The sequence below is a fragment of the Vibrio rhodolitus genome (genome assembly GCF_003350325.1).
Classification (GTDB): domain Bacteria; phylum Pseudomonadota; class Gammaproteobacteria; order Enterobacterales; family Vibrionaceae; genus Vibrio; species Vibrio rhodolitus.
The window spans coordinates 57,672-115,342 of the sequence record NZ_QLYZ01000015.1; the positions used below are offsets into that span (position 1 = coordinate 57,672).

56 protein-coding genes (1 of these 56 only partly in view) are annotated in these 57,671 nt (G+C 44.7%); 34 read left to right on the forward strand and 22 right to left on the reverse strand.

From position 1 onward, the window contains the following. Positions 1–80: 80 nt before the first annotated feature. Positions 81–611, forward strand: coding sequence for a YbhB/YbcL family Raf kinase inhibitor-like protein (locus DPF93_RS14335; RefSeq protein WP_114766811.1), 531 nt, complete (start codon positions 81–83; stop codon positions 609–611). 27 nt (positions 612–638) lie between these two features. Further along, the gene (locus tag DPF93_RS14340) at positions 639–1,409 is read left to right on the forward strand and encodes a helix-turn-helix transcriptional regulator (protein ID WP_114766812.1); all 771 of its coding nucleotides are present in this window, start codon (positions 639–641) and stop codon (positions 1,407–1,409) included. A 2-nt stretch (positions 1,410–1,411) separates the two neighbouring features. On the opposite strand, the gene DPF93_RS14345 is transcribed toward DPF93_RS14340, so the two are convergent. After that, on the reverse strand, positions 1,412–1,789 hold the full coding sequence (locus tag DPF93_RS14345; RefSeq protein WP_114766813.1) for a PH domain-containing protein: 378 nt from the start codon (positions 1,787–1,789) through the stop codon (positions 1,412–1,414). Between the two features lie 147 nt (positions 1,790–1,936). Here DPF93_RS14345 and DPF93_RS14350 point away from each other — a divergent pair, with 147 nt between their 5' ends. Continuing rightward, positions 1,937–2,887 carry an endonuclease/exonuclease/phosphatase family protein gene (locus DPF93_RS14350; RefSeq protein ID WP_114766814.1) on the forward strand — a complete coding sequence of 317 codons (951 nt, stop codon included), beginning with the start codon at positions 1,937–1,939 and terminating at the stop codon, positions 2,885–2,887. A 37-nt stretch (positions 2,888–2,924) separates the two neighbouring features. Here the strand turns inward: DPF93_RS14350 and DPF93_RS14355 are convergent, their stop codons facing one another. Continuing rightward, positions 2,925–4,295: a tryptophanase gene (locus DPF93_RS14355; RefSeq protein ID WP_114766815.1), complete on the reverse strand. Its 1,371-nt coding sequence runs from the start codon at positions 4,293–4,295 to the stop codon at positions 2,925–2,927. A gap of 283 nt (positions 4,296–4,578) precedes the next feature. On the opposite strand from DPF93_RS14355, the gene DPF93_RS14360 reads away from it, so the two are divergent. The 3 genes from DPF93_RS14360 to lldD all read left to right on the forward strand — a co-directional run bounded on the left by DPF93_RS14360 (position 4,579) and on the right by lldD (position 7,787). Further along, the gene (locus DPF93_RS14360; RefSeq protein WP_114766816.1) at positions 4,579–5,532 is read left to right on the forward strand and encodes a hypothetical protein; all 954 of its coding nucleotides are present in this window, start codon (positions 4,579–4,581) and stop codon (positions 5,530–5,532) included. 169 nt (positions 5,533–5,701) lie between these two features. Next, positions 5,702–6,271: a GNAT family N-acetyltransferase gene (locus DPF93_RS14365; protein ID WP_114766817.1), complete on the forward strand. Its 570-nt coding sequence runs from the start codon at positions 5,702–5,704 to the stop codon at positions 6,269–6,271. A gap of 376 nt (positions 6,272–6,647) precedes the next feature. Beyond that, positions 6,648–7,787: an FMN-dependent L-lactate dehydrogenase LldD gene (gene lldD, locus DPF93_RS14370; protein ID WP_114766818.1), complete on the forward strand. Its 1,140-nt coding sequence runs from the start codon at positions 6,648–6,650 to the stop codon at positions 7,785–7,787. Between the two features lie 64 nt (positions 7,788–7,851). Here lldD and shyA read toward each other — a convergent pair whose 3' ends face one another. From shyA to DPF93_RS14385, 3 genes are all read right to left on the reverse strand, one after another. Then, entirely contained in the window at positions 7,852–9,159 is a 1,308-nt protein-coding gene (gene shyA / locus DPF93_RS14375) for a peptidoglycan DD-endopeptidase ShyA (RefSeq protein ID WP_483050733.1), read from the reverse strand. 205 nt (positions 9,160–9,364) lie between these two features. Beyond that, a complete protein-coding gene (locus tag DPF93_RS14380; RefSeq protein ID WP_114766820.1) occupies positions 9,365–9,661 on the reverse strand; it encodes an isoamylase early set domain-containing protein in 297 nt (98 codons plus the stop codon). A 71-nt stretch (positions 9,662–9,732) separates the two neighbouring features. Further along, positions 9,733–10,359 carry a hypothetical protein gene (locus DPF93_RS14385; protein ID WP_341866797.1) on the reverse strand — a complete coding sequence of 209 codons (627 nt, stop codon included), beginning with the start codon at positions 10,357–10,359 and terminating at the stop codon, positions 9,733–9,735. Between the two features lie 67 nt (positions 10,360–10,426). Between DPF93_RS14385 and DPF93_RS14390 the strand changes: the two genes are divergently transcribed. From DPF93_RS14390 to DPF93_RS14400, 3 genes are all read left to right on the forward strand, one after another. Then, positions 10,427–10,834 (forward strand): GFA family protein, encoded by a 408-nt coding sequence (locus DPF93_RS14390; RefSeq protein ID WP_114766821.1) that lies wholly within the window; start codon positions 10,427–10,429, stop codon positions 10,832–10,834. 78 nt (positions 10,835–10,912) lie between these two features. Then, complete coding sequence (locus tag DPF93_RS14395) at positions 10,913–11,590, forward strand: YoaK family protein (protein ID WP_114766822.1); 678 nt, start codon at positions 10,913–10,915, stop codon at positions 11,588–11,590. A 253-nt stretch (positions 11,591–11,843) separates the two neighbouring features. Beyond that, positions 11,844–13,214: a YjiH family protein gene (locus tag DPF93_RS14400; RefSeq protein ID WP_114766823.1), complete on the forward strand. Its 1,371-nt coding sequence runs from the start codon at positions 11,844–11,846 to the stop codon at positions 13,212–13,214. Between the two features lie 105 nt (positions 13,215–13,319). Here the strand turns inward: DPF93_RS14400 and DPF93_RS14405 are convergent, their stop codons facing one another. Beyond that, entirely contained in the window at positions 13,320–13,973 is a 654-nt protein-coding gene (locus tag DPF93_RS14405) for a GntR family transcriptional regulator (RefSeq protein WP_114766824.1), read from the reverse strand. Between the two features lie 147 nt (positions 13,974–14,120). Here DPF93_RS14405 and DPF93_RS14410 point away from each other — a divergent pair, with 147 nt between their 5' ends. From DPF93_RS14410 to DPF93_RS14420, 3 genes are read left to right on the forward strand one after another with little or no spacing between them, the layout of a single operon-like run. Continuing rightward, positions 14,121–15,476: an FAD-dependent oxidoreductase gene (locus DPF93_RS14410; RefSeq protein ID WP_114766825.1), complete on the forward strand. Its 1,356-nt coding sequence runs from the start codon at positions 14,121–14,123 to the stop codon at positions 15,474–15,476. A gap of 16 nt (positions 15,477–15,492) precedes the next feature. After that, a complete protein-coding gene (locus tag DPF93_RS14415; RefSeq protein WP_114766826.1) occupies positions 15,493–17,094 on the forward strand; it encodes a BCCT family transporter in 1,602 nt (533 codons plus the stop codon). A gap of 2 nt (positions 17,095–17,096) precedes the next feature. After that, a complete protein-coding gene (locus DPF93_RS14420) occupies positions 17,097–18,245 on the forward strand; it encodes a mandelate racemase/muconate lactonizing enzyme family protein (RefSeq protein WP_114766827.1) in 1,149 nt (382 codons plus the stop codon). 89 nt (positions 18,246–18,334) lie between these two features. Here DPF93_RS14420 and azu read toward each other — a convergent pair whose 3' ends face one another. Then, positions 18,335–18,787, reverse strand: a complete 453-nt coding sequence (gene azu, locus DPF93_RS14425; RefSeq protein WP_114766828.1) for an azurin — start codon at positions 18,785–18,787, stop codon at positions 18,335–18,337. Between the two features lie 724 nt (positions 18,788–19,511). On the opposite strand from azu, the gene codB reads away from it, so the two are divergent. From codB to DPF93_RS14460, 7 genes are all read left to right on the forward strand, one after another. Next, positions 19,512–20,750, forward strand: coding sequence for a cytosine permease (gene codB, locus DPF93_RS14430; RefSeq protein WP_114766829.1), 1,239 nt, complete (start codon positions 19,512–19,514; stop codon positions 20,748–20,750). Between the two features lie 9 nt (positions 20,751–20,759). Beyond that, entirely contained in the window at positions 20,760–22,037 is a 1,278-nt protein-coding gene (locus DPF93_RS14435; RefSeq protein WP_114766830.1) for a cytosine deaminase, read from the forward strand. A gap of 666 nt (positions 22,038–22,703) precedes the next feature. Beyond that, a complete protein-coding gene (locus DPF93_RS14440) occupies positions 22,704–23,159 on the forward strand; it encodes a dCMP deaminase family protein (protein WP_114766831.1) in 456 nt (151 codons plus the stop codon). Between the two features lie 509 nt (positions 23,160–23,668). Beyond that, positions 23,669–25,099, forward strand: coding sequence for a glyceraldehyde-3-phosphate dehydrogenase (locus DPF93_RS14445; RefSeq protein ID WP_114766832.1), 1,431 nt, complete (start codon positions 23,669–23,671; stop codon positions 25,097–25,099). A 207-nt stretch (positions 25,100–25,306) separates the two neighbouring features. Beyond that, positions 25,307–25,519 carry a hypothetical protein gene (locus tag DPF93_RS14450; RefSeq protein WP_114766833.1) on the forward strand — a complete coding sequence of 71 codons (213 nt, stop codon included), beginning with the start codon at positions 25,307–25,309 and terminating at the stop codon, positions 25,517–25,519. A 153-nt stretch (positions 25,520–25,672) separates the two neighbouring features. Then, a complete protein-coding gene (locus DPF93_RS14455) occupies positions 25,673–26,158 on the forward strand; it encodes an acyl-CoA thioesterase (protein ID WP_114766834.1) in 486 nt (161 codons plus the stop codon). 125 nt (positions 26,159–26,283) lie between these two features. After that, on the forward strand, positions 26,284–26,529 hold the full coding sequence (locus DPF93_RS14460; RefSeq protein ID WP_208638797.1) for a hypothetical protein: 246 nt from the start codon (positions 26,284–26,286) through the stop codon (positions 26,527–26,529). Positions 26,530–27,557: 1,028 nt separating this feature from the next. On the opposite strand, the gene rnb is transcribed toward DPF93_RS14460, so the two are convergent. Beyond that, entirely contained in the window at positions 27,558–29,573 is a 2,016-nt protein-coding gene (gene rnb, locus DPF93_RS14465; RefSeq protein ID WP_114766836.1) for an exoribonuclease II, read from the reverse strand. 361 nt (positions 29,574–29,934) lie between these two features. Between rnb and DPF93_RS14470 the strand changes: the two genes are divergently transcribed. Further along, on the forward strand, positions 29,935–31,947 hold the full coding sequence (locus DPF93_RS14470) for a DEAD/DEAH box helicase (RefSeq protein WP_114766837.1): 2,013 nt from the start codon (positions 29,935–29,937) through the stop codon (positions 31,945–31,947). A gap of 52 nt (positions 31,948–31,999) precedes the next feature. Here DPF93_RS14470 and DPF93_RS14475 read toward each other — a convergent pair whose 3' ends face one another. The 8 genes from DPF93_RS14475 to rbsD all read right to left on the reverse strand — a co-directional run bounded on the left by DPF93_RS14475 (position 32,000) and on the right by rbsD (position 41,771). Beyond that, complete coding sequence (locus DPF93_RS14475; RefSeq protein WP_114766838.1) at positions 32,000–34,117, reverse strand: TRAP transporter permease; 2,118 nt, start codon at positions 34,115–34,117, stop codon at positions 32,000–32,002. Between the two features lie 101 nt (positions 34,118–34,218). After that, positions 34,219–35,223 carry a TAXI family TRAP transporter solute-binding subunit gene (locus DPF93_RS14480; RefSeq protein ID WP_114766839.1) on the reverse strand — a complete coding sequence of 335 codons (1,005 nt, stop codon included), beginning with the start codon at positions 35,221–35,223 and terminating at the stop codon, positions 34,219–34,221. Positions 35,224–35,459: 236 nt separating this feature from the next. Beyond that, entirely contained in the window at positions 35,460–36,605 is a 1,146-nt protein-coding gene (locus DPF93_RS14485) for a conjugal transfer protein TraF (RefSeq protein WP_114766840.1), read from the reverse strand. 205 nt (positions 36,606–36,810) lie between these two features. After that, positions 36,811–37,815 (reverse strand): substrate-binding domain-containing protein, encoded by a 1,005-nt coding sequence (locus DPF93_RS14490; RefSeq protein ID WP_114766841.1) that lies wholly within the window; start codon positions 37,813–37,815, stop codon positions 36,811–36,813. 17 nt (positions 37,816–37,832) lie between these two features. Then, entirely contained in the window at positions 37,833–38,750 is a 918-nt protein-coding gene (rbsK, locus tag DPF93_RS14495; RefSeq protein ID WP_114766842.1) for a ribokinase, read from the reverse strand. A gap of 119 nt (positions 38,751–38,869) precedes the next feature. Beyond that, positions 38,870–39,877: an aldose 1-epimerase family protein gene (locus DPF93_RS14500; RefSeq protein ID WP_114766843.1), complete on the reverse strand. Its 1,008-nt coding sequence runs from the start codon at positions 39,875–39,877 to the stop codon at positions 38,870–38,872. A gap of 53 nt (positions 39,878–39,930) precedes the next feature. Next, entirely contained in the window at positions 39,931–41,253 is a 1,323-nt protein-coding gene (gene fucP / locus DPF93_RS14505; protein WP_114766844.1) for an L-fucose:H+ symporter permease, read from the reverse strand. 98 nt (positions 41,254–41,351) lie between these two features. Further along, complete coding sequence (gene rbsD, locus DPF93_RS14510) at positions 41,352–41,771, reverse strand: D-ribose pyranase (RefSeq protein ID WP_114766845.1); 420 nt, start codon at positions 41,769–41,771, stop codon at positions 41,352–41,354. A 339-nt stretch (positions 41,772–42,110) separates the two neighbouring features. On the opposite strand from rbsD, the gene DPF93_RS14515 reads away from it, so the two are divergent. Continuing rightward, positions 42,111–42,266, forward strand: a complete 156-nt coding sequence (locus DPF93_RS14515) for a DUF3012 domain-containing protein (RefSeq protein ID WP_114766846.1) — start codon at positions 42,111–42,113, stop codon at positions 42,264–42,266. Between the two features lie 204 nt (positions 42,267–42,470). Next, entirely contained in the window at positions 42,471–43,019 is a 549-nt protein-coding gene (locus tag DPF93_RS14520; RefSeq protein WP_114766847.1) for an MSHA operon transcriptional regulator, read from the forward strand. A 41-nt stretch (positions 43,020–43,060) separates the two neighbouring features. Here the strand turns inward: DPF93_RS14520 and DPF93_RS14525 are convergent, their stop codons facing one another. Continuing rightward, positions 43,061–43,351, reverse strand: coding sequence for a hypothetical protein (locus DPF93_RS14525; protein WP_425275307.1), 291 nt, complete (start codon positions 43,349–43,351; stop codon positions 43,061–43,063). Positions 43,352–43,545: 194 nt separating this feature from the next. On the opposite strand from DPF93_RS14525, the gene DPF93_RS14530 reads away from it, so the two are divergent. The 4 genes from DPF93_RS14530 to DPF93_RS14545 are packed head-to-tail and all read left to right on the forward strand — an operon-like array spanning position 43,546 to position 45,353. After that, complete coding sequence (locus DPF93_RS14530; protein WP_114766849.1) at positions 43,546–44,082, forward strand: DUF924 family protein; 537 nt, start codon at positions 43,546–43,548, stop codon at positions 44,080–44,082. Beyond that, complete coding sequence (locus DPF93_RS14535) at positions 44,082–44,678, forward strand: LysE/ArgO family amino acid transporter (protein ID WP_114766850.1); 597 nt, start codon at positions 44,082–44,084, stop codon at positions 44,676–44,678. The genes DPF93_RS14530 and DPF93_RS14535 overlap by 1 nt, the downstream gene beginning before the upstream one ends. A 19-nt stretch (positions 44,679–44,697) precedes the next feature. After that, positions 44,698–45,108, forward strand: a complete 411-nt coding sequence (locus tag DPF93_RS14540; protein ID WP_114766851.1) for a VOC family protein — start codon at positions 44,698–44,700, stop codon at positions 45,106–45,108. Next, a complete protein-coding gene (locus DPF93_RS14545; protein WP_114766852.1) occupies positions 45,105–45,353 on the forward strand; it encodes a Rho-binding antiterminator in 249 nt (82 codons plus the stop codon). Before DPF93_RS14540 ends, DPF93_RS14545 begins: the two co-directional genes overlap by 4 nt. A 41-nt stretch (positions 45,354–45,394) precedes the next feature. Here DPF93_RS14545 and DPF93_RS14550 read toward each other — a convergent pair whose 3' ends face one another. Then, positions 45,395–45,961: an aldolase/citrate lyase/malate synthase family protein gene (locus DPF93_RS14550; protein ID WP_114766853.1), complete on the reverse strand. Its 567-nt coding sequence runs from the start codon at positions 45,959–45,961 to the stop codon at positions 45,395–45,397. Positions 45,962–46,123: 162 nt separating this feature from the next. On the opposite strand from DPF93_RS14550, the gene DPF93_RS14555 reads away from it, so the two are divergent. Then, complete coding sequence (locus tag DPF93_RS14555) at positions 46,124–47,635, forward strand: DUF3612 domain-containing protein (protein WP_114766854.1); 1,512 nt, start codon at positions 46,124–46,126, stop codon at positions 47,633–47,635. A 294-nt stretch (positions 47,636–47,929) separates the two neighbouring features. On the opposite strand, the gene DPF93_RS14560 is transcribed toward DPF93_RS14555, so the two are convergent. Then, positions 47,930–49,288 carry a diguanylate cyclase gene (locus DPF93_RS14560; RefSeq protein WP_114766855.1) on the reverse strand — a complete coding sequence of 453 codons (1,359 nt, stop codon included), beginning with the start codon at positions 49,286–49,288 and terminating at the stop codon, positions 47,930–47,932. Positions 49,289–49,493: 205 nt separating this feature from the next. On the opposite strand from DPF93_RS14560, the gene DPF93_RS14565 reads away from it, so the two are divergent. Together DPF93_RS14565 and DPF93_RS14570 are read left to right on the forward strand one after the other, a co-directional pair. Next, entirely contained in the window at positions 49,494–50,102 is a 609-nt protein-coding gene (locus DPF93_RS14565; RefSeq protein ID WP_114766856.1) for an alpha-ketoglutarate-dependent dioxygenase AlkB family protein, read from the forward strand. 129 nt (positions 50,103–50,231) lie between these two features. Next, complete coding sequence (locus tag DPF93_RS14570; protein WP_114766857.1) at positions 50,232–51,299, forward strand: DUF3541 domain-containing protein; 1,068 nt, start codon at positions 50,232–50,234, stop codon at positions 51,297–51,299. A 49-nt stretch (positions 51,300–51,348) separates the two neighbouring features. Here the strand turns inward: DPF93_RS14570 and DPF93_RS14575 are convergent, their stop codons facing one another. Further along, positions 51,349–52,272: a DMT family transporter gene (locus tag DPF93_RS14575; protein WP_114766858.1), complete on the reverse strand. Its 924-nt coding sequence runs from the start codon at positions 52,270–52,272 to the stop codon at positions 51,349–51,351. A 92-nt stretch (positions 52,273–52,364) separates the two neighbouring features. Between DPF93_RS14575 and DPF93_RS14580 the strand changes: the two genes are divergently transcribed. Together DPF93_RS14580 and DPF93_RS14585 are read left to right on the forward strand one after the other, a co-directional pair. Further along, a complete protein-coding gene (locus DPF93_RS14580; RefSeq protein ID WP_114766859.1) occupies positions 52,365–53,258 on the forward strand; it encodes a LysR substrate-binding domain-containing protein in 894 nt (297 codons plus the stop codon). Between the two features lie 171 nt (positions 53,259–53,429). Further along, entirely contained in the window at positions 53,430–54,644 is a 1,215-nt protein-coding gene (locus tag DPF93_RS14585; RefSeq protein WP_114766860.1) for a GGDEF domain-containing protein, read from the forward strand. On the opposite strand, the gene DPF93_RS14590 is transcribed toward DPF93_RS14585, so the two are convergent. After that, positions 54,576–54,866: a hypothetical protein gene (locus tag DPF93_RS14590; RefSeq protein WP_114766861.1), complete on the reverse strand. Its 291-nt coding sequence runs from the start codon at positions 54,864–54,866 to the stop codon at positions 54,576–54,578. The genes DPF93_RS14585 and DPF93_RS14590 overlap by 69 nt on opposite strands. Before the next feature lie 221 nt (positions 54,867–55,087). After that, positions 55,088–55,366, reverse strand: a complete 279-nt coding sequence (gene ppnP / locus DPF93_RS14595) for a pyrimidine/purine nucleoside phosphorylase (RefSeq protein ID WP_114766862.1) — start codon at positions 55,364–55,366, stop codon at positions 55,088–55,090. Between the two features lie 166 nt (positions 55,367–55,532). Here ppnP and DPF93_RS14600 point away from each other — a divergent pair, with 166 nt between their 5' ends. The 3 genes from DPF93_RS14600 to DPF93_RS14610 form a co-directional block, all read left to right on the forward strand. Beyond that, entirely contained in the window at positions 55,533–56,846 is a 1,314-nt protein-coding gene (locus DPF93_RS14600) for an ABC1 kinase family protein (protein WP_114766863.1), read from the forward strand. Positions 56,847–56,962: 116 nt separating this feature from the next. Next, the gene (locus tag DPF93_RS14605; RefSeq protein WP_114766864.1) at positions 56,963–57,442 is read left to right on the forward strand and encodes a DUF2850 domain-containing protein; all 480 of its coding nucleotides are present in this window, start codon (positions 56,963–56,965) and stop codon (positions 57,440–57,442) included. Between the two features lie 138 nt (positions 57,443–57,580). Then, positions 57,581–57,671: the beginning of a mechanosensitive ion channel family protein gene (locus tag DPF93_RS14610; protein WP_114766865.1), read on the forward strand. Its footprint extends 1,004 nt past the window's final position; the window shows 91 of its 1,095 coding nt (coding positions 1–91); it begins with the start codon at positions 57,581–57,583; the stop codon falls past the right edge of the window.

Here is a 57,671-nt window from a genome sequence, read left to right on the forward strand (position 1 = left end):
TGCATTTGAGCCTTTTTGTCACTTAAAATCTCACAAAAGCAACTATCATTGTGTCTATCAGCTCAACAAAGGAAAACACAATGAAACGTACAATTATCACAGCAGCACTACTTCTCGCATCGTTTACCAGCTCAGCGATGACACTAACCAGCCAAGATATTCAAGAAGGTTCACGTATGGCTGACACTTTTGCCTTCAACGGATTCGGCTGCAGTGGCGATAACATGTCACCTCACTTAAGTTGGAAAGATGTACCTGCTGGGACAAAAAGTTTTGCGATTACAGCCTACGATCCAGACGCACCAACGGGCAGTGGTTGGTGGCACTGGGTAGCTTTAGATATTCCAGCCTCAGTTAAATCGATTGAGCAAGGCGCATCTAGTAAAGATCTTAAAGCAAAACAGATGAAAAATGACTATGGCGTAACAGGTTTTGGTGGCGTTTGCCCACCAAAAGGTGATGGCATGCATCGCTACCAATTTACAGTATGGGCAATGCCAACTGAAAAACTTGAGATCCCTCAAGGTGCATCAAACGCTTTAATTGGTTTTATGCTTAACGCCAATGCGCTTGATAAAGCAACCCTTACTGCAACTTATGTCAACGAGTAATGACATTACTAACTACCAGAGGCAGACATGAATAAACCTTTAGTCCATACGGTTCATTATCGCGGGAAACGCGAGCAACCACTGAACAATGTGTTTATTCATGCCCCAACTATCATCTGGGTCGACCAGGGCTTTAAAAAGCTCTGGTGGCATGAACAGAATTTAGAATTTAATCGAGCCAACTGGATCTTGGTGCCTGCAGGGCAATACCTGACCTTCGTTAACACGCCAGAACAAAAGCTGTTTCACTCACGCGCAATGGCACTCAATCTGCCACCACCAAAAGATTGGCTTGAACCTGAAAAGGCTATTGAGCCTAATAACTTTCCACAGATTGCCACTACACCACAGTTAGAGTATTGCTTTGAATTAGTCAGTGAGATGGGTAATAAAGGCTTGTCTTATCAAACACAAAAGCAATTATTACTCGGCTTCTACGCTGAGTTACGTGAGATGGGTGCGCTGACTAAGCTATTTCCTAATAACCAGCAGATGGTACGGGACAAACTTGCCAATTACTTAAGCTCAGCACCGGGTGATGACCACCGGATTGAAGTCGCAGCAAGTCACCTTGCGATGAGTCGCGCAAGCCTTGCACGTAAACTGACAGCAGAAGGCTCAAGCTTTAGGGAAGTACTAGCGGAGATCCGCATGAATCATGCGATTTATTTACTGCAACAAGACTTTAGCCAAATGGAAACCGCGCTTGCTTGTGGTTATCAATCTGAAGCGCGATTTAGTCAGCGTTTTAAGCAACAGTTTGGTATCACTCCGCATCAATACAAGGGAACGTTATAGCGTCATCCTAAAACGTACTCACTGATGATTCGGTTAAACTGAACAATATCGAACGCACCTTTAATTTCAAAGCGGACTCGCCCTACTTCACTTAAGTACAGTTCAATTTCACAATCCAAGTCGAAGGTGCCTGAGGTTTCTATCGAGAATGCATTCACCTTGCTGTAAGGTAAAGAGGTGTAATCGACTTTCGAACCTGTCAAACCTTGCACATTTGCCGCAATCACACGCTTGTTGGTGAAGACCACCTGATCTCGCACGGTTTTAAACACCGCAACAATCTCTTCACCATTGATAAGGAACTTGTGAAAATCCTCACGCGCCTTGGCTATTTCTATCGGTTTCAACTTAAATACTGACGAATTCTTAAAATCAATCATTGAGTTATCCTTTCTAGTTATTCATCTGGCAGATAGCCAATATACGCCACAGCCAGCGTGATAGTAGCTCAAATATCAATTATTGAGCGTAACTTAGCGCTATTTTGAGTACACTGGGTAAGAGTCCCGTCCAAGCAGGCATTTAGATTGAACAACATAAACCAACTTACCTTTGCTAGCTGTAATCTATTTAATTTTATTGAGCCACCTAATGCCTTCTATGATTTTGAAAACATCTATGAAACTGAGGGGTGGCAAGCAAAGTGTCAGTGGACCAAACAGCAAGTTGAAGCGCTTAACGCTGATATTGTTGGTATTCAAGAAGTGTTTAGTATCAAGGCGGCAAAAGCCTTGTTTGCCGAGTTGGGTTTTCACCACTTTGTCACCGTGGATCACCCTAGCGTAGAAAGTGACTATATCTATAGCCAGCCCGTGGTGGCTTTAGCGTCCAAATATCCAATTACGCAATTTGGTGCCGTTACACCACCTAGTGAGATCACTGAGCATTACGCAACGACTTTACCTAGTTTTAGCCGTAAGCCTATTTTCGCCGTTATTGATGTCCCCGAGCTTGGGCATATTGCTATGTATGTATGCCACTTAAAATCCCAGCGCGCGGCTGACAGCTTAACTGGTGAGAATCCCTACCCGATTGTTGGGCAATGGCTTTCATCGCAGCAAAGAGGTTGGGAGGCATTGATGTTACGTGTTTTTATGGAGCAGCAATACCACAAATCGCCCATTCCAACTGTGCTGGTTGGTGATATGAACCAATCGCTTACCACTCACATCACCAATCTGTTGGTACAAAATAGTGATACATCACTTAGTTCATTAAGTCTCAAAGACAGTTGGGAGATCTTCTGTACCAATCAGCCAGAGGAAGAGCGTAAGCCAACCCACTACCACTTTGCTAAGGGCAATGTGCTGGATTACATCTTGTTCTCTGCCGAGTTCGACAGCAGCTCTCCCTACTCACTGGCGGATATCGAGCGCTATCAAGTCATTGATCAACACCTCGTCAATCCAATCTATGAACGTGACAAGTATGCCAGCGATCACGCCTTTATCGCTGTCACCACCAGATTTATCTTATGATGTCTGGCATCTCGGCTCACACAACTAAAATATCAGGCTAGATAGGCTCAAAACGCGCATTAAAGAATCTCAACCACTTTGGCTCGTAACTGAAAACTAAGCCTTGGATCTGTTCTCGATTTTGATAATGATCTGCCACTCTTTCGGCGATCTCATCCATATGTGAGTAGGTATAAACGCGGCGTGGAATGGTCAAACGCACCGTCTCAAGTGTATGTTCTTCTGGCTTACCCGCTGAAACAACCCCGCGCTCCATGGCTCGGATACCTGTATGCAGATAAAGACTTGCGGCTAAGCTTTGTGCTGGAAGTTGCTCAAGCGATAGATGCTGACAATAACGCTTGGCATCTAAAAATACTGCGTGACCACCAACTGGCTCCACAATCGGTACGCCTGCACTCTTTAGCTTTTCACCCAAATAACGCACCTGCTTTACCCGATGCTCGATGTAATCATGACGGATAGAATCCCGAAAACCAGTGGCTATCGCTTTGCGCATACCTTGCAGCATCGCTTGGGTATCTTGATCTATCGATGTAGGCATACCTGAATAAAGCATGATCAGATCAGAAGCTTCGTAAAACAGCGCCTCATCGTTAAAACACAAGATCCCACCGCTACTCACCATACACTCTTTATTGCTGCCATTAATCACGCAGCCGTCGGCATAGCTAAGCATCTCTAACACGATCTGCTCTATTGGCATCTCTGCATAGCCAAGCTCTTGCTCTTGGATAAAGAAGGCGTTTTCTACACAATGTGTCGCCTCAACAAACAGTAAGATCTGATTTTGTTTGGCGATCTGGCTAACTGCACGAATATTCTCTAGCGATACAGCTTGCCCACCCACGCCATTGACCGTCGCTGAAAGGCGAATATAGGCAATGTTGTCTGCGCCGTGATCCTCAATCTGTTGTGCCAGTTTATCTAGATCGATATTGCCCTTAAACGGTATGTTAAGCTCAGTTTGATAGGCTTGATCCGCAATCACATCAACAAAACCACCACCTTGGTTTTCGATATGGAAACGATGGCTCGCCGAGCACGTATTGCCCAATACACGCTGACCATGCTCAATGGTTAGCATCGATAATAAGCTTTCTGCACTGCGTGACTTTTGCGTGGCAATAACATGTTTAAAGCCATATAGCTCGCGGATAGTTTGCTCTAATGGGCAAACTTTATCCGTAATGGAGTCCCCATGGTCACGAAACATCATATTTGCCCACTGACGAGCGCTAATCGAGCTGGTCCTCGAATCTGTTAGGAGGTCAAAATAGGCATCTTTGCTACTGAGTAGAAAAGTGTTGTAGCCAGCTTCTGCCAATTTATTTTCCCGCTCAGTACGGTCGAGAATAGCAACAGTTTCAACTGCTTTGATACGAAACGGTTCTGCTGGAAAAGTCATTTATAATACCCTAACGTTTTTATATAGATTGAGAGGTAACGGGAAACGTATTCTCACGATTAGCGCATTGCATACAACTACCCAGATCATAGAAATGCAAGCGCAAGCATTGCTCGCTCAAGATACTTGATCCAGCTCTCAATCAGCATAGCGTTCGTTTACCTTATTCGCCCAACTCGTAACATCGTCTTAATAGAATCCGTGCAAATCGAACTGACGAAGAATAGCGTTGCAAACCTATTTTCCAGTAGACTATAGAGCAAATCATCAAGCCAACATGACAATGTTTAGCCCAAGCCACACCTTTATTGATATTCCGTTCAACCTACGCCATACCTGCTGGTTTTGTGGTGAACCCTCTTCGGTCACCCTTGAGTTTCCGCACCACGACAATATCGCCTCGAGCTTAAATCACCCGCTTCTCTCTTTGCCCGCTTGTCGCGAGTGCCGCTCCTTTAAGACTCCGCGTCATACTCGTTCTATCTGGGTCTTGCGAGCTCATATCAAACAAGCGCTTATTACGAAATACACCAAACACTTAGCGGTTGGTGAAAACTGGACAGAACAAGAGTTACAAGAAAGCGAATTTTGTGGAGCGCTGCTTGGTGGCTTTGGTGAAAGCGCGTGGAAAATGTATCTTATTGCCAAACAGCGTGTTGCTTTTGCAGGGTGGCCACTGAGTATTGATGACCAAATGCTCGATATTTTGGATGACACCTCTAGCTTTGCATATAACGGCACTCAATTTCCCTCATTGAGTGCTTGCATTGATTTCTTAAGCGAGGGTTCTGGCATTGACAAAGAGCTGCTTACCCAACTGGTGGAGATCGTGACACCAGCGCGCTTTGGCTATGCACATCAAATAGCCAAGATCAACAAACGACCATCACCAGTTCAGCGCCGCCAAATTATTGAAGAAATTACACAACAAGAAATCGAGAGCCAACAGATAGAAGCCGAGCACCAAGCGCAACTGCGTATTGATTCTGCAATTGTCGATGTGAACCTTACAGGAGCGACAGCCCCTGCTTTTGCTATTCAATGGGCGGTGAGAAACCAAGCTAACTCGCTCATGACACTCAGTGAATTAGAAGACGATTTTTTTGATCAATTTGCTCATTTAGGCGGCGCTGCCGTTTTTCACGCGTATAACGGGTTGCAACTTTATCTGCAAGCACGTGGAGATGCAGACTGGGTGAAAGAGCATGACCCTAATCGTGCTCTGTGGCCAGAATAGTTGCTTACTTTTTCACTGACGTTTTCCTCGGTTGAGTGTGCCGAGAAGTCGACTTTGCACAATTATCATTTATTATATGGTACGATAGCTTATAAATTTCAAAGCATTTATACGCACAGGCATTATGTACATAGTTCACGCTCAGAGTGAGGAATAACAGGTAGGGAAAATGGAAGTCAGAGCCGCACGAATCGAAGACATAGAGCAAATAGTTACACTTCAAGAGTCATGTCATGTAGGAAACTTGGATCTCTCTGAACAATCAGATGGTTTTTTAAACACTGTAATTGATGCAGATCTGCTTGCTCAAGCAATTGAACAAGAACAGGCTATCTTTGTCGCTGAGTTGGACCAGCGCATTATTGCGATGGCAGCATGTGCTTCATGGCAATTTTGGCAGTGTTCCACAGCGCTGACTAACGTCGCAAAGCGCTTAGATGCGACATTAAGCGAAAATATCGCAGTGAACAGTACCAACTCGTACTTCTGGGGACCTGTTTGCGTAGACAAAACTAGTCGAGGTCAAGGAGTCTTTGAACAACTGTTTAATTTCAGTTGTGCGGCTAAAAGCTCCCGTTTTCGTTACGTTTATACCTACGTTCATGAGGATAACGCTCGTTCATTCGCCGCGCATACCAAAAAAGTTGGGTTTCGTTATACCAAAGACTTTGAATTAAATGCGCAAATTTTTCGGGAAATGACCCGGGAAACCCGACCATCAGACTCAACTGTTTCTTAGTCAGCACAAATCAAAACTTGCGTCCAAGGCGGAGCTTTCTGCCTTGTCTCGTTGCTTCTTACCCGCTCTCACCAATCACTCATTAATCAAACATTGTACTGCCCAATTTAGGCAACCTTTAGTGCATGCTCTGGCTTGGCTAGCTTCAAGCCTTTAACACTCATTGGCTTCAATATGTCTCGCAATATGAAACCGGACGGTGCTTGTTGAATTTGGACAATTTCGGAATCAATTATTTTCATTTGCTTTATTTATCACGCAATAACATTTGTGTAACATCGCAAATAGCTAATCTATTTTGATCTCTGAACCCAAAAACTATAACAAAGCGCGTTGACGACACCGTCACCAAACGCCAATAGATAGGACTTACCCTATGATTATTTCAGCCTCGACCGATTACCGCGCAGCCGCAAAAGCCAAACTGCCACCGTTTTTGTTCCATTACATCGATGGCGGCTCATACAACGAGCACACCTTACGCCGCAACACCGATGACTTATCTGACATCGCTCTGCGCCAGCGAGTGCTGAAAAATATGGAAGACTTAAGTTTAGAAACAGAGCTGTTTGGTGAAAAACTGGCGATGCCAATCGCACTAGCGCCAGTTGGTTTAACTGGGATGTATGCCCGCCGAGGTGAAGTTCAAGCCGCAAAGGCTGCAGAGAACAAAGGCATTCCATTTACTATGTCGACCGTTTCGGTGTGCCCTATTGAAGAAGTCGCGCCAGCAATTGAACGCCCAATGTGGTTCCAGCTATACGTACTAAAAGATCGCGGCTTTATGCGCAATGTTTTGGAGCGAGCTAAAGCTGCAGGTGTCACCACTTTGGTGTTCACGGTTGATATGCCTGTTCCTGGTGCTCGCTATCGAGACATGCACTCCGGTATGAGCGGTCCCAATGCCGCTATGCGCAGAGTAATGCAATCCGCGCTACATCCTAGCTGGGCATTAGATGTCGGCTTACTGGGTAAACCACATGATTTAGGCAATATCTCAACCTACCGTGGTGAGCCAACCAAACTTGAGGATTATATTGGCTGGTTAGGGGCTAACTTTGACCCATCAATCAGCTGGCAAGATCTGGAGTGGATCCGCGATTTTTGGGATGGCCCAATGGTAATTAAAGGCATTCTAGATACCGAAGATGCCAAAGATGCAGTCCGCTTTGGTGCCGATGGTGTTGTGGTTTCTAACCACGGTGGTCGTCAGCTTGATGGAGTACTATCGACTGCGCGAGCGCTGCCAGCGATTGCTGATGCCGTTAAAGGCGATATAAAAATCATGGTTGATTCCGGTATCCGCACCGGGTTAGACGTAGTACGCATGTTAGCTATGGGCGCAGACTGCACATTGCTCGGACGTTCATTTGTGTATGCGCTTGCTGCTCAAGGGCAAGCTGGGGTTGAAAACCTATTGGATTTATACGAGAAAGAAATGCGCGTGGCGATGACGCTAACTGGCGCGAAAAGCATCGCAGATCTAAACCGAGACTTGTTGGTCAAAAACATGTAACCCTGTTACTCCGCAAGCAAAAAAGGCGAGCCGCAGCTCGCCTTTATTCCTATTAATCAGACAATTAACTTGCCGCGCTATCCTTTGCTTGCTGAGCTAATTTCAACTCCTGCTGACGCAGCATGGTATCTAGCTCTGCTCGTCTTGCCTCAAACGCTGCCATTTCTTTCTTCGGCACTGAATTAGCCATCGGAATATTAGCTTTCATTGCATTAACCGGTCGACCGCGAACGATCAATTCATAGTGGATATGCGGACCGGTAACACGACCGGATTTACCCGATAGACCAATGCGCTGACCACGAGTCACTTTTTGACCTTTACGCACCAGTATTTTACTTAAATGCAAATAGCGCGTTTTGTACGTACTACCATGTTGGATAACCACATAGTTACCTGCATACGGGTGATTTCGAGTCATGATAACCACACCATCACCAGTAGAAACAATTGGCGTTCCGGTTGGTGTTGCCCAATCGGTACCATTGTGTGGCGTTACGCGTCCCGTCACAGGGTGTTTACGATGAGGATTGAAGTTTGAACTGAGTCGATAGTTACCGTTCACCGGTTTACGTTGGAATGCGCGTTGCAAGCTATCGCCATTCTTATCGTAGTACTGACCATCTGAATGCAGATACGCGGTAAACTCACCGCCACGATTAAAGATCTTAATCGCTTGGATTTCACGGTTGCCGGTTAATTGGTCATCTACATATTGGCGCGACTGAACCACTTCAAACTTATCACCAGCACGTAGATCGCGAGAGAAATTGATCTTATCTTTGAGCAAAGAAACGATTTGCTCTACTTCGGTAATACCAAGACCTAAGCGGTTCACTGATTGAGAGAAGCTGCCATTGATTTCGCCAACCATAGCAAACTCTTTCCATACACCCGGAATTTTTACATCCGTAAAAGTATAATCACCATCTGACGTACGGGTATAAACCGCTCGCTCTACCAAACTAAACTCCAGCTCCATTTTAGCCAGATTTTTCGTCTCTTCATCACGCCAGAAGCGCAAAGTATTGCCCGGTTTTAGCGTATCCAAAGCGAGGTAGTTGAGGTCGGTCTCCATAATCTTCATCAGATCGCTGTAACCAAAACCAAGCTGTTCAAAAATTGAGCTTAAGTTATCGCCAACACGAATTCTGTATTCGTATTCCGGCATATCCGCAGTTTCGACACTTTCATGCAAAAGCGTTTCGACGATTTTTGACTCTGGGAGAGAAAGATCAATAGTGCGGCTGGTTGGTGACTGAGCGTTTATCGATGCCATTGCGATAACTGCCAGCACGGGGAAACTCAAAAGCATCATTTTTCTACGTTTCGAGAGATCAGAAACGCGTGCTTTTATTGTTCTTACTTGCACAATTTGACCTTATATGAATTAGTTTCGTTATTTACCCTGAGTATGAAAACCTTGATTTCCATACTTAAAATTCGGCTATAAGAGTACGAATTTATCCGCGATTTGTCACCCCACCTTCGTGACTTTGCGATCAAAAAAGGCACCTTAGGTGCCTTGTAGTAAAATGCTTAGCTAGTAAGTGATTACCAACTATTTGAATTTATTATTAATAGGTATTGAGTAGGCAATTATCTTCACCAAAGCCATTTGGCTTGTATTGGTCTGCTGCTGGATCATTTATCCAGCGCTCGTCGTCAACAAGATAACGAAACTCAAACTGCTGATCTTTCGGTAATCTGGTTTTAAATTTGAACGACTTAGTTTTTGCCACTTTTTTCATTTGCATTGGTTGCCAGTCAAGAAAATCAGCCACCAGCGCAACACTCTTATCGACCTGCTCTTGTGGCAGCTCGAATGTCACTTCAACTTCGTCCTTAGTTTTGAAAAAACGTTTATTTATCATTTATTACTCCATCAACAACAAGAAAAATAACGCATTTCAATATAGGCAATCTGTATCACACAAACAACCGTTTATTTTTCATGCAATGAAAACGTCAAATTAGAATCTATCCTTGTATGCATCGATTGAGGCTGGTTAGGGGACTCTGCCATCGCTTGATTTTCACTGTGCTGACGATAACTTAGATCGACTTGGCGCTCATGATAGGTGAGCCCATCAATGGCAATGCGATCTCCAATTAACAGTGTATCGATTAGCACCATGCGTTTTCGTTGTACGTCATAGCGAAAGGTCGCTAGATAAGAGAATATGCCGCTACCTTGATTAGAAACTGTCATAACTGATAGATAGCTATTAGGCTCAATGGTTGTTAGCCACTGGGTACTGACATTCACCAGACCACGTTCAACACCATCATCATAAGCTCCACTAACCGACTGAGTTTCCGGAATGACTTGGTCCATAAAAGCAAATGCTGTGCTTTCTGGCACTTGTATTGTCCAAGGATTTGGAGTGCGAATAGCAAACACTTGCTCTACCACTCTATCGAAAGACTGATTCTGGCTAGGGAATTTCGCCAAAATGTCTTCGTCATCAAGACTAAAACGGTAAAGACCCGCAAGGATGACGACCACCAAAAGTAGGATTGGGATCAATAAGATTAGTGGAATAGGTAACAGACGCTTTTTCATATTCATCTTAATATGTTTATCCTTATAGTGATGGTAAACATATCAGCGCCTCAGGCTTATCTCAAGGATTGCTATGAAACATGATGTTAAAGTACGCACCGCAGAGTGCAGTTGTGGACAAGTAAGTCTTATTTGTAAGGGTGAACCAATCAGAACCGCAATTTGTCACTGCTTTGCCTGCCAAAAAAGAACTGGCAGCGTGTTCGGTGTTCAAGCTCGCTTTAGTCGAGAACAGGTTTCTTATACTGGTGACGTGGTTGAATATAGCCGCATCGCAGATTCTGGCAACCAAGTGAACTACGCATTTTGTCCAGCTTGCGGCACAACGGTAATGTTAACCCTGTCAGCCCTACCTGAATTTACTGTGATTCCGGTTGGTTTATTTACCAGCCGCGATCTTCCGCAGCCCAGTTTCTCAGTCTATGAGCAGCACAAGCAAGCTTGGGTAAAATTTGACTGCCAGATAGAGCAAATATCTTAGCAAATTAATGGTCGTTGCCCTTTCGACTCGACGCTGCCAGCGCTATAATCGCTCCCTTGTTTTACGGGGAACAATTCTGTGATATCTCGACTACCTCGATGGGTGGAATACGGAGCATTCCTTCTAGCCCTGCTTGCCGGTATTGTTAATGCGATAGGTTTACTTGGTTTTCAGCATCAAGCGGTCTCGCATATTTCAGGCACAGTGACACTGCTGGGCACCAGTATCGAATCTTTAGATGGCATGACATCGCATCTATTGATGATTTTGGTCAGCTTTCTAATGGGAGCAACACTCGCCGGTGCCTTCTTTGAAAGTACCGCATTAAGACTTGGGCGTCGCTATGGTGTCGCACTGTGTATTGAGGCCGGGCTTCTGTTTGTTGCGTATCTCTTACTCGAACAGAACGTGACCACCGGACAATACTTTGCTTCTGCTGCATGTGGTCTACAAAATGCAATGATCACTACCTTTAGCGGTGCAGTAGTGCGAACAACTCACATGACAGGTATTATCACCGATCTTGGCATCATGATTGGCGCACGTTTTCGTGGTGAGCGCTTTGATTTTCGTAAAGCCAAGCTATTCCTGTTTATTTTTACCGGCTTTTTATTAGGCGGTGTCGTCGGGGCCAGATTGTTCGCCCAATACCAAATTGCGTCTTTGATGGCACCTATCGCACTAGCACTGGCTCTCGCCCTAGTATATTGGTTGTATTTGTTCCTGACGCGCCACAACCGCGCAACCTCGCTCTAACCCCTTTCTGCAAGGAGCCACTACGGCTCCTTTGCTTTTGTTGCCACTTTTATTCGCGACAAATTTACGCCTGTCTATAATTCATACTGTTAGCAAAACTTTGTGGTGAATAAATAGCGATATTTATTGAATAGTATTGCGCGAAATGTAAAAACACAGTAGTCTTCGCTGGACTGATTAAATAAGGATGTTTAGTGAATAACTATGCCATGGAAATTGGCAATTATTGACTAGTTGTAACATGAGAACCGCAATGACAAACAAAACTCAAGCAACCGGGCAAAGCAGACCGAAATCGCACTTCTGGATCTTCTTGATTCCGTCGCTGATTGGTGTGTTTCTATTTATGGCGCCAATTAGCTACAACGGTGACATCACCATTCCTGTTGCTGTATTAGCTAAGTCTATCCAAGCGCTATTTGGCGATTCTTTGGTTGGCATCGTAACGGCTATCGTGGCTTTTATGGCGGCAGCGTCGCTATTGTGTCGCGTAAAGAACCCAAGCTTTATTGCTAACAGCAAATTTTTAAATGGGTTATTTAATCCATCGCCTCTTTGGTTAGCTGTGCGCGTTGTAGGTGGTATTGCGGTAGTAATGACTTACTTCCAAATTGGTCCAAAAGCCATTTGGGAAGGTAACACTGGTGGTTTGGTGTTAGAAGGTCTACTCCCTACTCTATTCTCTGTGTTCATTTTCGCTGGTCTTTTGTTACCACTGCTACTGAACTTCGGTCTACTTGAGTTGTTCGGTACTTTGCTAGCAAAAGTTATGCGTCCGATCTTCAACCTTCCTGGTCGCAGCGCAATTGACTGTATGGCATCTTGGTTGGGCGACGGCAGTGTTGGTATTCTTCTTACCAGCAAACAGTACGAAAACAAATTCTACACCGAACGTGAAGCAGCAGTTGTTGGTACAACTTTCTCCGCAGTTTCAATTACGTTTAGCTTGGTGGTTATCGCTCAAGTTGAACTAGAACACATGTTCCTACCTTTTTACGGCGCGGTATGTTTAGCAGGTTTTGTTGCGGCAGTCATCATTCCTCGCTTGCCACCACTAAGTTATAAACGTGATACGTTTATCGATGGTACTAAACCCGCAGAAGATGCCGATGCGATTCCTATGGGTCACTCAAGCTTCTCTTGGGGTATGGAACTGGCGCTAGAAAAAGCAGGCAAAGTAAAATCACTTAAAACGATTTTGCAAGAAGGTGTTCACAACGCGGTTGATATGGTGTTTGGTGTTCTACCTGTGGTTATGGGTTTAGGTACCGTTGCGCTAGTTATCGCGGAATACACCTCGATCTTCTCATTCCTAGGTCAGCCATTTATCCCTTACCTAGAGCTATTAGGCGTGCCTGAAGCGGCTGAAGCATCAAAGACTATCGTGATTGGCTTTGCGGATATGTTTATCCCATCAATCCTTGCGGCTTCTATCGACAGTGAGATGACGCGCTTTGTGATTGCAGCGATGTCAGTAACGCAGCTGATTTACATGTCTGAAGTGGGCGCTCTACTACTTGGTAGCCGTATCCCGGTTAACATCTTTGAGCTATTTGCGATTTTCATTCTGCGTACGCTTATCACACTGCCTGTCATTGCCGGTGTCGCGCACCTGATTTTCTAACCAACTACTTAGCTGAATGAATTCGATAAAATAACTCGACATAGATAAACAAATGGCTACCTCAGGGTAGCCATTTTTGTATGCGTGAATCAGACAATGTTCGCTTTATTTACGCGGCTGAATAGAACGATAAGCGACATCGGTTAGGTAGTCATTTAGACGATGTGATGCTGCCACTGCCTCTTCAGAATCGGTATGGCTCACTGCTCTTAGCACTGCAGCATGCAGTGATGACGCTTCAACTAAATCAGATGCCTCATTCTTGTAGGCAAACCAAAAGCGACGTGATAAACCTTGTAAGGGTGCCATCGCCAGTTGTAGATACTCATTACTGGCTGCTTTGACCAACACAGTATGAATGTCTTTTAGCAGTGAGGCATACAAGTCGTCATCTTTATTTTCCGCACAAAGCTCCAGTTGTTCAGCAAGCTGCAACATCTGCTGTTTCTCGGTCACACTCGCGCGCGATGCAGCGTATCTGACACACAGCGCTTCAATATCACGGCGCACTTCAAGAATTTTTAGTTGGCTTTCAACTGAGATGATTGGAATTTGAATACCACGACGTGGGTGAATTTCCACCATACACTCGTACGCCAATCTTTGTAGAGCTTCACGCACAGGTGTGCGACCTAAATCCAGCTCTTCAGCCAACTGCTTCTCACTCACCATACTCCCTGGTTCAAGCTCGCGGAAGATGATCATTTTCTCGAGTTTGCTGTATGCAACCTCGGTCTTATTGATTGCGTTAACGCTCATATAAGTCCTATTCCTTTATAAAATCTTTTAGTGAGCAATATCACGTTAAGAACTTATCCAATTGTACCAGAAAAGAAATTAGGAATATATTAAAACCACACAACTGATATATCAGATGAACATCAGTTATCTATTAGTGAGGTAAGAATGAAATCTTGGAACATTATCCGTCGTTATGAAAGCACTCCAGACCTGCCAGTATTGGCAGAAGTAGAAGTGTTGGTCATCGGTGGTGGTCCTGCTGGCGTAGCAGCAGCGGAAAGCGCTGGTCGCCTTGGTAAAAAAACTTGGCTAATTGAAAAGTACGGTTTTTGCGGTGGTGCGGCAGTCGCAGGTCTATCTGGCACAATCTGCGGCATGTACATGGCAACTGACGAAGAAAACGCACAACCAGAGCAAGTGGTGTTCGGTTTTACCGAGCGTTTCCGTCAAGCACTAGAGAACAAAGGTGGCGTTACAGAGCCACAGCGTTACGGCAAAACATTCACAGTGACTCACGATCCTCTAGTATGGCGTGAAGTGGCTGATGACTTCCTTGAGCAAGCGGGCGTAACTACCCTGTTCCACACTGCAGTAACAGGCGTGATCATGGATGGCGATGCATTCAAAGGCGTGATCGTTGAATCGAATGCAGGTCAAAGCGTGATCCTAAGTAAAATAATCATTGATGCTTCAGGCGATGCGGCTGTGGTTGCACGTGCAGGCATGGATTACTACTTTGGCGATAATGGTCGTATCCAAAACCCTACGATGTTCTTCCGCTTTGGCGGCGTAGACATGGACAAGTACCTTGAGTACTACGGTGAAGACACTATCTGCCCGCCAAAAGTCACTGAAAATATCCTCGCAGCAAATGCAAGTGGCGACTACGAGTTACCGCGTCACAAAATTTGGATCTTCCCTACTACGCGCGCCAATGAGTTGATGGTCAATGCAACCCGCCTTGCTGGTCAAGATGGTCGCATGCTGAACGTTATCGACCCTGTAGATTTCACTGAAGCTGAAGTGTTTGGTCGTCGCCAAGTTCGCGAATACGCACGTTTCCTTAATAAATTCGTTCCGGGCTGTGAAGACGCATTTGTTGTCGACACAGGTGTTGAGGTTGGTATCCGCCAAACACGTTCAATTGTTGGTGTTGAAACACTCACTAACGAAGACGTAGTGAACTGCCGCAAACGTGAAGATGGCATCTGCCGTACACCTTGGCCAATCGAGCTTCACTCAGGTGACAAACCTAAACTGCATTGGCTGCTGAACGACTACTACGATATTCCATTCCACACACTGGTACCGGTTGTTGGTGAAAACATCATCGTTGCTGGCCGCTGTTTGAGCGCCGAGCACGAAGCGCTAGCTTCAGCTCGCGTAACGGCACAGTGTTTTGAATTAGGCCATGCGGCAGGTATTGCTGCAGTGCAAGCCATTGATACAAATACCGCTATCCGCGATCTTAATGTGTCGTCTATTCGCGCCACAATGATTGAGAACGGTAGCAAATTATAATTAGCAAGGAATTGCAATGAAATTCAATAACCTAGATCACAAACTGTTCTGGCCCGCCATTAGCTTTACGTTTTTGGCGCTTGGGCTCGCTGTACTTTTCCCTGAACAATCTGGCGCTGCGGCAAATGCTGGTATGAGATGGGTAACAAACGATATCGGTTGGTTCATCCAACTAGCTGGTTTCTCGTGTCTGATGTTCCTGCTCTATTTGGCTCTTAGCCGCTTTGGCAACATCAAACTCGGTACAGATGCAGATGCACCTGAATTTAGCTACGCAAGCTATGCCTTTATGATCTTCTCTGCTGGTGTTGGTGCCGCACTGATTTTTTGGGCGGTTGGTGAGCCAATGTACTACATGCAGAGTCCACCGATGTTTGCAGAAAAAGGCACTCCTGAAGCAGCACAATGGTTAATTACCTTTACTCTGTTCCACTGGGGTCCGACAGGTTGGGCTATTTTCTGTATGCCTGCAGTACCGTTCGCTTACTACCTACATAAGATGAAGCACCGCAATCTTCGTCTTAGCCAGTTAGTTAAAACAGTAATTGGTGAAAAGCACGCGAATGGCATCGTCGGCTACATTATCGATATCGTTGCTATCTTCGGTACACTAGGCGCTTTCTCAACTTCTATGGGTCTAGCCGTTGACTTGATCGGTTCAGGTGTTGAAAACCTAACTGGCATTAAAAACGGTCTGACAATGCAAGTTGGCATCATCGTACTGTTCATCGCTTTCTACGCGCTAGTAATGTTTGCAGGCATGAAGAAAGGTGTATCTAAACTGGCTAATGCGTGTGTTTACGCAGCATTCGCTCTAGGTATCGTAATTCTAGTTTCAGGTCCAACAGCATTCATCTTCGCTTACTTCTTTGACAGCGTAGGCGTAATGTTCAACAACTACATCCGTATGAGCTTCTGGACTGACCCTGTACAAAAATCAGGCTTCCCACAAGCTTGGACTATGTACTACTGGGCTTGGTACTTCGCTTACCTAGTGATGATGGGCGTATTCTTGGCGCGTATCTCTAAAGGTCGTACAATCAAGCAACTGGTGCTAACGACTATTACGTTTGGCTCTGCGGGTTGTGCATTCTTTATCGCGATCTTTGGTAGCTACTCAGTTTACAATGAAATCTCAGGTACACTTCCGGTTCTGCAATGGATGTCTGAGTCTGGTGTATCAAGTGCGATTATCCAAACTATTAAGTCTCTACCTTTTGGTGCAGTGATCCTAGTAATCTTCCTAGTGGTTGAGTTCTTCCTAATGTCAACAACCATGACTTCTGCGGCAATGGCAGTGTCAATGATGACAACTAAAGAGCTAGACCATGACGCTGACCCAGATGTATCAGTGCGTATGATTTGGGCAGTGGGTATCGGTGCGGTATCGATGGCAGCATTCTTCATGGGCGGCAGCATTGATACGATTAAATCTATGTGTGTCGTGGTTGGTCTTCCAATGATCGTTCTGTACTTCATCCTAGGCGTATGTCTAATGAAATGGATCCGTCGTGACCACCCAGAATTATTCGTAGCAACAACGTCTGCTCCTGCAGCAAAAGAAACAACTAAAGCAACTGAGCAATCAGTGACTGAACTACGTCAAGTTGAGGTATAACGATGTCTGTAGCAAAAATTACATCGGTTGAATTTATTCCGGTAAATGTCGAAGCGACTAACTGGAGTGAAAATACAGTAATCGTTAAAGTCACAGATGAAAACGGTGTTTACGGTATCGGCGAAGCTGATGGTTCACCAGAAGTAATCAAAGCATTTTCAGAGTTAGAAACTGAGCACAAGTGGCTAAAAAATATCAAAGAAGCTGTAATTGGTCGTGAGCCTATGGCATTCCGCTCGATATGGGAAAACATGTATGACACGACTCGATGGGTCGGCATGCGTGGTCTGGGTATGTTCGTCATCTCTGGTATTGATATGGCACTTTACGATCTAGCTGGTAAACAGCTAGGTGTACCAGCCTACCAGTTGATGGGGGGTAAAAACCGCGACAAAATCACGCCTTATTTTACTCTTTACCCAAGCGTTCCTGCTGATGCATCGTTGCAAGACATCATCGATGCCTATGCGGTATTGTTTGCGAAAGCAAAAGCGGTAGGCGCCAAAGCAGTAAAAGTCTGTATCATGCCGAGTTGCCCTGCGACAGATAAAGAGATCGTATGGTACTTGCGTGAATTGCGTAACCTACTTGGCTACGACATCGATATGATGGTCGACTGTCTATACCGTTGGCATGACTGGCAAGCTGCACGTTGGACGTTTGACCAACTAAAAGACATTGATTTGTTCTTTGTGGAAGCGGTGCTGCAACACGATGATCTTATCGGTCATAAAAAGCTTTCTGAGTGTCTATCGACACGCTTATGTGGCGCTGAAATGTCGACAACTCGCTTTGAAGCACAAGATTGGTTGAACAACGCGGGTATTTCAGTTGTGCAGTCTGACTATAACCGTTGTGGTGGTTTAACTGAGTTGCTACGTATTGAAGAGCTGTGTGAATACCACAACGCGATTCTAATGCCGCACAACTGGAAAACAGGTATCACATCAGCAGCCGCTCGTCACTTTGGCGCGGCAATGAAAACTGAGCATTACATCGAATACTTGCATCAAGAATTCTGGCAAGGGGAGCTGACCCTGAACCTAACTTTAAATGAGCCTCCAATTATTGACGGTTCAATTGCAGTAAGTGATGCACCTGGTTTAGGTATTGAGCTAAATCTAGAATACCTAAACAAGATCAGTCAATGATTTCGAAGTAGTTCGGAAATAGAAAATAAGTCCTAAGACAAAGGCACCGCATTGCGGTGCCTTTTTTTGTATTGAATTCGCTTCAAAGATTATTTGAATTCAAACTTGCCTTTCATAATCGCCCAGTGACCAGGGAACGAACAGAAGAAAGTGTAATCTCCACCCGCTTGCAGAGCAGAGGTATCGAATGTTAGTACTGTCTCTTCGCCACCACCGATGACTTTAGAAAACGCGTACACGCGATCATCACCTGGTTTAACGTAGCTATTATCAAGACCAGCACTCATACCATCAGTACCTACACCTTGTACGTTCGCGGTATCAGTAATAACGATGTTGTGTCCCATTGAAGCCGCAGGAAGCTTACCTGTATGCTTTAAAGTGATAGACACTTCTTCACAAGTTGCTGGAACACTGATTACGTCTGTTGAGAATTTCATCATGTCGTTTGCTTCAACTGTCACTTCACAGCTAGCGCTTGCTTGGGCTGAAAATGCGGCTGCGAAAAGCGTTGTGATAGAAAGCAAGTAACGAAGTTTCATTATTTATCTCCTTATGTGAAAGCTCCAGCCATTATACTTAGTCACACAAAATTTACTGGTGCAAAGCTCTCAATTAACACTTGAACATCAAAATATTTACCTAACTGAGATCACTCTTTTAACTTAGCTAACTGTCGAAAAGGGTTGAATCTCAAAGCATTTTACGTCGCGCGTCTTTATCTAGATCAGTGTTTTGCAGCTAAAACTAGATGGCAATAGACCCATTTGGCTCCTGAAATTAATGAGAAAACCGCTGCCAGCTCAAATCTAACATCGTGCCTGATCGGGTATTTACCGCAACAAAACCTGAATTTATTAGCCATACAATCAAAAACCACAACTAAAACGCCATAAACCAAAGATAACCTAGGAAAACTTGTTGATAATTTATCCAACGCATTACTCAAAGCCGAAAAAATAGGCTAAATGAGTTCCCTAACTTTGAATAAACCGTAAAAAATACGCGATAATCTAAGAAGACTTAAAAATGAGCAAATAAGTAACAATAAGCATAGAACAAACACACTTAGCAAACGTTTATCTAGAATAAATATAGGGAAACTAAATATTTAAGATACTGTTTTTATTTACTTTAAAATCAATAACCATCAAATACACATCTAAATGACATTTTTATCATTGACATTGATGTTTCAGGCGCCATAATACGCGCCGTTTAACTAGAGTTTGGCAATAAATCTATTTTTTAAGCGCGGAGGTTAAAATGGCTGGTGATAACAACTATAGCCTAGGTCCTGTTCCTAATACGGCACGCAAAGGGGTGGCATCGCTAACAATGGTAATGCTGGGGCTGACCTTCTTTTCAGCCAGTATGTGGACCGGTGGTTCACTCGGCACTGGTCTCTCCTTTAATGATTTCTTCCTCGCTGTTCTCATTGGTAACCTAATTCTCGGTATTTACACTTCTTTTCTTGGTTACATCGGCGCTTCTACTGGTCTCTCTACTCACCTTCTCGCTCGTTTCTCTTTCGGTTCTAAAGGCTCTTGGCTTCCTTCTGCTCTACTTGGCGGCACTCAAGTTGGTTGGTTTGGTGTTGGCGTGGCAATGTTTGCTATCCCGGTACATAAAGCAACCGGCATCGACACCAACATTCTAATTCTTGTCTCTGGTCTACTGATGACTGCCACCGTTTACTTCGGTATTGCAGCCTTAATGATTCTATCTGCCATCGCTGTCCCTGCGATTGCCCTGCTAGGGGGTTACTCAGTCATCGAAGCAATCAACAGCATTGGTGGTGTGAGCGAGTTACAAAAAGTACAGCCAGCACAGCCTATCGATTTTTCTATTGCGCTAGCTATGGTTGTCGGCTCTTTCATTAGTGCTGGTACACTTACCGCTGACTTTGTTCGCTTTGGTAAAAAGCCAAAAGGTGCGGTGCTGGTTACCATGGTGGCGTTCTTTATCGGCAACTCACTGATGTTCATCTTCGGCGCAGCTGGCGCGTCAGTAACCGGACAATCTGATATCTCTGAAGTGATGATTGCTCAAGGTCTGCTAATTCCAGCTATCATCGTTTTAGGCTTAAACATCTGGACTACCAACGACAACGCGCTTTACGCATCAGGTCTTGGATTTTCGAACATCACAGGTCTGCCAAGTAAGTACATCTCAATGGTTAATGGCGTTGTTGGTACGTTGTGTGCGTTATGGCTGTACAACAACTTCGTTGGTTGGTTAACGTTCCTATCGCTGGCAATTCCACCAATTGGTGGGGTGATCATCGCGGATTTCTTGGCAAACCGTAAACGCTACGCTAATTTCGAAGCAGCTCAGTTCCAAACTGTCAATTGGGCAGGCATTATGGCAGTGGCAATTGGTGTAGCGGCTGGTCACTTTATTCCGGGTGTCGTACCAGTCAATGCTGTACTTGGTGGCGCGATTAGCTACCTTGTTTTAAACCCTATTATCAATAAAAAAACGTTAGCAGCTAAGCTAGCGTAAGGAAGCATCATGACAACTATGTTGATCAAGAACGTAACGCTGCAAGGTCAGGAAGGTCTTAAGCAAATTTTGATTGAGGATGGTCAATTTAAGCGTATTGAAGACAATAACCTTGAGTTAGGTTTCCCAGGCGACGTGCTTGATGCTGAAGGAGGAATGGCAGTGGCTCCATTCTGCGAACCACACATCCACCTAGATACCACCCAAACCGCAGGTGAACCAAGTTGGAACATCTCTGGTACTTTGTTTGAAGGTATCGAACGCTGGGCTGAGCGCAAAGAACTGCTTTCCATTGAAGATGTAAAAACGCGCGCAAAACAAACACTAAAATGGCAAATCGCTAACGGTGTGCAACATGTTCGTACCCACGTAGATGTGTCTGACCCAACACTTATCGCGCTAAAGGCTATGGTCGAAGTACGCGAAGAGATGAAAGAGTGGGTAGACATTCAAATCGTAGCCTTCCCACAAGAAGGGATCCTATCTTACCCGAATGGTAAAGAGCTGTTAGAAGAAGCGGTACAACTTGGCGCCGATGTGATTGGTGCGATCCCTCACTTCGAATTCACTCGTGAGTACGGTATTGAATCGCTACACTACGTGTTTGAACTGGCGCAAAAATATGACCGCCTGATTGATGTGCATTGTGATGAAATCGATGATGAACAATCGCGCTTTGTTGAGACATTGGCGGCACTTGCGCATAAATACAACATGGGTCATAAGGTAACCGCAAGCCATACTACGGCAATGGGTTCTTACAATGGTGCTTACGCATCTCGCCTATTCCGTTTACTACGCATGTCTGGTATCAACTTTGTGGCAAACCCACTAGTGAACATCCATTTGCAAGGTCGCTTTGATGACTATCCAAAACGTCGCGGCGTGACTCGTGTAAAAGAGATGCTAAATGCCAACATCAATGTTTGCTTTGGTCACGATGATGTTTTCGACCCTTGGTATCCGCTTGGCACCGCAAACATGCTGCAAGTTCTGCATATGGGGCTGCATGTATGCCAAGTGATGGGCTATGACCAAATCAATAACTCGCTTGATTTGATCAGCACCAACTCAGCGCGCACGTTAAACATTCAAGATAAGCATGGCATTGAAGCTGGTAAACCTGGCAGCCTATTGATCCTGCCGGCTGAAAATGGTTTTGATGCGGTACGTCGTCAAGTTCCAGTACGTTACTCTGTACGTCACGGTAAAGTGATTGCTGAAACACAACCTGCTACGACGCAAATTCATCTAGGTGAAAGTGAAGCGGTGAGCTTTAAGCGTTAATTGCTTTTACTGAGGTAGCCATTGAAGTTCAAATTGAAGTTCAGTGGTTATAGAAGTTGAGTGGCTATAAAAGAAAACCCCGCTAGGCATTGCCTAACGGGGTCTATTCTTACTCGCAGCATCCGGCTACTAATAGGTGCTCCCTGCATCTATTCCTTGATAGTACGCTGTATCCTTCAGCACTTCCTTAACATCGCTGTCCTAGCGGTGTCCTTTGCAATCCTTGCTAGTTATCAATCCGCGATAACTATATCTTCTTCCTGAAGATGACCAATCCTTGGGTCTTTCCTGTTCCGTGTCTGCTTTCTGCTGACACCTTTAATTTACGTAATTTGCGGCTAATCGACTAGCGGTTGAGAAAAAATAATTCGATAAATAAAACACCAAAAACAGCAATAGAGCCTATATATCAATAACATATATAGAATCGTAACCATTATCCTTAACCTAAAACCTCTAGTTTCCTACGCGCTTGTGAGATATCTCTTACAAACAGATGGGTGAAATCACCGCTCTACTAGCAAACTCTCATTAATTAGAACGTCAATTTATTTACGTTAAATCAGCAAATAAGGTACTAAGCCCATTAAAAGTGTCATAATATGCCCGTAGGTTTGGCATAAATTGCCGAGCTTTAGCGAAAAGTAATTATCTTGAGGAAAAGAAATGATCTCAAAATGGGCACAACGTTTTTACCAAATGGCTGAACTTGTTGGCTCTTGGAGTAAAGATCCATCCACCCAAGTCGGCGCTGTGATTACTAAACAGAATCGTATTGTTTCGGTTGGATTCAATGGTTACCCACACGGCATTTCAGATAGCGCGACTACAGACGATCGCGAAATGAAGTATCTTAAAACACTGCATGCCGAAGAAAACGCGATTCTATTTGCTAAACGTGACTTAGATGGATGCGAAATTTGGGTTACGCATTTCCCTTGTCCTAACTGCGCCGCGAAAATCATTCAAACTGGGATATCTGCGGTCCATTGCCCTGAACAAACCGAAGATTTCTTATCTCGCTGGGGCGAAAAGATCAAAGTGAGCCAAGACATGTTCCTGCAAGCGGGCGTGAAAGTGAACTGGTTACCACTTGAAGACCTAGGTCAATCAGCACGCTAATTAACAGGCGCTGTGCTACCACAGCGCTTTCCCTTTCTTTGCTCACCCAACGAAATCTAACCAGTCTCTCTTAAGCTCCACTCAATTGAGATATCGATCGCAAATTTCCACTCTTAATTTATCTAATCCACCCATTTCATCCTGCTATTTCTTTGAGCTATAGGAATTGCAACGACAACGTCGCCAGGTTTTAACTAAATCTGTTTATTAATTGACTTACAACAAAATATCACCGCAACTATTGAGCTTGTTACACTAAAAAGGTCGAGTGAGTATTTTTATCTAAAAAATAAGCCTGCCAATTTTTTAAAGTCAATCAGCGATTATGAGCAAATTTCGTTCAAGAATTGCATGCAAAACCGCATTTTATTGATCTTAAAAGGCGATTTATTTTTTCTAGCAGAATAAGCATTGCGCCTTTACACTTCCGCCACATAAAAATTACAACAAATTCACTACCCCATTTTTGGGGTGGAAGCTCAACCAAAACGTGAAAGGTCATAAGTTCAATGAGTCCTGAAAAACATCTTCTCGACTGGCAAACGAACCAAACGGTTGCTGAGACTATCTCCCCACTGCTCGGTCAGTTATATCGCCAAAAAGGTGTCGAAGTTATTCTCTTCGGTAAAACATTGGTTAATGCCGCGACGATCGACATTATCAAAACCCACCGCTTATCTCGACACTATAGCGGAACAGCACTAACGCCAACCCAGACCTTACCTCTAATTCAAGCTATCGCCGAAATGCCTCTTTCTCCTTGTAAAGTCGATATTGGTCAATTGGCGGACAAATACTGGCAAACGCACAGCGATACCCATGCTCTAAAAGATTTTCTCCACTCAGCGCTGGTACCAGCAATGAATGGTGAAGGTGTGGGAACACCAAAAGATGTTGTTCTGTACGGATTTGGTCGCATCGGTCGTTTGCTTACTCGCCTTTTAGTAGAAAAGAGCGGACCTGGTTACCCATTACGCCTACGTGCTATTGTTGTTCGTGGTGGCAAAAAAGGTGACTTACAAAAACGTGCTAGCTTGCTGCGCCGCGACTCTGTGCATGGTCAATTCAACGGCAGTATTGTGGTTGATGAAGAACGTAAAGCTATCATCGCCAATGGTAACTACATTCAAATTATCTACGCCAACCAACCAGAAGACGTGGATTACACCCAATACGGGATCAATGATGCGCTTATCGTCGATAACACCGGCGTGTGGCGTGATAGCGAGGGTCTAAGCAAGCACCTAGCGTCTAAAGGTGCCCAAAAAGTACTGCTTACCGCACCAGGTAAAGGCGACATCAAAAACGTAGTGTTTGGTGTAAACGATCAAGTTATCCAGCCAGAAGACACGATTATTTCTGCGGCAAGCTGTACTACCAACGCAATTACGCCAGTGCTAAAAGCGCTCAACGATCGCTACGGCATTGACTCTGGACATATTGAAACCGTTCACTCGTTCACCAACGATCAAAACTTGATCGATAACTTCCATAGCGGCGAACGACGTGGTCGTAGCGCGTCACTGAACATGGTTCTGACCTCTACAGGCGCGGCTAAAGCGGTAGCGAAAGCACTGCCTGAGCTGGCAGGAAAATTAACCGGTAATGCGATTCGTGTTCCAACACCAAATGTCTCAATGGCGGTTGCGAACCTAAACCTTGGCAATACAGTAGAACGCGATGAGCTAAACACCTATCTACGTGAAATGGCGCTTAACTCTGAGCTAGCGGGACAAATTGATTACACTGACTCTACCGAAGTGGTATCAACTGATCTGGTTGGTTCTCGCTTTGCGGGCGTCGTTGACGGTGCTGCCACCATTGCGCAGGACAAGCGTTGCGTTCTTTATATCTGGTATGACAATGAATTTGGCTACAGCTGCCAGGTTGTACATTGTATGGAACAGATGATGGGTGTGCGTTACAAAACACTGCCTTAAATGATTTAAGCTCCACAACATAACGATTATAAATAACGCTCTGTCTTTGCCGTCTCAATTGAGGCGGCTTTTTTACATAAACTTACTCTTGATTAACTTCACATTCATCCTCGATTCATCTAATGTGAACTATTCTGTTTGTACTCATTAGTCGTCACCTTTATCCAAGCATTTTGTCTCGACTAGATCATCAATGAGGAAACAAGTATGACCCGCATACTCACTACATTTATCGCTGTTATTACTGGCTTCTTTGTTCTAATTGGAAGTCTATTAATTGCTATTCCTTTAACTATTCTTGGTGCAATCACTGGCAGAAGATTGGTTAAAGCTGCAGAGAAAGCGCAATTTAGCCACACTCAACACACGCAAACCAACGATCGCGTCATTGAAGGCGAGTTTGAAGAAGTGCGCAAATAAAATCTCCATAGAGATGGTGATATTTCCGTAGCTTCTTTGCCTAAACTCTTGTTATATTTATGTAAACCATTGCTTAGTTCATCAGCTTAAAGGCTGCATTCAAGCGCAGAAATGGTTGAGAAAGTCATGATATCAAGGGAGTGAAGTGAAGCGATGAGTAAACAACAACGAGAAGTAACGTTACGCTTCTTGGCTGAGCCAAGTGATGTGAACTTTGGCGGAAAAGTTCACGGCGGCGCAGCGATGAAATGGATCGACCTCGCCGCGTACGCATGTGCTGCAGGCTGGAGTGGCAAATATTGCATTACTGCGTACGCTGGCGGAATCCGCTTTGTCTCTCCAATTCACGTTGGCAACTTAGTAGAAGTAAGCGCGAAAGTTATTTATACCGGTAGCAGCTCAATGCATATCGCGATTGACGTGCAAGCCAGTGACCCTAAAGAGCTTACCAATCGGCTCACTACACACTGCATCGTAATTATGGTTGCGGTGGATGAGCAAGGTAAACCTTCCCCTGTCCCTGAATGGGTCCCTACTCAACCTGAAGATATCGAACTACGTGAGTCCGCTATTCGCCTGATGAACATGCGTAAGCAAATCGGTGCTGAAATGGAAGCGCACGTAAAATATCTAAAATAGGTTCTCTTTACTAAGATGAAATATCGGCACAATGTCAGCGCTTAGTAAAAGATTTTGCGTTGTCATTTTTCTTTAATCTAGCTTTGCTTAAATCCAAGCTTCGACATCAGTTTAAGGATATGAGCTTGGGGATTAAAGACACCACTCTTGATGAAAGCACATTGGTTAACCCAAAAGCTGTTGAGTACCAATGGGTACGAACAATGTACGTTGAAGGTTATGATGAGCGAGAGATTAACCACTATATACAAACGTGCTTCGGTGGTGATGCAACGTTTGCCGATCTTTTTCGTCGAGTAGCGTTGTCGCAGGAGAGTATATACGTACTGCTTCAATATCTTGGCTGTGCTCCCTCGAATCGAGAGTTTTAAAGCCATATTCAAGATTTAGCGGCTCGACAAATGCGAACCTCTCATTTTTGCAATATCGAGTCATGCAAGGTTCAATATTTGCACCGCATCGCATTCCTTATCTCACTCACTATGGCTAGCCTATCTCGCTGATTATTATCAGAGCGCAAAATAAAAAGCCTGAGCATCAAGCCCAGGCAGGTTACAAAAACTGTTAGTAGGGATAGTAAGGAATCTAAGCTAACAGCCAGCTATGCGTAACACCAATTTTGCGCACTGCTTAACTGATCGGCGGCCAAACCAAGGGTGTTAAGTAAGTGACACAGGTGGCGACCATAAGGTCGCCTTTATCATTGTTATGTATCTCTTCCAACAATGATTGAAGTTCCTCCGACCAACCATCACTGCAAGAGATTGAAACAATTTTGCTCTCCAGAACTAACCCCTTTAATTTTGTCTATTTTTTGGACAAAATTTCCGAGTAACTGTCACTGAAAAGCTTAAGTCGTAGTTTGTATCAATATTTTACAGAAAGCAACCATAATGCGACAGGATTCTCACTTTTGTTATGGCATTTTATCGCTTGCGATCACTGTTTTGCAAGATGGCACTAAAAACACTAACTTGTTATTTTTTATATGTTTATATATAAAAAGCTCATATTCTCACGCTGAATGAATCTGTATTTTCACATCCTCTGCTAATCATTCATTCCATCGCCTATACAAACTGTAGTTGCTCATTTAACCAACAACTCGTATCAAACGCTAACAAACCGCAAAAGTGTGCACCGTGGCATATATTTAGCCGCCAGATTGCAACAAATTCCCACCAACTTTTCACTCATCACTAGATAAGCAGCAACAATGGAATAAGACATTTCATTCAAAGTTATTATAAATTAGATGGTTACAGAAAATTGTGACAATAAGATTGCAGCGTTAAGCGGATAGGGTCTGAATTAACGCGTGGTAACGTATTTACTGGATCAAAAAAGCCCCTAAACAATAGCATCATTTAGGGGCTAAATTCATTAATCGCGAGTACGTCTATTCTGCTGACGTTTCCGCTTGAGATTCTTCTTGCTGCTCGACTTTAAGCGGGGCAAAAACTTGAGTTGGTTTAGCAACCAAGCTACGGTTCTCTTGGTTTACATCGCTTAACACTACTTCTAAGGTATCGCCTAAACGGAACTCGATCTGTTTATCAATCGACACCATACCCAAGTCACCATTGCACTCAATACGTTCTTTGTTATCCATGATAAGCGAACTTGGAATAAATGCCGCTGCACCATTCTCTAACAGACGCACACGCATACCAGCGCGATTGATATCAAAGATCTCTGCATTAAACAGAGTTCCTTTCGCTGGCTCTTCAGCTAAGGTGCGCGCATACAACCAATCAGACACATTGCGCTCAGCCATATTGTGATGTTTACGATGCAGGGCAAGCTCTTCGCCCACCATTTCATCAGCCATCTGAACTGGCTCTTTACCAAGAATATGAGCTTTTAGCATACGGTGGTTGATCATATCGCCGTATTTACGAATTGGAGAAGTCCAAGTCGCGTAAATATCTAAGCCCATAGCAAAGTGTGGTAACGGTTGGTTACCAATCTCGCTATACGCTTGCATTTTACGAATACGGTTATCGAAGTAGCTGCTCTCTTGTGCACCTAACCAACGACGCAACGCCGCAAAGCCTTCAAGTGTCGCAATTGACTCAGCAGTAAATGGTAACTCGCCTTGTGGGTTCACCATCTCAATCACTTCGGCAATCTTCTCTGGTTTGATGCCTGCATGGTGGTTAAATACGCCAGAACCGAAACTTGCTTGGAGTGTCTTACCCGCACAGATGTTAGCAGTGATCATTGACTCTTCAACAAGACGGTTTGCGCTTCGGCGCATATCCGCGTGAATCGCGATTACATCGTTATCTTCACTTAACTCAAAGCGGTAATCTGGGCGGTCAGGGAATACCACAGCGTTTGTTTCACGCCACTCAGCACGAGCCAATGAGAAGTCGTAAAGATCACGAACAATCTGCGCGATTTCTTCATTTGGTTGCCAAACTGGTGATTCGCCTTTTTCTAACCAATCCGAGACATGATCATAAGCTAGGCGAGCATGAGACTTAATGTTTGCTGCGAAGAACTTGATATCATCGCCGATCACGCCATCTTTATTAACGGTTACTGTACAGCACAGTGCCGGACGAACTTCATCTTGCATCAATGAACACAGTTCATCAGCAAGGTCACGTGGCAGCATTGGGATATTGCGACCTGGTAAATAGATCGTAAAGCCGCGCTCACGCGCTACTTTGTCCATCTCACTATCAGGCGTGATATAAGCGGTTGGATCAGCGATAGCGATCGTTAGGGCAAAGTCGCCGTTGTCTAACTTTTTCGCGTAAAGTGCATCATCCATATCTTTGGTTGATTCACCATCGATAGTCACAAACGGGATATGGGTCATATCGATACGCTCAAGATCAGCGTCGTCTTTAATTTCCCAGTTATCGATACCAGCAGGCTCGCTGTTTGGTAGATCGTTTTGTGCTAGCGTTACCCACCACGGAGCAATTTTGTCATCCGCGTCAGTGATCTTGTGTGAGATCTCAACAAAGAAACCATTATCACCTTTTAACGGGTGTTGAATAAGGTGCGCCACAACCCAATCGCCTTCAGCAAAGTCATTTGGGTTAAGACCTTTCTTCACTTTTGCTTTCAGTGACTGCTTTTTCAATTGTGGGTGATCAGGAGCAACGTTTAATTTGCCCTTGAACATTTTCACTCGACCAATAAAGCGAGTTAAGCTTTGTTCCAGAAGCTCCTCTGGCTCGGCAACTTCTTTCTCTTTTTCAGTGCGAATGATCGCCTTTACTTTATCGCCGTGCAGACATTTCTTCATGTATGGTGGTGGGATAAAGAAGCTGGTCTTGCTATCCACTTCTAAGAAACCAAAGCCTTTCTCGGTTGCTTTGATGGTACCTTCCTTTTTCGGCAGGTTTTCTTGAATTTGCTGCTTTAGCTGAGCCAGTAGCGGGTTGTCTTGGAACATCTTAACTCTTTTCGCTTGTAAAATTGCGCACACTATAACATTCGCCATAATGCCAATCTATAAAAAGCACGCGTTTCTTACTCGGTTAGCAGCTGTGATTTGTGCAAAATGACAACAAATTGCCACTTCTGTGATGACAAAAGAGTCAAAATCGTCACTTAGGAGAAATTTTTGTGATGAAATTCAATTTTTTCTGGCTTTTTTTGTGCTTTTAGGGAATAATCCGCCTCCCTTATGTCCCTAGCGGCTTGATGCGATTTAACACTTATCCGCATCTGAACGGAATCAGCTCAATCTGGATTGGTATTGGAATTGGTAGAGCTCGTGGGACCTTTTGTTTTTTTTTGTTAATGGGATCCCAATGACAGATACTGTAATTCAATTTAGTGAATTAGCACTAAATGACGCAATCCTTTCAGCTCTTGATAGCATGGGTTTTGTTTCTCCAACTCCTATCCAAGCAGCGGCAATCCCGCACCTTCTAGAAGGTGTAGATGCACTAGGTAAAGCGCAAACAGGTACAGGTAAAACAGCGGCTTTCTCTCTTCCGCTATTGAACAAACTAGACCTTTCTCAACGTAAACCTCAAGCGGTTGTACTTGCTCCTACTCGTGAGCTTGCGATCCAGGTTGCGGCAGAAATGAAGAACCTAGGTCAAAACATCTCTGGTCTTAAAGTTCTAGAAATCTACGGTGGTACTTCAATCGTTGATCAAATGCGCGCACTGAAAAACGGCGCTCACGTGATCGTTGGTACTCCTGGTCGTGTTCAAGACCTTATTAACCGTGACCGTCTACACCTTGACGAAGTAAACACCTTCATCCTAGATGAAGCTGATGAAATGCTTAACATGGGCTTCGTTGACGATGTAACTGCAATCATGGAGCACGCTCCTGAGTCTGCACAGCGCGTTCTTTTCTCTGCAACTATGCCTCCAATGCTGAAAAACATTGTTGAGCGCTTCCTACGTGAACCAGTAATGGTTGACGTTGCAGGTAAAAACCACACTGTAGACAAAGTAGAGCAACAGTTCTGGGTTGTTAAAGGTGTAGAGAAAGACGAAGCAATGTCTCGTCTACTTGAAACAGAAGAAACTGACGCGTCAATCGTATTCGTACGTACTCGTCAAGATACTGAGCGCCTAGCAGATTGGCTATGTGCACGTGGCTTCAAAGCAGCAGCACTACACGGTGACATTCCACAGTCACTTCGTGAGCGCACTGTTGACCATATCAAAAACGGCGTTATCGACATCCTAGTTGCTACTGACGTTGTTGCACGTGGTCTAGACGTTCCACGTATTACTCACGTATTCAACTACGACATCCCATTCGATGTGGAATCTTACATCCACCGTATCGGTCGTACTGGTCGTGCAGGACGTCAAGGTAAGGCGATTCTTCTAGTTCGCACTAACCAAATTCGTATGCTACGCACTATCGAGCGCGTAACTAAGTCTTCTATGGAAGAAATCCAACTGCCTCTACGTGATGCAGTAGCAGAAGCACGTCTAGTTAAACTAGGTGCTGAGCTAGAAGCTGAAAAAGAACACAAAGCACTAGACAAGTTTGTTGAGCTAGTTGAGAAACTACAAGAGACTCTAGAAATCGATGCTACGACTCTTGCAGCAATCCTACTTAAGCGTCAACAAGGTAAACGTCCACTGTTCTACATTGGCGAAGACCCAATGGTTGAAGCAATTGCACGTGACAAGCAACGTCGCCAAGATCGCCGTGAAGGTGGTCGTGATGGTGGTCGTCGCGAAGGCGGTCGTAGCTTCAATACCCAAGACTGGGATACTTACCAACTACAAGTTGGTCGCGAGCAAGGCGTTCAAGTTAAAGACATCGTTGGTGCACTAGCAAACGAACTAGGCCTAGTTAAAGGCTCTATCGGTGCTATCAAACTAGACCAAGGTCAAACTTACGTTCAGCTTCCAAAAGCGATGGACTCAGAAACGGCTGGCAAACTAAGCAAACTACGCATCCGCCAAAAAGATGTAGGTGCAGTAGTATGTGACTTTGATGATTTCCGCGAACCTCGCGGTCGTCGTGAAGGCGGTCGTCGCGATGGTGGTCGTCGTGATGGTGGTTTCCGTGGTAATCGTGACGGCAACCGCGATGGTAACCGTGATGGCGGCTACCGTGGCAACCGCGATGGTAACCGTGACGGCAACCGTGAAGGTGGCTACCGTGGTAACCGTGATGGCAACCGCGATGGTGGTGGCTACCGTGGTAACCGTGACGGCAACCGCGATGGCGGCTACCGTGGCAACCGTGAAGGTGGCGAGCGTCGTTTCGACCGTAACCGTGGTGGTGATCACCGTGGTAACCACCGTGGTGAACGTGGTCACGGTCGTCGTAACGAAGACTAAGAAAATTGAAAAACCGGCGCTTGCGCCGGTTTTTTTATACCTTTAATTTGGCTTAACTCACTACTGCTGAGTGCCGATGGTAAAGCCTTGAGCTATAAACAAAACCCGCCACAAACACCATCACCGCAACCAGTTTGATTATCAAATCAATACCTGGCCAAACTAAGCATACCCCGATAGCCAGCATTACTATGCGCATTGCCCAATTGAGTGGTCCTTCTAGATAGCCTTCGATTGCCGCGATCAATGCATAGGTGCCGATAATCGCCAGCAAACCAACTTGTAATACATGTCCAATATCCCACGATACCAAGCCGTTATACGCGATAAGCATTGGTACCAAGTAAAGTCCTTTAGCGATTTTCCATGCCATTAGACCGGTGCGCATAGGTGGGGTTTTCGCTATCGTAGCGGCAGCAAAAGCGGTGAGACAAACCGGAGGTGTCACATTACTGTCTTGCGATAACCAAAAGATAATCAAATGCGCGGAAAGCAACGCAAGTGCAACGGTTTCAACGCCTAAAGCTTGCTCAAGTAACATGCTCATAAAGTCCGCTGGCACTAATGCAATAAGCTCGTTCGCTGTCACCTCTAGCATCGGCGCCTCAAGCAAAGCAAGCTTGTCTGGCGCAGCTAACATAAAGATCGCCTTCGCTTGTTCCGGCAACTCTCCTGCCATCAACATCGCCACTAATTGATGCTCTGCCAGCAGTTTGTATAGGGCAGGAGCAGAAAGTGTCCCCAGCACAATATAGGCCGCAGTTACTGGTAGCCCCATTCCCAGAACCAATGACGCCAGAGCGATCAACGCGAGCATGATCAGTAAATCGCCACCCGCCCAGCTATCAATCATCAGTGAGAAAGTGTTGCCGATCCCTGTGGTACTAATAACGTTAATGACCAAGCCTATACCAACTAACAACACCGCAGTCGTCGCCATATTGCGTGCCCCTTGAGAAAGAGCTTCGATAATCGCACTGATACCCATTTTGTGTTCTTTGGAAAACCAACTGGCGACTATCACCGAAATAATCGATAAGCCTGCTGCATAAGTCGGAGTAAACCCCTGAACCAACAAGGTCACCAATACCGCTAACGGGATAAGATTATGCCAACCTGAAATCAGCACTTTAGTTAATGAAACTTCCGAGACCGTAATTTTCTGTACGCCACTTCGTTTGGCTTCAATTCGAACAAAAAAGCCTACCGACAAAAAGTAGATTAAAGCGGGCATAAACGAGACAGCAATAATATCGACATAAGGGATCTGGGTGTAAGACGCCATAATAAACGCCCCTGCCCCCATCACAGGTGGCATTAACTGCCCACCAGTTGATGCCGCCGCTTCCACCCCTGCGGCAAACTTGGCTGGAAAGCCCGCTTTACGCATCAAAGGAATACTGATAACGCCGGTCGACACCGTATTGGCAACGCTTGAGCCAGATACCGACCCCATTAATCCGCTACCAATCACCGCGATAAAACCGGGACCTCCGATGATTTTACCTGCTGCGGCGCGCGCGACGTTGATGATGTAATCCCCAACTCCCGAGCGCACTAAAAATGCACCAAAAAGGATAAACATAAACACGAAGCTCCAGCTGATCCGCGCGATTGGACCAAACATCCCCTCAGAAGAGTAGAAGCTTCGATAGAGCAAGGTTTCTAGGCTAAGACCCGGAAAATGGAAAATCCCTGTTGCCCACTTACCCCACCAAACAACATAAGTTAAACAGATGACGATCAGTACCGGAATAAACCATCCCATGGTGCGGCGGATAAGTTCAGTAACAATCACAATCGCCATAATGGCGAACACCCAGTCACTGGTTACGAACTTAACTCCCCTTTCATAAAGCGCATCTTCAGCAAAAGGTAAGTAAACTAAGCAAGCAACCGCACCGAGCGCCAATAAGACGTCAAATGCTAACGCCGTCTTGCTATACAGCAAGCTTCGGTGGGCAGGGTAAAGCAGCGCGCACATTACGGCAAAGCCAGCGAAATGAGTTGCCGAGATCCATAGTTCTGAGATGGTAGCAAAGGTGTTAAACCAGATATGTAGCAATGATAGCGCCACGCCGAAAATAGTGATGGTGGTGGTCACCCACTTGATGTCTTTTCTTGTTGCAAGCTCAAACTGACTGAGCTCGACTTGTTGTGTGTCACTCATAACTACTCCATTAACAATGAGAGACAAAATGCCTCAACACAAAAACGTGTATGAGGCATGAGTTCTACTCACCAGCAGTGGCGAGTAGCAAAGCAAATATGCTATTGAAGGATCAAAGATTCAGGTACTTCAATGCCCATCTCTTGGTAATATTTCGCCGCGCCTGGGTGAAGAGGAACTGGCAGACCCGCAATCGCCTTCTCTATTGCCATCGCTTTTGTCGCTTTATGAATACCTTGCAAAAATGGCAGGTTTTCATAAATCGCTTTGGTCAATTGATACACGTCTTCATCTGACACATCATTGCGTACTGCTAAGAAGTTGGGCTGAGCAATGGTGTTGATCGCCTTATCGACACTCGGGTAAGTACCGGCAGGGATCTCATACTTAGTCCATAAATTGTATGAACCATTAGCTTGTTTAATCTGCTCATCAGTGAAAGAGAGAATTTGAATATCTTCACCAAGTGCTGCAAAGGCTTGGGTTACAGCGCCAACCGGAACGCCAGCTGGCGTATTCATCCCTTCAATTGTGCCGTTTTGTAATGCACTAGCACTGCCGCCATAACCCATGTGAGCAAGGTTAAAGCTATCAACATCCACGCCTAAACCTTTCATGATCTGACGACCCGAGTTTTCTGTCCCAGAGTTCTTTTTACCAATCGAGAATTTTTTATCCGCTAAATTGTTCAGATCGGAAACCGTGCCCGAGGAGGCAAGATCGCTGCGAACAATAAAATGCTCAACGTTTTGCCATAGCATTGACACAGAACGTAAGTCTTCCTGACGCTCTTTATAAGGACCTTCACCATTCCAAGCCCACGCGCCGTATAAGCCTTGTAAAATGGCAAACTGAGCTTCGTTTTCATTCAGTAGTTTGACGTTTTCACCTGAACCTGCCGAGCTAATCGCTGAAAGAGAAAACTGATACTTTGGCGTCAGCTTTACTTTGCTCAAGGTAGCCAAAGCTACGCCAACCGGGTAGTAAGTACCACCAGTTGACGCCGTGGCAAGGATATAACTACGATCTTGGGCTAATGCCTGATGACTCAAGCCAAAACACGCTGCAGCTAACGCTAAGCTCTTCCCTAATTTAGATAGCTTCATCTGTCACTCTCCATGTTGAAATTTATAATCACTTTTAGATATTCACTTTCTCAAGGTGCACGCCTATCGCAATGAAAAGCAAAAGAAAGATAAATAGTGTTTATAAAGTAGGCGATTAAAAAGCGAGAAGGAAGGATCTACATCGCACTTATCAATAACAAAATATTAACAAGAGATTTTTATAAAAAGAAAAAGAGCGCCGATTGGCGCTCTATACTGCTTGTTGCGAATTAAATTTAGAAAGTGAATGCTAAGTTAGCTGAGGCGCCAAATTGGTTTTCACCTGCATACGAACCCGCAATATCTAAACTGACAACATCGAATGGACTAATACCAATACCCGCGGTGATTGAATCATCTAAGGTATCTTCCATATCGATTTCGTAACCCGCACGCAACTGTGCCCAGCCCCAAGCATTCGCTTCAACACCAAAACGTACAAAACGGGTATCGTCATTTAGCTCTTTAAAACGTTTTTGCTTAGTTAGGTCGAAATCGATACTTGCAGCTAGGTATTCACCCGCATACCCCAAACCAAGAGTCGCTTGAGGATTTAGCTCGTATGTGTAGTTACCAATCTCAGTACCAATCTCTTGTGAGAAAAGGTTCTTAAGCGCCAAGCCCGCGCGCCAAGCATCGGCATGCCAAGCCACACCCATATCCATATTGAATGCCGTTTCGCTCACTTCACTTTTGTCGTAATTATCTAGGTCGAAATTGTCGATCTTATCGATTTGTGAGTAGGTAAGTAGCTCTTGATACTTAGGTGATAAACCAAAGGCAACTTCTTGACCAGCAAAACTAAAACTCTTGGAAAGCGAAACACCAACCTCGGTCACACCAAAGGCTGCCATCGCAAATTCAGAAGCATTATAGCGGTCTTTTACGTCATTCGGCGTATCCCCTGCATCTGCTGCAATAATGGTTTGAGCGATGATATCAGCGTACCCACCTGCAAATAGGTTTACGGATAGCGTACGAGTCGGAATCGCAATGGCAAAATTAACGCCTGCGCTGACTGCAACTGGAGCATTGCCTTCTAAGTCCGACATTAACTTGTTTAACGCGGCTGCATCAGTAGCAGTTTCGCCACCAGCCAGGAAACGGTCATAAAGATCCTGCGCATCATCAATCGTCTGAATCGATTCATCTTTGTCATGCACGTTTACGCCAATCGCTGGAATAAGGATACCGACATCATCGCTATCACGATGAAGCGCGCCTAAGGCTGGGTTGTGGAAAGGAGAAAGTAGGTAGTCGGCTGACACCACACCTGTATTACCCATCGCGTTGCTGCGAGCATCCGCGACAATAGATGCAGCCATTGATGAGCTTGAAAAAGCGCCAAGAGCGCACGCCACTGCTAATGTTGTTTTTTTCATAATCAATCCATGTTTACTTTAGTTATATCAACACATTAATAAGTACTACGAATGAGTTGCCGCAATACTAAACTTTTTAACTAACGATAAAAATGGATAGACGAGGAAGATGAAAACATTTTTTAACATTCTGTGTACTAGCTCAACTGTTTGAATATCAATCAAGCCAGTACATCAGACATTAACACTTAGAATTCGAGCCGTTTTATTTCAAACTATTCACAGTCATACGTTCAACCAGAGTCGGCTCCAACTGCACGACTTGGGCATCCCGTGTTGGGTCTTCAAGCTTGCTGAGTAAGGTTTCAACCGCAGCTTGCCCCAAGCGATATTTCGGTTGATGTATGGTGGTTAGAGGCGGAGTCATAAACTTAGCGATATGAATATCATCGTAGCCAATGATGGAAAAATCTTTTGGCACCGATAAGCCTTTTTCGTATGCTGCATTGATTACCCCCATCGCCATCATGTCATTACAAACAAAGATGGCACTCGGCAATGGACCTTTACTGTACATACGGTTGAAAGCTTGGTAGCCGCCATCACACTCAAAGTCAGACTCAACAATCCAATCCGAGTTAAACTCTAGCTCTGCCTCGCGCAATGCGCGTTTGTACCCTTCATAACGCATTTGAGCTTGGTGACGATGAAGTGGACCTGTGATACAACCAATTTCTTTATGCCCTTGGTCAATCAGGTACTTCGCTGCCATATAGCCGCCTTGTAATGAGTTATCCTGAATCTTATCACTAGCAAATAGCATCGGCCCCCAATCCATCACGACAATCGGCACATCAGGGTACTTATCGAAGATATCAATGCGCTCCCCTTCTAAAGATGAGCACATAAGGATCATGCCGTCGACGCGCTTTTGTAGCAGAGTATTGATTGAGGCTTTCATCCGCTGATTATCACCCTCAGTGTTACATAAGATAAGGTTGTAACCTTTTTGATAACAGCAGCGTTCAACGCCTTTCACCACTTCGCCATAGAAAGTGTTGTCCGATGTTGTCAGTAACATTCCGAGCGTTTTAGTGCGGTTGGTTTTCAGGCTACGTGCAAGGGCTGAAGGTGTATAGTTTAGGCTCTGAGCGGCGCGATTAACCCGCTCAGAGATCTCTTCGCTAACGTAACGAGACTGGTTGATAACATGACTGACAGTCGAGGTGGATACACCTGCCAATTTGGCAATATCTTTCATTGAGGCCACGCTATCTTGCTCCTTTACTACTGATTAGCGAGAAATTCCTCCACTTCTTTGCGTTGAGGAATTGAAGTTTGCGCGCCAAATCTGGTCACACTAATAGCAGCCGCGGCATGGGCAAACTTTACTGCCGATTCTATCGGCATTTGTTCTAGCAAACCAGTGACGAATGCCCCATTAAATGTATCACCCGCCGCTGTTGTATCAGTCGCTTGCACTCTAAAGCCAGAAATGGTTTTACCAATCCTATTTTGGCTTAGCCAAACCCCTTTAGCACCCAAAGTGATCATCACCGTCTCAATCCCTTTTTGGTGAAGAATTTCAGCCGCTTTTTGCGCCGATTGTTCATCACGAATCGCCACGCCTGTTAGCACTTCTGCTTCGGTTTCATTGGGAGTAATGATATCGACATTACTTAATAGTGCTTCTGATAGCGGACGCGCAGGCGCTGGGTTGAGAATCACTTTAGTACCCGCCGCTTTTGCCACTTGGGCTGCTTGCTCAATACCACACATTGGGGTTTCAAGCTGCATGAGTAAGTACTCTGCTTGCTCGATGCGCGCGATATCCTGCTCAATCGCTGCGGCAGTTAAATGATCATTGGCTTCAGCAGAAATACAAATGCTATTCTCACCGCTATCGGCAACTTGAATCATCGCAATGCCGGTTGGGCAATTGGGCTGCATTTTTACCGCGCTAATATCGATGTTATCCGCTTGAAAGTCTTGGCGAATATTAATGCCAAATGCATCATCGCCAACACACGCGATAAAACCAATATCCGCGTTTAGTCGCGCGGCAGCAACCGCTTGGTTAGCCCCTTTACCACCGGGAATCACTTGATAATTGCGCCCGTGCAATGTCTCACCAGGGCGCGGAAATGAAGGGACTTGAAGAACATGGTCAGCGTTAACACTACCTAATACCACTAACTTATTCATATTGATTTCCTAGAGTCTTAAAATGCGTTGCAAGCGTATTCAATGTTGATTTGCACTATTGCGCGCAACTGCGCTATGCCGTTTCAACCTGAAATTGGCTGAATTGTTATAAAAATTAATTAATGCACAATACCCGTACGAACGGTAAAACTGCGCTCTTCTTGCGGAGCAAGGTAGATAAGCGTGCCCTTCTGCTTGGCGGTCAAAAAGCCTTCTGGGCGGCAGGTTGCTGGCAGTGCGTAAGCGGCCACTTGTTGATCGCCACTGCGTAAAATCCAGCGTATCACGCTATTAAATTCTTGAGTACTAAACTCGGTAACCAGTGTTTTGTTACCAACTTGCATTTTGAACTGTGCCTTATCTACGTACTGAGCCACATTGTCCAAGCAGTAGACAATTTCTGGGTTATACATCTCTGGCTGATCGAGCGTTGATACTGGCGGCGCGCCCTTTAATGCCTCGTTAAACGCCAACCACTGCTGAGTTGGTTTCACATGTGCTGGTACACTTTCTCGTAAATTAAACGCGCTACCAGGGATGTTTTGCGTCATTACTGCACCCTCGATAAACGCCGCGTTGATATGACACATATATTGTAATGGCATCTCAACACTCGCCAAGTTTTTCACTGCCATGCGAATATCAAACAGACTGGCATCTTTACCTAATGTCACTGATGGTGTTGCCAGATAATGATCGCCAAACCCCATCACATATTCATAGCTACCTGCTAAGGTGATTTGCTCTTCACTGACTTCAAGCCAAGCAAAGTCCATCGCAGCGCATGGCATTTCACCATGCAAAACGTGATCATCTTGTGGGGTTGGACAACCCATGCGGATCATACCTGCATGGAAAGCAAAACAACCATAAGTTTCGACAATCGATTTCGCTGGCTTAGGTTCACGGAACATGTTCTTCATGCATAGGTCAGTATCAAGAAACTCAGCATCCCAAATCATCTGTCCCATAAATGGCAAGATAACCAAATGCCCTTGAGAGTTCTTGATTTCTATTGCCTCAACACCCAAGTTGTACTTAAACGCAAACACTTCAAAATGTTCTGATTGTGCCAACAACGTTTTTTGCGCCTGAAACTGCTCTTTATATAGTGGAATCTTAAACATTACCCAGTTCCTTATTTCGTGCCACACCTTGCCAGATGTGGCACTTATTAAATTTAAGCTTGTGCGGTTACGTAACTAAATGACTGTTTGTATTTCTTCTCACTCATGAAGTAACAGAACACGATGGCAAAACAGGCCGCGCTGACAATAAACGAGGTTTGCATACCCAGAGAGTCGGCAAGTAGTCCTTGCACCACAGGGATAGCAGCACCGCCAATAATTGACATCACCACGAAGCCACCAGCCGTTTCGGTGTAACGCGTATCAACAGATTGCAGTGTTGATGCGAAGATGGTTGCCCAGCAAGGTGCAAACAGCGCAGAGGTACCCACTGCTACCCAAACCGCGCTAAAGTTAGGGACGAACGTCACATACAGTAGGCAAAGGAACCCGACGCCCGCGTAGCCCATCAACACGTTTTCTTGTGATGTCTTAGTGAACAAGAAGTTAGCGAACAGCTTGCCTAAGAAGTACATGATAAATGCATACAGTAGGTAGTTTGCTGCATCATGCTCAACCATGGTTGAGTCCATTTCCAGCGCCAGACGAATGGTGAATGACCACACTGCTACTTGCATACCTACATAAGCAAATTGAGTCGCGATACCTTTAAAGAAGCGTTTATTACCTGCAAGGTAAGTTAATGTTTCTGAGAAAGATGGTTGATCATCAACTTTGTCGCTCACTGCTTTGCAATTCGGGTACTCGGTAATCGCAATCAAAGTCGCCACTGTCGCAATGATGCCCACTAACCATTTGTAAGGCTCAAGAGTTTGTTGCAGTACTTGCTCTTTAAACAGCTCAAGTTCCGGACCAGTCAGCGTCGCCATCATGTGTTCAACATCGACACCTTCTTGGAAGATAAGATGTTTACCAAGTAGCAAGCCAATGATGTAACCCATCGCATTAATGGTGTGAGACACGTTAAGACGCAGCGTCGCACGCTCAGGCTCACCAATCATCGCTGAATAGGTGTTGCATGATGTTTCAAGGAAAGATAAACCAATCGCAATACAGAAGATTGCCGCAAGGAACATGGTGTAAGTACCCGCATGAGAAGCCGGGAAGAACATCAAACAACCAAAGATATACAAAGCTAAACCTAGCAAAATTGCTAGCTTGTATGAGGTCTTTTTCACTACCATCGAGGCAGGGATTGCGACTAAAAAGTACGCGCCATAGAATGCTGATTGGACTAACGCTGATGCAAAATTCGACAAATGGAAAATAGATTTAAACTGAGTGATCAGTACATCATTGAGCGCGGCAGCTGCCGACCAAAGCGCAAAGACTGTCGACAACAATAGAAACTGGAAAATCGGTGTTTTGTTTAAGTATCCATCCACATGCTGAATGGTATTATTTTTAATAAACATGTTTGTCTTCCTTCCACATACCTCTCACCGTGAAGTCAGCAAATGGTATGAATTAAACCTGAGTTATTTTAAGGGTGTGTAATGCATTTCGTTGGAGGCTAAAACACCACTCCCGACTGAAAAATCACATTGGCATACGGAGTGCATTCACCCGTTCTGACGACTGCTCGGCTTTGCTGAGTTTGCTGTTTAAACTCTTCGTGAGAAATATATTCAGTGCTAATCGTTTTACCGCTACGCGCTTGCTCAAGCTCAAGTTCCTTAAGCAACTCTTGATGCAATTCAGGGCTGACACGTGCAAATTCTTCCGCCATCACTACACCTTCAATTTGGGTTTCAGACAGAATCACGCGCACTGTATCGATAAAACTCGGCACACCATGAGTTAGTGCAAGATCGATGCGCGTAACTTGGTCTGGGATTGGCAAACCAGCGTCACAAATCGTAATTTCATCGGTATGCCCTAGCGTAGACACCAGATAGGTAACATCAGAATTGAGTAGGGTACTTTTTTTCATTTTATCCGCCTTCTATTGCGCGTTTTCTTGTCGATACTGGCTCATCTAACGATATTTACGTTGATAAAACCGCCATCGAAACGTTTCGATGGCACTATAGATCAGATTTTGTCTCGGTCATCCGCTTAAAACTCAATGTGTGATTTTGATCTTGATTGAGGGCAAGATTATTAGCTATAGGTGATCTTGATCACCTATAGCTCGATTTTTGATGTTAATAAACTCACTTAGTGTGTTTATTAACTGTTGGGGTGTAAAATTCAAACAATCACTGGGGGAAGCTATAATTACTTTTAAAGCGCAACATCCTACCCTCACCTTCCTCACGAGGAGCTTATTTTGAAAAAACTATATATTATTCTCGGTTTAAGCCTGTTTGTGATCGCTTGTACCGAAGTCGGTAGCGAAGAGTGGTGTGAAGATATGAAACAAAAAGCGAAAGGTGATTGGACGGCGAATGAAGCCACAGATTTCGCCAAGCACTGTATTTTCTAACCCTAGTACTTGCCTTGCATGGTGCTTAAGATTATTCTCTAATTCAAACCAGTCAATGCCTAGTTAAGCCGTAGATATATCTATATACATCTTTTTGCTCGCTGGGCAGTGACGCTTGAAATAAACTCTTTATCCTAGTACTCAATACACAGATGCCCGCCCAGAGTGATCCCTCTCGCGGCTAAAGAATTAGTGTTTACCCTTATGGACCAAGATAAGTTTACCAACATCTATCGCCTACCCACTGCGCTGCAAATCCGCATTGGTCGCTGGCAGCAAACATTCAATGGCACATCTGATATTGTGTTGCACAATGCCATAGAAGTGAGAAATCAGCAGTTCAAACGCCCTGATTTTTTGCCAACCGGATGGCACATAAAGCCATTTAAACTTGATGATATTTCCATCACCTGCCATGGTAAATACATTCAAACTGCCATGCGCACCATGATCGATCGAAAAGTGTCCTACAAACGGGTTTATTTATCGCGCGTACCGTTGGAGCAAGCAGAGCCAGCGCTGCACGATTACAAGCTCGAATGGATCAAAAAGCACAACCGCGTGGCGAACAAATACAACCAGATTAAGAAAAAGCAGTTTATGCGCTTTGCTTATGAAGAAGTCGAAACGCTCTACCCGTCGATTCCTAAGGGTGAGTTCGACCGCCAATTGTGGAATAAGTTGGTCATTTCAGAACTTGGTCCTGAGAAAAAGTTCGACAACCCGTACTTTGTCAAAAAAGCTTGTTTCTAATAGCAAAAAAGGGAGTTCTTCTCCCTTTTTACTTGCTTGGTTTATGCCGCAGGTTTAAGCAGTAAGTTATTGCGCGCCAGACCACGACGCACACTTGTACACATCTTGCCAAATCGGCGTATCTCATCAAACTGTGGCACAACACCACGTGATAACGCGCTTTGCCAGTAGGTTAGCTCACCATCCACCATCTCTAGCAATTTCTTTGGACATCCAATGCAACTCCCTTTGCTGCCACAAACAAATGTTTCTGGCTCGTAGAGCGGTAATTCAGCTAATACCTGCTCGATAATGTTCTGCATCGCGGTCGCGCGATCGGGTTTCTTTGCAATAGTCATCAAAAGTCACCTCTTGGTTTTTGTGAGGCGGATTATATGTGCTAGGAACAGGATTTCAAGAACTGCGGGATTAAGCTATATTGTTGTGCCTATCACTAATCTTGAGTTATCTATCGACGGATACAGGCTGTCAGGTAATAGGACACCAAGAATCAGGGTGTTAGCACGACTCTATAGAAGGGGATATTATGCAGCAGCAAGTACTTAAATTTTGGTTTGAACAACTTGAGCCAAAAGATTGGTTTGTCTCTAACCCACAAGTTGATATTGAGATCCAAGAAAATTTTGGCGCCTTACTTAATCAAGCAACTCAATCTGAGCTGTATACGTGGCGTGATACCGCCAAAGGACGCTTAGCAGAGATCATCGTGTTAGATCAGTTTTCTCGCAACATTTACCGAGGTAGCGCACAAGCATTTAGCCAAGATCCATTGGCACTCGCACTTGCCCAAGAAGCCGTCAGACTCGGCGCAGATAAAGAACTCTCCACGATAGAAAAGTCTTTTCTCTATATGCCTTACATGCACAGTGAGTCGGCATTAATCCACGAGCAAGCCGTAGTACTTTTTGCTCAACCGGGCATGGAAAACAACTACGATTTCGAACTTAAGCATAAGGTGATTATCGATCGCTTTGGTCGTTATCCGCATCGCAACGCCATCTTAAACCGCGAGAGCAGCGTTGAAGAAGTGGAGTTTCTTTCTCAACCTAACTCGAGTTTTTAGTGAGCACTTTTCTCTCCGGTTTAGCGTTAGGGCTATCACTTATCATCGCTATCGGCGCACAGAATGCCTTCGTACTCAAACAAGGTATTCAAAAGCAACATGTGTTCTTAGTCTGTCTGCTCTGTGCGCTATCAGACGCTATCTTGATATCTGCTGGGGTAGCGGGCTTTGGTGCGTTAGTAAAACTGTACCCAAACCTAGAGACTATTGCTCGCTTCGGCGGCGCTGCATTTCTTATTTGGTATGGTTTACGCAGCCTATACTCCGCTGCCACAACCCGCCATGTCCTTACACCTCAGGGGGAAGCCCACTCTTCGGCGTGGCGAACCGCGCTATTGTGCCTAGCATTTACTTGGCTTAATCCGCATGTCTATCTCGATACTGTGGTTTTGTTGGGGTCGATCTCAACCCAATATGAGCCGTATAAATTTCAGTTTGGACTTGGCGCTGTAACTGGCTCTTTTCTATTTTTCTTTAGCTTAGGTTATGGTGCAAGACTGCTTGCCCCACTCTTTCGCCATGCTCGCGCGTGGAAAATTCTTGAAAGTGTCATCGGCGTGATCATGTTGGGATTAGCATTTAAACTGTTAACGTAAACCAAAAGTCGGAAAAGCCATGCTAGAGATTAAAGGATTAGATCATATCGTATTGCGCACTACCCAACTTGAGCCGATGTTACACTTCTATCGAGATACGCTGGGATGCCCTGTAGAGCGAACCCTGCCTGAGTTGGGGTTAACTCAGCTAAGAGCTGGCAGTGCGCTGATTGATATCGTCACGGTTGATAGCCAATTAGGTATGCTGGGGGGCAAAGCACCGCAGCAAAATGGTCGCAATGTCGATCATTTCTGTTTGCAAATCGCACCACTTGATGAAGATGAATTGCTGCAAACACTCGCTCACTATAACCCCAGCAAACAAGAGTTTGTTGAGCGATACGGCGCGCAAGGATTTGGTCGATCCATTTATCTCACCGATCCAGAAGGCAATATTGTCGAGCTTAAACCAACTAAGGAAAACCTATGATCAGTTGCAGCCAATACGACTATCTTGAAATCGCCTGCCTTTATCATTTTCCCGTCAAGTTAACCTTACTTGATGGACAAGAGCTATCAGGCATTGCTTGCGATACCGGCTATAACGCATTAAAACAAGAATGTCTTATCGTTGAAGTCGAGGGCTCGCGTGAATATGTCGTCACCGACAACCTCAAAAGTCTACAAGTAACTTTAGACAACCCTCACTTTTCATTTGTCGAATTGAAGCAATAAAAAATCCAGCCTAAGCTGGATTTCCCTCTAACAACTTTATCTTATAGCTTGTAGCAGCAGTCTAAGCGGTAATCATCGCCATTTTTCGCGGTGTACTCTTTATCTTCACTGCAAGCCATTGGTTTTCCTTTCTTGTCGCCTTTCACCAAGCTGATCCAGTGACGCATCGCTGAACTGGCTTCCATATGTGGAAAAGTCGTGCATGTTTCCATTTGGATATCGTCGATAGTGATAAATTCAACACTACCCGTACCTCTTTGACGACCAAAAGTCACTTCCATATGGCTACCTGTACCATCACGGAACAGAATTGAATGTGGGTGCTCTTTCTCCCCTGTAAAGGCAACAAAATGCTTAGGGTGTTTTAGACCACTGTGCGTACCATCTTTGAAAAACGCCATAACATGACGTAAATCGATTACGTATTCAGTCACATCACAGTGCGAGCCGTTCTCTAAAGGGAACAGTTTGTCTAGCAACTGCTTAGTCTTCATCTGCTTCTCTTGTGCTTGATCTGCTTTGATTGCTTCCACGGCAAAGACTGCATTAGCAATAAAAGAAGTCGAATTTGTTTGGATTTCATTATTTTCGAACGTTTGCATATTCATAGTCTTTCCCTCGCGTTTTACGCACAAATTTTCTTATCCTTGGCAGCTCATGTAATTTGCAATTCAATTTGATGACAAATTTGTGAACTTGCTTACTAGGAAGATTAGCGGATTTTTTACTACAATTTCACAACAAAAATTTTACACTGTGAATTTTACAAAATGCTGCTGTCAAAAAGTTTAATCCGTCAGTCCCATTTTTTAGGGACCAAGATAAGAAATCTTAGAAAACGTAATCATTTAACTATGGAAGATCTTTCCGCGCGCTGTATTCGAGTTAACCCTGAATATGCGCCATCTGTTTCTTACCTCTCAATGATAGAGCGAGGAAAACGGGTGCCGAGTATTGATATGCTCGAAGTCATCGCGGAAGTATTCCAAAAAGATCCCGCGTGGTTTTTAGATGATGAGCCCACCCATGAAGATATCACCCCCGATAAAGGCAATCGCGGTGGCATTAGTGGCATGGCGCTTGAGCCGAGCTTTCTTTTCTCCAAAGAAATCCTGCAAATAGCCATTCCAGAAATGTTGTCTCAAACTGGCATTACCGGACGTCAGTTTGCACACTTGCTGATCCGTGCCCATCAAGAAAGCCATCAGAACCATTTCCCTGATCTTGAACGAGCTGCGGAGGAAGTCGGGCTTAAACGCCTCAACCTCTCGACACAGGATTTAATGGATATTGCCCGTAGCCTAGGGCTGACGATTCGTTGGATTTCGCGCGCACCGCAAGATGTGGTTGATGAGCTGGGTGTGAGTGCAAAACAAGTAGTCACCTCATTTTTTGAGCCACCAGGCAGTATTTATCTTAACGAGATTTTGCGTGACTACCCTACCCGCTTGAAATATGACTTAGCGGTTTACATCGGGCATTGTGTGTTGCACAGCAAAGAAGGACTGAAAAGTGTCCTTTCGGTTGGTCATGCCAATAGCTGGGAAGAGCAACCAGAGCTCAATAGCAATACAGAATTAAACTCGCAGCACATTTTGCAAGCGTGGCGTGATTTTGAATCCAGCTTTTTCGCAGGTGCGCTACTTTGCCCGAAAGTCCCATTTAGACAATTGCTTGATCGCAATGGCTACGAAATCGACGTACACAAGAAAGCGGGGGTATCGCCTTCTGTCGCTATGCGACGCATGACGGTGGTCTCTCCCTACCCACATTGGCACTACTTCGACGCCTATGGACAAAACAAACTTAAAGCAGTTTATCGAGGAAATGGCATTCCATTACCTTGGGGCAATATGCGTAAAGTTAATGATCCTTGTCAGCATTGGGCGGTATTTCGTCGCTTGTCTGAACCGCAAAATGGTAGCTCCGCGCAAATCTCAATTCTCCATGTTGGCGATGAGCCGCGTATATACTGCTGCGAGTCGATGAACATGACTGATCCTGCTGGCAACAACCGTGTATTGTGTGCTGGCATCGATTTAAACCCGGCCATTGATGCTCAAGGAGGCCATGCGCTTTCAATAGCAGAAGAGCTCAAATCACTCTGCGTTAAGAATGGCGGCAGTGCTGCAATCCCTCAACACATTAAGCGCGAGTTCACGACCATCGCGAAAATACTCAACATCAATTGGGTAGAAAGAGGGCTGCATTCTGATGCCCGGGTGATTTGTTCTCGTGGAGCTGTGTGTCCAAGGCAACCTAGTTGTTACACCAAAGACTAACAAGGCGTTTTTGCCAAGGCAGAAAGAAAAAAAGCCAATCACAAATACATGATTGGCTATATATGAATGTGAACAAATTAGTAGGTTCACTAACAACGTCAGTTGGCTAGGTGACCCTCGGCTTAATAAGGGTCACTGTATAAATAGCACGATGCGTGCCAACTTTTGAAAATCAAAAAAACAATGATTTTGTCTAAATTTACAGCGATTGCAGCAAAACAATACGCATAAGCTGTTTGCATTTTGCAAAAATCAAACCATATTGCGAAAATTTGCATTTGCAAAACGCAAATATTAGCTTTTTTCACGCAATTTATCTTGATACATGGTCGAGTCGGCCGACTTCAAAATGTCTTCGACCGATTCCATACCACTTTGATACATCGCATAGCCAATACTGGCTTGCAGTTTGATCTGATAATGGTCGTAAGCAATCGGGTCTTTACACACATGGTTAAAAACGCTGCTTACAATCGAGGCAGCGTTGTTCTCGTCCATAACACGGGGCAGTAACACTAAGAACTCATCCCCACCGACTCGCGCGACAATATCTGAACCCCGCAATGCACGCTGGATTCTTGTGCCTACCACTTGCAGAACTTTATCTCCCGCATCATGACCATAGAAATCATTAATATCTTTGAATTTATCTAGGTCGATATTGAGTAAAGCAAAACGTTCTTTCGATTCAGAGCGCTGCGCCATCGCAAATTGTCGCTTGAGAGTAAACATAAAATAGCGACGGTTTGGTAAGCCCGTAAGCTCATCATGTAACGAGCGCTGGTTCGCTTGGTGATAAAGGCGATAGACGGTAAAGTAGGCCGCGCACAATAGCAACAACGAGCTGTAACCAATCAATCTGGCGCTGTGTAGCTGAAACCAGTTAGTCTGTTCAAGTAAGTCTTGTTCTGTTGACGCACTAATTGTCCAGTTGCCATAAGGAAAATGGACTGACTCTGTGGTAATGGCGTTTTTGAGGGCTCGATGTTCACCATAAATTAGCTCATCCGGATTCTGTTGGCTGTCTTTAGCCGTGATCGCAACATGATACAAGTCCGCAAACTGATGAACGCCCGCATCTTTGAGTAGGCTGTCTAAACTGATCACCACACTCGCCGAGCCCCAATAGCGCTGGTTGAAAGGAGGATCCATAAATATTGGCACCCGTGCCACCAGCCCATCTTCGCCGTTAGGCATAACAATCGAATCGGAAATACGCGTTTCACCGGCTAGTTTTGCCTGTTGAACCGAACTCCACACCTCTGACTTGTCGCGAAAATTCTTACCAATAAACTCTTGGTATTCCTCAGGATAAACGTACTCAATCACATCATCGGGAGCGAGAAAAATGGAGTTGATATGAGAGCTACGCGTCAATATACCGCTGGCGACTGAATGCCAGTAGGAATTGGAAAAGCTGCCGTTGGTTGCAACCACGACTGGCAGGCTGTTGACTAAGTAAATATCTGAAACAATTAGAGACTCTAGCCGCGAACGAATCACTGATAGCTCTTCGCGCACACTCTCTTGTTCCTTTTGTTTAACATATTGGTGTTGCAGACTGTTGATATATTCTATGCACACGACCGCAATAACGACGAGGATAGCAAAACACCACGTAAGCGAACGGTGCCAGCTACGTCCAAACCTCATAAATTCTCCCATGAATGAGCTTAAAATTTGTGCTTGCGAGTATGATGATCTGACGCCATCGTGTTACCCGATACGTACAAGCAACAATTAGTACTTAAAGCTTAGTTATATATTTATCATTTTTTACAAAATATAATAAAACGCGCGTAAATTCATCAATCTTAAGGCTATTAGTTTTAAATTTATCACTAAAGAGTAGCGGGCTATGACTAATCAACCAGACTGGCACAAGATAGATAACGGTCAATTGCTGCTTATTGACGAATTTCTCGCACAAAAACCTGCGGATGATCTTTATGAGCACCTTCTGCAGCATGCCCCTTGGCGACAAGAATCGATCATGATGTTTGGTCGCTCTGTGTTGCAGCCTCGTTTGCAATGCTGGTATGGCGATTTAAGCTACCAATACTCTGGTCTATTGCTTGCCCCTTCTCCGATGCCAGAAGCGATCAAACAGTTAAAACAGCAATGCGAGCAGATATGCCAAACGCCGTTTAACAGCGTGCTGCTCAATCTCTATCGTGATGGACAGGATTCAATGGGTTGGCATCAAGACAATGAAAAAGAACTCGGACCTTCTCCGACTATCGCCTCAGTGAGTTTAGGCGCTAAACGTAAGTTCTCGCTCAAGCATAAAAAGAGTGGTGATAAAATAGACCAACAACTTTGCCACGGTAGTTTGCTGGTCATGGCGGGTGATATTCAACATCACTGGCGACATGCTTTACCCAAAAGCAGAAGGATTTCACAACCAAGAATTAATCTGACTTTCCGCTATATTTTACCTAACGAACTTTTATCAAAAGACACGTGATAACAAGCAGCATGGCGGACCTCAGCGGAAAACAAAAATATTGATGTCAATCTGACACATTACTCACATTGATATGCGTTATGTTTGTTAATCTAGTGGCTTCATTCCTAAATTGACTAGGATTTTTTAATGCGTCGCACTCTTTTTTCTCTTTTACTCGGACTGGCACTGTCACAATCTGCACTTGCCAATACCGATGCTATTTATCAAGATTCCGCTCAACGAATTAAACAGACTTACGAACAGCAGTTGTATACCTTGCCCGCTTTCAAAGAGGGCCACTATGGTCTGCGCATGTATCGCCAAACGATGGATGACAAATACGCTGCGGCGATTTGGAGTGATCTCGCTCGTGTAGCCAGTCGACTTAACTATTTCGCGGCAGAAGTGAACACCCCTGAAAGCATCTATATCTACTCTGAAGAGCGACTATCTGGCTACATTGGCGATGACGATGAACGCAGCATGCGTCGTTTCACGGCGACCAAGCATATGCCAGAGTACTTATACCTTGGTGTCGACCTCTTAGGTTCCATGGCGCGAGCTAACGAATACGGCTTAAAACACAAACAAGATGAAAAGTTACGCCAAGTGATCCGCCGCTACGACTTTGCTCGCTACGCTACCGACCCTGAAATGATCAAAGCTTGGGCTGCACAAATAGCCAACCAAGTGTATTGGTTGCGTCAGTTAGGCGAACAAGATGTAGTCGATGCATTTATCACCAGCTTTCAGCAAGCCTACCCAAATGCAAATGATAAAAAGCTTTCTCCTCAGCAATACGGCAACAAGCTGTATGGTATGACTCACATCATCTTTGCTGACTCGCAGTATTACCAAAAACAAGTCAGTGAAAAGCAGCACCAATGGATTTACGATTACTTCCGCACCCATATTGATGAAATCTTATTAAGAGCCAAAGAAGATGTCATAGCCGAAGTGGGCATTTCCTTCCTGTTAGCGGGGCTAGAAGATGATCCTGTGGTGGCGAAGACTCGCCAAGCGATCAACAAGGCTATCGACCCACAAAAAGGCATGGTGCCATCGGTGACTGGTGACTTTGATTTCTCTCAAGGGGAACATCGCAATGTCTTGGCTATCATGCTGCTTGATTGGCAGCAAGTAAACCAAGCGCCGACAATCCAAAAACAACCAGAGATCTTTTCTCGCTTGCCTTACGGATTAGAAGCCAAATAATTGCCAATGCCCTTAGATGACAAAGCCCTCAAAAACGAGGGCTTTGTTGTTAATGACCGTGTGAGGTGACACTCACCTGTCTTTGCGCCAACCACTTAGGCAGCAAAACATTCGCAACACTTGCTAGAATGATTAAGCTTAAACCCGCCAATTGATAACGACTGAATGCCACATCAAAAAACATCAATTGCCAAAAAGCCGTGAACAGCAAATTGGTAAAGATTAGCGGCGCCAGTTGCGAACCGGACTGCGCCAAACGATATGCCTTAGCACGAAAAACCTGAGTATTAATAATAAGCAGCGCTAAGACCAATAATACCCCCACCACTAACAGCGACTCAGCTTGCTGCGGATGCCACATTGTCTTCCCACCAGCCATGGCAAAGGCAACCAGCGGAATAATAAATAGCGCGGCGAATAGAAATGTCCAAAAGTTAATCTCGTATGGGTTGAGCGCACTCTTACTTGCTCGGTACAAACCAAGCTGCGAGCCAGCATTAAATACACCAGCGGCAAGACCAATCAAAAGCTCCGGGCGCAGTTCAACACCACTAACATCGCCGGCAAGTAGCACGACACCGATAAATGTCACTAACAGTGACACTAACGTAATAGCTGAGATTTGCGTTCTATAAATTAGCTTTTCTAACAAAGGAAGAAACAAAGGACCCGTGCCAAAGAGCACCACACTTTCCACCAAGCTTAAGTGGCTTAGCGAGTAGATAAAGCACACCTGACATGCACCAATACAAAAAGCTCTCGCGAGAATTGGTTTAAATAAGTCCCGCTCAGGAATGCGGATATTTCTACCGATGAAGAACAGCAGTAAAATCACGCTTGGAACAAAAAAACGCATGAAGCTTAGAAAGTTAGCATCAAGCTGAACAGTTAAGTATTTCGAGAATAGCCCAGTCAACGACAAGCTAAATGTCGAAGAGAGCATAAACAACACTGGGTACCACTGGCGTAACATAATCACCTCCCTTAAGTTGCGCATATTTTATCCTGCGTATACCCTGTTGAATAACGATTTAAATTAACAGTTATTGTTAGATAAACTTACAGATTATGAAGCTACCGCCCTTAAAGTGTCTTTACTCTTTTGTTGCTGTTGCCGAAACGGGCAGCATGACTGAGGCTGCAAGGCAACTCAACGTTAGCCACTCTGCGGTCAGTCAGTCAATCAAGACGCTAGAATCTCAACTTGGTAAAGAACTATTCAAGCGTGTTGGGCGTAATGTGGTGCTTAATGCAGTCGGTAAGAAGTACTATCGACAAGTTGCCCCTGCACTCGAAACCATTGTCAATGCAACTCAATCTTTGTTATCTACTCCCCCTTCTCAGCGCATTACCATCAACATGGTTAACTCTCTCGCCATGCATTGGTGGATACCTAACATGCAAAGCTTTAGCACGTACGCACCGAAACTAGACGTGCGTATTTCCACTTTAATTGGCAATTTTGCCTTAGAAGAAGAAGGAGTAGATGTCGCGCTGATCCACGGTAAAACTGACGATTGGGGCGATTATTACTTTGAGGAGCTAGCTAGCGATCAGCTGGTGATGGTATGTCATCCTGATCTGCTAAAAGAAACAACGTCGGCAGAGGCATTACTACAGCACTACCCCGCGATTGTAGCTGCCAATGATAGACGTAAGCACGATTGGCAAGTGTGGTGTGAAGGCAATGGCTTACCAATACCCAAATCTACGCAAAACCTTAGCTTTGTTGCATCCGTGCAAGCCGTTCAAGCTTGCTCACGCAAACTCGGTGTATTTGTTACTCATCGATTGTTTATTAAAGATGATGTCGAACAAGGTCTGCTGCAAGAAGTGGGCGAGCCAATCCTCAACCCGCATCAAGATTTCTATTTTGCTTGTCGGCGCGAAAACCTTAAAAACGAAAACGTCTTATTAGTCAGAAACTGGTTAAAATCCGAATTTCTATCACTAAATTGAGTAACTTAGCGTGAATAAAATGGATTCAACCTGTCATTTTCGTGTACGGAGAGCGTAACATTCACGCATTTAATTGAACTTCATCACATTATTTTATTGAGCATCCCCTCCATAGGACAAATTCTTCTCCTAGACTTAGGTCTGCAATATGAACTTAAGGGCACATATGGAATGGGTAATTTCGTCGGCAGTCATCTCGAAGAAATGGCAGATATTCGCGCAACGCGAAAGTGTAAACTCGTACGCCTATGCTCGATTCTCTCATTGGTTGTTCTGCTCGGCTATGCACTCGCTCATTTCTATAACCAAGAATACACTTTCACCACCATCAACTTAATTTGTAGTGCGATAGTGATCTTCAACCTATGGCGTTTAAAAGCCAAAGATGGACTGCATTACACCGATATTTTACTTACTGGCGTCCTGATGTTTCAAGGCGTACTTCTACTGCTTTATAGCCCGCAATTTCCAGAACGCCTCATCTGGCTATTTCCTTTAATGGTCGCGGTGATCATCATTAACGAATTCAAAATCGGCTTAGTGTGTAGCGCTTTATTCTGTTTGCTTGCCTTAGCTGCCAATATGTTCAGCCAAGGACAGCAAGTTTCTCACAGCATGCACGGTAGCTTTTTACTTGGATTAGTTGTCAGTTGCGTGATTTGTAACACTGCCTCGTTTTATTACGCTAAATTGCTTGGCTATATACAGTCCCTCTACCGAGAAGGGATTGAAGATCTTGCCTACCTCGATCAGTTAACCGGATTGGCAAATCGCTGGAGCTTCGAAAACTGGGCCAGACAAAAACTGGCAGAAGTTCAAAACCTATCCACCACTACAGCACTTGTATTCCTTGATATCGATGATTTTAAAGAGATCAACGATACCTACGGTCATGAGGTTGGCGATCGCGTATTACAAAACTTTTCTCGCCGACTTAAAAATAATATTCGTACTCGCGATCGTAAAAGTAATCACCATGATTACTCCATTGCCCGCTTTGCTGGTGACGAATTTGTGATTCTTCTCTATGACGTGCGCAGTAAAAAAGACCTTGATGGGATCTTAAAGCGTATCTGCTCACTGTTTCATGATAGCTATGCCGGTTCAAATCGAGTCAGCAGCTTAACGATTAGTGTGGGGGTAGCACTCTATCCGCAAGATGCCGATAACCTAAACGAACTCACACGCTGTGCTGACAAAGCGATGTACGCGGCAAAGCATTCTGGCAAGAATCAATTTAAATATTACAGTGGAGAGATTTTGAACACGCTTGAAGAGATACCAAGCGAAGACAACGTATGCAGTATCGTTCAACACTCAAGCGGTCATGTACATAATCCAAAGAGCGGCAATAAGAGCAACAAAGAGCCACACAGCGTATCTTAGAGACTTTGCTTCTTTGGCATTTTTTGGGGTGACGACTGGCTTTAACGCCCGTTTCTTAGCAGTTTTAACCACACCGAACAGCTTCTCTTCACGCTCTCGCTGTTCACGATTTCGTTGTGCTTGGTTAGCAACGTGACCAAATCGTCGCAATTGATCCGAGGTGAAATCTTGGTTGGGATCATAACGATTATTCGAGTCAGTTTGTCTTGGTCCTACTGCCATATCAACCTCCTCTCAAAGTTAGTGCTAACAACTTGAGTATAGTCAAAAGGTTGAGATTATTTAGACGAATATTACGAAAGGTTAACTCGAAATTTTAGAGCCATGGACACTCTTTATAACCACAAAGGGACCGAATCCACTGCCGTCCTGCATTGTCACCACAGGAGTATGATGTGATAACGAACCTTGGTTATTGCCGCGCACAATGCGCGGCTTTTCTTTTACAGGTACTCGCAAAGGTACGCAGTTGCCACTTCTACTTTTAGTTGGAAAGAAGAGTCACCAGCAACATTAAACGACTCACCATCACGGAAAGTGATCCAATCTGCTTCACCATCGCGCTTAATTGTTAATGCACCTTTGATTACAGACATCTTTTCTGGAGCTGCAGTACCGAAAGTGTATTCACCTGGAGACATTACACCAACACTCGATTCATCGCTGTGCTGAGTAAAAGCTAGGGACTGAACATTTCCTTCAAAATAGACGTTGTGCTTCATTTTTCTTCCTTGGTTTACTGAACAATACTTCTCGACTAAACGTAGAACAGTCGAGCCACTAATCTTGTATATCAAAACTTGCGTAACAACAAGCATTAACTTAGGGTTTGTTAATCATTTGTTTACTAACACTGTTTTGTTTTCTTCAACCAAGCGCTGAATAATTATGTCCGACCAAGAATCAAGAATTCCGACCCACAGATTGTCTCGCATTGGGCAATTTGCCTCACTGGCAACACGTATTGGCGGCAACGTCGTCGCACAAGGCACTAAGCAATGGCTTCAAGGTCAGCGTCCGAGTACAAAGGATTTGCTCTTAACCCCGGCGAACATTCAACGAGTTGCCGATCAGCTAGCTCACCTTCGTGGGGCCGCGATGAAAGTGGGACAAATGCTGTCGATGGATAGCGGTGATATTCTCTCTCCTGAGCTTGCTGAGATCCTCTCTCGCCTTCGCTCTGATGCCAACCCAATGCTTTCAAAGCAGTTGAACCAAGTTTTAGTTGAAGGTCTAGGTGAGGAATGGAAACAGCACTTTTTGTCATTCAATTTTAAGCCCGTCGCGAGCGCATCGATTGGGCAAGTGCATCAAGCCTATACCGACGACGGTGATAAAGTCGCAGTCAAAGTGCAGTACCCCGGCATTAAAAACAGCATCGACAGTGATGTGGACAACGTCGCGACCTTGCTCAATATCGTCGGTATTATCCCCAAGGACATCGACTTTAGAGCCCTGTTGGAAGAAGCCAAAAAACAGCTGCACGCCGAAGCGAACTATCGATTGGAATGCCGCTATCTAGAGCGTTATAAGGCGCATTTAGCCAACAACTCAGATTTTATCGTACCGCAAGCCTATCCCGCCCTGAGTAGTGAAACCGTCTTGACCATGGAGTTCGTCGATGGCGTCAAGATTGAAAGCCTCACCCAAGCTCCGCAACATGTTCGAGATCGCGTGATGCACACACTACTTGCTTTACTGTTTGCGGAGTTATTTGAATTTAAGCTAGTGCAAACCGATCCCAACTTTGCTAACTACCTCTACAATCACGAACAGAACAAAGTAGTCCTGCTCGACTTTGGCGCGACTAGGGAATACAGCGATACAATAAGTCAGGGCTACAAGAAGGTCTTCAAGGCAGCTAAGACCAATGACTTAACTTTACTAGAAGAAGCATTAACGCAGATCGGTTTTTTTAGTCAGACCATTGTTGAAAGCCAAAAACAAGCCATTTTAGATCTTGTTTCATTAGCGTGTGAGCCTATGCGTCATCAAGGTACGTACGATTTTGGTCAATCCGATTTAGCCATGAAGATCCGCCAGCAAGGAGCGGCGCTCAGCCTTCAAGAGAATTATTGGCACACCCCACCTATTGATGCGATTTTTCTTCATCGAAAGATTGGTGGTTTGTACTTGCTCGCAGCAAGGTTAAAAGCCAAGATCGATATCCAAAGTTTGGTCGAGCCATATCTAAATAACTAAAATCGCTTTGCGCTAAAGATCAAACTTCCTCATATTAAAATTGCGTTCTAAGTGCGAATTTTACAAGCTGGAAACATTAAACAAGCGTTTCGTTTGCAGTGCGAGGTAGCTAAGCGATGTCGGTGTCATTTAAGCATTCCATATACAGTAAAAATGGTGGCAGCTTAGCGGCACTGCGTATGATGTTTTTTGCGATTGCGATTGCCGCATTTGGTGCTATCGCCGTACTCGCCTACTTTAGTTATCAAGAGTCACTCGATCCAAAACATGTTTACGGTCGCTGGCTGGAAATGGGCACACCTGGCTATGATCGCGCCTCAATCCAATTCAATGACAGTGGCGTATTTCGCAACAATCGTATGGTTGCAACCAAATTCGAGTTTGACGGTTCATTGATCCACGTAAAAACCGGGTCAGGCTTGCATATCTACCAACTATCCTATTCAAAAGATGCGCCTTTGCTGCGCCGCATCCAACCTAACAGCCCGACACAACGTTTTGTCAAACAGGGTTATGAACATATGGTAGATATGGAAGGTGGCGGCATCGCCAAAAAACGTCGTGCGGCGTTGGCTCAGCATTTCAATGATAAGTAGCCTCAATAAACAGTGCGAACTGTTTCGTGGCTCAACATATACGTATATAAGCTAACCATCTGTTTGCGATGGCATTTAAGAATAGCGTCGCTATGTATATACTCCACTGCAGTCACTTACATTACTCGAATGATATAAATGAATGAATTGAAATCTCTGCTACCAAATACGTGGTCTGCGTTCTATCAGCAGCTTGATTCAAATGTCTTGCTTCTCACTGTTACAAGCT

Excerpts from the sequence above, each read along its gene's own strand:
- fucP (WP_114766844.1), bottom strand. The coding sequence starts at position 41,253 with ATGTTTATTAAAAATAATACCATTCAGCATGTGGATGGATACTTAAAC.
- DPF93_RS14475 (WP_114766838.1), bottom strand. The coding sequence starts at position 34,117 with ATGAGTGACACACAACAAGTCGAGCTCAGTCAGTTTGAGCTTGCAACA.
- rnb (WP_114766836.1), bottom strand. The coding sequence starts at position 29,573 with ATGTTCCAAGACAACCCGCTACTGGCTCAGCTAAAGCAGCAAATTCAA.
- DPF93_RS14445 (WP_114766832.1), top strand. The coding sequence starts at position 23,669 with ATGAGTCCTGAAAAACATCTTCTCGACTGGCAAACGAACCAAACGGTT.
- DPF93_RS14540 (WP_114766851.1), top strand. The coding sequence starts at position 44,698 with ATGCTAGAGATTAAAGGATTAGATCATATCGTATTGCGCACTACCCAA.
- DPF93_RS14485 (WP_114766840.1), bottom strand. The coding sequence starts at position 36,605 with ATGAAAAAAACAACATTAGCAGTGGCGTGCGCTCTTGGCGCTTTTTCA.
- DPF93_RS14530 (WP_114766849.1), top strand. The coding sequence starts at position 43,546 with ATGCAGCAGCAAGTACTTAAATTTTGGTTTGAACAACTTGAGCCAAAA.
- DPF93_RS14345 (WP_114766813.1), bottom strand. The coding sequence starts at position 1,789 with ATGATTGATTTTAAGAATTCGTCAGTATTTAAGTTGAAACCGATAGAA.
- codB (WP_114766829.1), top strand. The coding sequence starts at position 19,512 with ATGGCTGGTGATAACAACTATAGCCTAGGTCCTGTTCCTAATACGGCA.
- rbsD (WP_114766845.1), bottom strand. The coding sequence starts at position 41,771 with ATGAAAAAAAGTACCCTACTCAATTCTGATGTTACCTATCTGGTGTCT.
- DPF93_RS14550 (WP_114766853.1), bottom strand. The coding sequence starts at position 45,961 with ATGAATATGCAAACGTTCGAAAATAATGAAATCCAAACAAATTCGACT.
- DPF93_RS14335 (WP_114766811.1), top strand. The coding sequence starts at position 81 with ATGAAACGTACAATTATCACAGCAGCACTACTTCTCGCATCGTTTACC.
- DPF93_RS14545 (WP_114766852.1), top strand. The coding sequence starts at position 45,105 with ATGATCAGTTGCAGCCAATACGACTATCTTGAAATCGCCTGCCTTTAT.
- DPF93_RS14405 (WP_114766824.1), bottom strand. The coding sequence starts at position 13,973 with ATGAGCGTTAACGCAATCAATAAGACCGAGGTTGCATACAGCAAACTC.
- DPF93_RS14385 (WP_341866797.1), bottom strand. The coding sequence starts at position 10,359 with ATGAATATGAAAAAGCGTCTGTTACCTATTCCACTAATCTTATTGATC.
- ppnP (WP_114766862.1), bottom strand. The coding sequence starts at position 55,366 with ATGAAGCACAACGTCTATTTTGAAGGAAATGTTCAGTCCCTAGCTTTT.
- DPF93_RS14560 (WP_114766855.1), bottom strand. The coding sequence starts at position 49,288 with ATGAGGTTTGGACGTAGCTGGCACCGTTCGCTTACGTGGTGTTTTGCT.
- DPF93_RS14380 (WP_114766820.1), bottom strand. The coding sequence starts at position 9,661 with ATGATAAATAAACGTTTTTTCAAAACTAAGGACGAAGTTGAAGTGACA.
- DPF93_RS14480 (WP_114766839.1), bottom strand. The coding sequence starts at position 35,223 with ATGAAGCTATCTAAATTAGGGAAGAGCTTAGCGTTAGCTGCAGCGTGT.
- DPF93_RS14565 (WP_114766856.1), top strand. The coding sequence starts at position 49,494 with ATGACTAATCAACCAGACTGGCACAAGATAGATAACGGTCAATTGCTG.
- DPF93_RS14420 (WP_114766827.1), top strand. The coding sequence starts at position 17,097 with ATGTCTGTAGCAAAAATTACATCGGTTGAATTTATTCCGGTAAATGTC.
- DPF93_RS14365 (WP_114766817.1), top strand. The coding sequence starts at position 5,702 with ATGGAAGTCAGAGCCGCACGAATCGAAGACATAGAGCAAATAGTTACA.
- DPF93_RS14410 (WP_114766825.1), top strand. The coding sequence starts at position 14,121 with ATGAAATCTTGGAACATTATCCGTCGTTATGAAAGCACTCCAGACCTG.
- DPF93_RS14455 (WP_114766834.1), top strand. The coding sequence starts at position 25,673 with ATGAGTAAACAACAACGAGAAGTAACGTTACGCTTCTTGGCTGAGCCA.
- DPF93_RS14575 (WP_114766858.1), bottom strand. The coding sequence starts at position 52,272 with ATGTTACGCCAGTGGTACCCAGTGTTGTTTATGCTCTCTTCGACATTT.
- DPF93_RS14360 (WP_114766816.1), top strand. The coding sequence starts at position 4,579 with ATGTTTAGCCCAAGCCACACCTTTATTGATATTCCGTTCAACCTACGC.
- DPF93_RS14600 (WP_114766863.1), top strand. The coding sequence starts at position 55,533 with ATGTCCGACCAAGAATCAAGAATTCCGACCCACAGATTGTCTCGCATT.
- azu (WP_114766828.1), bottom strand. The coding sequence starts at position 18,787 with ATGAAACTTCGTTACTTGCTTTCTATCACAACGCTTTTCGCAGCCGCA.
- DPF93_RS14590 (WP_114766861.1), bottom strand. The coding sequence starts at position 54,866 with ATGGCAGTAGGACCAAGACAAACTGACTCGAATAATCGTTATGATCCC.
- DPF93_RS14340 (WP_114766812.1), top strand. The coding sequence starts at position 639 with ATGAATAAACCTTTAGTCCATACGGTTCATTATCGCGGGAAACGCGAG.
- DPF93_RS14400 (WP_114766823.1), top strand. The coding sequence starts at position 11,844 with ATGACAAACAAAACTCAAGCAACCGGGCAAAGCAGACCGAAATCGCAC.
- DPF93_RS14440 (WP_114766831.1), top strand. The coding sequence starts at position 22,704 with ATGATCTCAAAATGGGCACAACGTTTTTACCAAATGGCTGAACTTGTT.
- DPF93_RS14450 (WP_114766833.1), top strand. The coding sequence starts at position 25,307 with ATGACCCGCATACTCACTACATTTATCGCTGTTATTACTGGCTTCTTT.
- DPF93_RS14500 (WP_114766843.1), bottom strand. The coding sequence starts at position 39,877 with ATGTTTAAGATTCCACTATATAAAGAGCAGTTTCAGGCGCAAAAAACG.
- lldD (WP_114766818.1), top strand. The coding sequence starts at position 6,648 with ATGATTATTTCAGCCTCGACCGATTACCGCGCAGCCGCAAAAGCCAAA.
- DPF93_RS14570 (WP_114766857.1), top strand. The coding sequence starts at position 50,232 with ATGCGTCGCACTCTTTTTTCTCTTTTACTCGGACTGGCACTGTCACAA.
- DPF93_RS14585 (WP_114766860.1), top strand. The coding sequence starts at position 53,430 with ATGGGTAATTTCGTCGGCAGTCATCTCGAAGAAATGGCAGATATTCGC.
- DPF93_RS14605 (WP_114766864.1), top strand. The coding sequence starts at position 56,963 with ATGTCGGTGTCATTTAAGCATTCCATATACAGTAAAAATGGTGGCAGC.
- DPF93_RS14435 (WP_114766830.1), top strand. The coding sequence starts at position 20,760 with ATGACAACTATGTTGATCAAGAACGTAACGCTGCAAGGTCAGGAAGGT.
- DPF93_RS14470 (WP_114766837.1), top strand. The coding sequence starts at position 29,935 with ATGACAGATACTGTAATTCAATTTAGTGAATTAGCACTAAATGACGCA.
- DPF93_RS14520 (WP_114766847.1), top strand. The coding sequence starts at position 42,471 with ATGGACCAAGATAAGTTTACCAACATCTATCGCCTACCCACTGCGCTG.
- DPF93_RS14415 (WP_114766826.1), top strand. The coding sequence starts at position 15,493 with ATGAAATTCAATAACCTAGATCACAAACTGTTCTGGCCCGCCATTAGC.
- DPF93_RS14555 (WP_114766854.1), top strand. The coding sequence starts at position 46,124 with ATGCTGCTGTCAAAAAGTTTAATCCGTCAGTCCCATTTTTTAGGGACC.
- DPF93_RS14390 (WP_114766821.1), top strand. The coding sequence starts at position 10,427 with ATGAAACATGATGTTAAAGTACGCACCGCAGAGTGCAGTTGTGGACAA.
- rbsK (WP_114766842.1), bottom strand. The coding sequence starts at position 38,750 with ATGAATAAGTTAGTGGTATTAGGTAGTGTTAACGCTGACCATGTTCTT.
- DPF93_RS14355 (WP_114766815.1), bottom strand. The coding sequence starts at position 4,295 with ATGACTTTTCCAGCAGAACCGTTTCGTATCAAAGCAGTTGAAACTGTT.